The following is a 54044-nucleotide window of genomic DNA, read 5'->3' as shown; positions in this document are numbered from 1 at the left end:
GTCGAACTTTCATCGCCCTTCGGTCACGACGCCTTCCTGCTCGAGAGCCCCGAGCTCGACCGAGTGATCACCGGCTTCCTCCGTGCGGGAGAAGAGTCCTGAGCTACCACATCTCCTTCGACCCTGCAGAGCTGGACGTCGAACTCATCCACGCCTTTCTGAGCGGCAGCTATTGGTCCCCGGGGATCCCGCGCCACACCGTCGAGCGCGCGATTGCCCATTCGCTGTGCGTCGGGGCCTATGCCAAGGACGAGGAGGGCAAGAACGAGCAAGTCGCGTTCGCGCGCGTGATCACCGACCGCGCGACCTTCGCCTATCTCGCCGACGTGTTCGTGCTGCCGGCGCATCGCGGCCAGGGCGTCGCGCGGCAGATGCTCGAGGCGCTGCAGGCGCATCCCGAGCTGCAGGGGTTGCGGCGCTGGGCGCTGTTCACCCGCGACATGCAGCCGCTCTATGCCAAACTCGGCTGGGAGCCCTATCCGCACCCCGACCGGTTGATGGTGCGCGAGGACGCGGAGGTCTACAGCCGGTGAGCCTTCGCCCCGACCTCGCGATCATCGCCGCCAACGTACAGCCGCTCACCCGCGTACTCGACGTGGGGTGCGGCGACGGCGCGCTGATGGCGGCGCTGCGCGACCGGCGCGGCTGCGACGCGCGCGGGCTCGAGCTCGATCCGGCCGATGTCGCCGCGGCGATGGCGAGGGGGCTGTCGGTGGTGCAGGGCGATGCCGATACCGATCTCGCCGACTATCCCGATGCGAGCTTCGACTATGCGATCCTGAGCCAGACGCTCCAGACGACGCGGCGGCCCGATTGGGTGCTCGACCAGCTGCTCCGCATCGGGCGGCGCGCCTTCGTCTCCTTCCCGAACTTCGCGCATTGGCGGGTGCGCGCCTCGCTGCTGTTCGGCGGGCGGATGCCGGTGACGCGGCTGCTGCCGGTCGAATGGTATGCGACGCCGAACATCCACCACGTCACCGTCGACGATTTCCGCGCCTTCGTGCGCGGCCGGGGGATCGTCGTCGAGGATTGCTGGTTCCTCTCGGGAGACAGCCGCACGGGCTCGGCGATGGCCAACCTCTTCGCCGAGCATGCGGTGTTCCTGCTGAGGAAGGACTGATGACCGAACGCAGCGTCACGCGCCTCCATCCCGCGCTTCGCGACGACATCGGCGATCTGGTAACGCGGCGGCCGGTGCCGGGGCCGGCCATCGACCATCTCGGCGCCTTTCTCTTCCTCAACCACCACGGCCCGCAGACCTATCCGCCGGGCAATCGCGGGCTGCCCTTCGGCCCGCATCCGCACCGCGGCTTCGAGACGGTGACCTTCATCCTGGAGGGCGAGCTGGCGCATACGGACTCCGCCGGCCATGAGAGCATCATCCGCGCCGGCGGCGTGCAGTGGATGACCGCGGGAAGCGGGCTGATCCACGCCGAGGTTTCGCCCGAGGCGTTCAAGCGCAGCGGCGGCGACCTCGAGATCCTCCAGCTCTGGCTGAACCTGCCTGCCCGGCTCAAGATGTGCCCGCCCCGCTACACCGGCCTACAGGCCGATGCGATTCCGGCGATCCGCGGCGAAGGCGCGACGCTGCACCTGATCTCGGGCGAATGGCAGGGAAGCCGCGGGCCGGTCGAGTCGCTGACGCACACCTTCCTGAGCTGGGTCGAGGCGGAGCCGGGCGCACACATCGCGTTCGACGGGCTCGGCGGGCGCGACGTGTTCCTCTATGCCGCGCGCGGCGGCTTCGAAGTGGCGGGGACGACGGTCCCGCAGTTCCACCTCGCCGAGCTGGGCCCGGGCGACACGCTGGCGGTGGCGGCGTCGGAACCTGCGCTGTTCCTCTTCGGCCATGCCGAGCCGATCGACGAGCCGGTCGTCGCGCACGGCCCCTTCGTGATGAACAGCGTCGAGGAGATCCGCCAGGCGTTCGTCGACTATCAGGCGGGCCGCTTCGGCACGGCGGAGATCGTCGCGGGCTAGACCCGGTCGCCCCAGTTGACGGTGACGCGCGTGCCCTGGGCGACGGGCTCGACCACGACCATCAGGCTGCGCTGCGATTCCTCGCCGGCCGAATAGCTCTTGTCGGTCGCCAGCCGCTGGGCGAGGCCCGAGGCATTGGCCTGAGCGCGCGACCAGCCGAGCACTTCGCGCGGAGAAGCCTCCGTCAGATAGACGATCGACCCGCTGACGTGGCGCTGGCCGCGGCCGTCCTCGCTCGCCACGCAGGTGGTAATGCGCGCGTCATGATAGACGGGGACGAAATCGGGCTTGTTGCTGCAGTCGATCGCCGCCGCGACCGCCGCCGACTTGCCCTTGGCGGCCGCCTCGGCAACGTTCTGCGCGACCGGATCGCGGACATCGTCGCTCGACACGCCGCCGCCGCCGCATGCGCCGAGCAGCAGTCCCGCCCCCAGCGCTGCCGCGAGGCTCCGCATCAGAACGGCACGTCGTCGTCGAGGTCGTCGGGGAAGCCGCCGCCGAAGCTGCCGCCACCGCCCGCACCGGCGCCACCAGCACCGCCCGAGCGCGCGCCGGCGCCGCTGTTATAGGTACCACCGCCGCGGCTCGACGACTGGCCGGAGAATTCGTCGCCGCCGCCCCAATCGTCGCTGCCGCCGCTGCTGCGCCCGCCGCCGCCCTGGCCCGGCGCGCCGTCGAGCATCGTCAGCACCGAGTTGAAGCCCTGGAGCACGATCTCGGTCGAATAGCGGTCGTTGCCCTGCTGGTCCTGCCACTTGCGGGTGGTCAGCGCGCCTTCGATATAGACCTTGCTGCCCTTGCGCAGAAAGCGCTCGGCGACGTTGGCGAGGCCTTCGTTGAAGACCTTGACCGTGTGCCACTCGGTCTTTTCCTTGCGCTCGCCGGAATTGCGGTCCTTCCAGCTCTCCGACGTGGCGATGCGCAGCTCGACCACCTTGCCGCCATTCTGGAACGAACGCGATTCGGGGTCCCGGCCGAGATTGCCGACCAGAATCACCTTGTTCACCGAACCCGCCATCGAAAACCGCTCCTAAAGCCCCAGAGCGACTGCGCTCCAGTATGTGATACCTGCTGCGATGTAGGCCAGCGCGAACAAATAGCCAACCATGAAGGCGGGCCATTTCCAGCCGTTGGTCTCGCGCCGGGTCACGGCGATCGTCGAGATGCACTGCGGCGCGAAGACGAACCACATCAGGAAGGCGAGCGCCGTCGGCAGCGTCCAGCGCGCGCGCAGATTCTCGCGGATCGTCGCGTCGCCGTGCGCATCCTCGGGATTGTCGACCGCATAGACGGTGCCGATCGCCGCCACCGCGGCCTCGCGCGCCGCCATGGCGGGGAGGAGCGCGAGCGAAATGTCGTGGTTGAAGCCGATCGGGCGGACGACGACCTCGATCCCGCTCGCGATGCGGCCGGCGATCGAATATTCGCTCTGCCGCGCGCCCTCGGGCGCCTGGGGGAAGCTCGCGAGCAGCCAGAGGATCGCGACGGTCGCGGCGATGGTGGTGCCGGCGCGCTTGAGGAAGATCTCGGCGCGCTGCCACAGCCCCAGGCCGATGTCGCGTAGCCGGGGCAGCTGGTACTTCGGCATCTCCATCATGAAGCCCGAGGTCGCGCCGCGGGTGACGGTGCGGCGAAGCACCAGCGCGACGGCGAAGGCGCCCGCGATGCCGAGCAGATAGAGGGCGAACAGCACCAGCCCCTGCAGCCCGATGCCGGGAAACACCGTGCGGTTCGGGATCATCGCGCCGATGATGATGGTGTAGACCGGCAGCCGCGCCGAGCAGGTCATCAACGGCGCGATCAGGATCGTGGTGAGCCGGTCCTTCTCGTCGGCGATGGTGCGCGTCGCCATGATACCGGGCACCGCGCAGGCGAAGCTCGACAGCAGCGGGATGAAGGCGCGGCCCGAAAGTCCGACGCTCGCCATCACCCGGTCCATCAGGAAAGCGGCGCGGACCATATAGCCCGAGGCCTCGAGCACGAGGATGAAGGCGAACAGGATCAGGATCTGCGGCAGGAACACCACCACCGCGCCGACGCCGGCAATCAGCCCCTGGACGATGAAATCGTGGACGAAGCCCGCGGGCAGCAGCGCGCCGATCGCCTCGGCGAGCCACGCCATGCCGTCCTGGATCCAGCCCATTGGCGCCTCGGCCCAGGCGAAGACCGACTGGAACATGACGAAGAGCAGCCCGAGCAGCAGCACCGGGCCGGCGACCGGGTGGAGCGCGACGGCGTCGAAGCGGTGCGTCCAGCGGCGCGCGGCGGTCTCGGATACGGTCACCGCCGTGGCGATCTGGCGCGCGCGGCGCTGGAGCGTGACGATGTCGTGCTGCACGCCCGAACCCGCGCGCACCTTGTGGATGCCCCGCACGACGTCGCCGAGCGCATCCTTGAGCGCATCGAGCCCGCGGCGGCGCACCGCGACGGTGGGGACCACCGGCACGCCGAGCTCGCGCGACAGCGCCTCGGCGTCGAGCACCAACCCGTCGCGCTCGGCGAGGTCGACCATGTTGAGCGCGACCACCAGGGGCAAACCGAGTGCGATCAGCTGGAGGGTGAAGCGCAGGTGATTGTCGAGGTTCGACGCGTCGACCACCACGACGATCGCGTCGGGCAGCCGCTCGCCTTCCTGCCGACCCACGAGCACGTCGCGCGTGACCTGCTCGTCGGGGCTCGAGGGATCGAGGCTGTAGGTACCGGGCAGGTCGAGCAGTTCGATCGGCCGCCCGTCGGGAAGCGCGAACCGGCCCGAATGGCGCTCGACCGTCACGCCCGGATAATTGCCGACCTTCTGGCGCGCGCCGGTGAGCGCGTTGAACAGCGCGCTCTTGCCGGCATTGGGGTTGCCGACCAGCGCAACCAGCGGGGCCTGGTTCATCGCCCGGCGTTCGGCGAGACGTGAATCGCGGCCGCGACATGGCGGCGCAGCGCCACGGTCATGCGGCCGATCCGGCAGGCGACGGGGCCGCCGAAGATGCCCGAGCGGTGGAGCAGCTCGACCTCCACGCCTTCGTCCAGCCCCAGCTCGCGCAGGCGGCGCGCCTCGGGCTCGGACAGCACATGCCAATCGACGGCAGTGACCCTCGCCGGATGCTGACGGGGGATTCGGGCGAGCCGGACGGGGACGGGAATCGCAGCGGCGATATTCATGCTGCGAGTCATTATCAATAACGTCCGAACAACGCCAGCGCTACCTTCGTCCGGGCTCAAACCACCGGATAGCGCAGGCGCCCGACGAAGCGGGAGAGGCTCGGCCGGTTGGCGGTGCGCGCGAGGAAGCCGGCCTTGGCCTTTTCGAAGCGCATCACGTCGTCGATGCGGCGCGCGAGGAAGGCACGCGTATCCGCCCAGCCTTCGCTCTCGTCCTGCAGGAACACCGCGATGGTCGCGGCATAGATCGAGCCGAGCAGCGCGCGCTTGGTGTAATGATTGTAATCGGTCGCGGTGTCGCCGGCGAGGCGCCACATGACGTCGGCCGAGCGCCAGCCGAGCCGGGCGGCGCGCACGGCGTTCTGCGGCATCGCCAGCACGGCGGCGGCGCGGCGCAGCGCTTCGCGGTTGGCGGCGAGCACGTCGAGCCGTGCCTCGACCAGCGCGGCGATACGCTGACGGATCTTCATCGCGGCGAGTGCCTCGGGCGTGAAGCGCGCCGCCATCGCCCGGTCGACGCTGGCGAACCAGGCATCGATCATGCCGACTGCGCCGTCGGGAAGGGCAAGATGCGCCACGTCACGGTCGACGCCCATCGAATCGGCGGTGGCGTCGAGCGCGCGCGTATTCCACCCGTCGAAGGCGGCATTGGCGGCGAGCGCGGGGGCGAGCGCCTCGCGCAGTTCGTCGAGCGTGGCGTCTGCGAGGTCCATCAGCCCGATTTACGCTCCTCAGCCCCAGGTGCAAGCGCCTCCGGCTTCTTCGCGCCGCCGCGCACCAGCACCAGCGCCACGGCGACAAGCAGCGCGCCGAACAGGTCGGCCGCGGCGAGGCGCTCGTCATAGATGATCCAGCCGAGCGTCGCCGCCACCACCGGCTGGATCAGCAGCGCGATGCCGACGATCAGCGGCGAGAGATGACCAAGCGCATAGATCATCAGCCCCTGGCCGATGAGCTGGCTCACCACCGCGAGCGCGATCAGCGGCCACCAATTGTGCGGCATCACCTGCTCGCCCAGCGCGAAGGCGAGCATCAGCAGCGGCGGGATGGTGGCGATCGAGGAGAGCGCGAGTGCGGGCACCGGCGCCATCGCCTCGCGCGCCCGGGCCATGAAGATGAAGTAGACGGCGTAGAGCACGCCGGCGAGCAGGCAGAAGAGGTCGCCCGCGAGATGCCGCGACGACAGCTCGGCCGAACGCCCGAGCAGCAGCCCCCCGCCTATCGCAGCAAGCAGCAGCGCCGCCGCCTGCGGCTTGGTCGGCCACATGCGCGCGGCGATGAAGCCGTAGATCGGATAGATGAAGGTCGCCGAATTGCCGAACAGAGTCGAATTGGCGAGCGTGGTGCGCACGATTCCGATGTGCCAGCTCGCCAGGTCGCCGGCGAAGGCCACGCCGGCGATCGCGAGCACGCCCCACAGCCCCCTGGCCGAGGCGATCGGCTTGCCGCCCGTGGCAAAGGCGATGCCGAGCAGCACCGGCGTCGCCAGGCTCAACCGCCAGAAGCCCGCGGCGACCGGGCCGACGTCGGCGAGCCGAACGAACAGCGGTCCGAAGGCGAGCGCGATATTGGCGAGCGCCACTGCGACGAGCGCGGCTGCCGGCGGTCCTTCGCTTTGCGACGGATTAGTTTTTCTTTGAGACCGGTTCTGGTGCATGGCCCCCTGTAGCGTCCTATCTGGGCCCCGTCACACCCAAGCCGCCACAACGAAGAGGGGTTCCCCGCATGCCCAGCCTTTTCGACTCGATCGCCCTCGGCGCCATCGCCGCACCCAATCGCATCCTGATGGCGCCGCTCACGCGCGCCCGCGCCACCGACGATCATGTGCCGGTGCCGATCATGGCCGATTATTATGTCCAGCGTGCGGGCGCCGGGCTGATCATCTCCGAAGGGACGGGCATCAGCCGCGAAGGATTGGGCTGGCCCAATGCGCCCGGCCTCTGGACCGAGGCGCAGGTCGAGGCGTGGAAGCCGGTGACCGAGGCCGTGCACCAGGCCGGCGGCCGCATCTTCGCGCAGCTCTGGCACATGGGCCGACTGTCGCGCCCCGACGTGATCGGCATGCAGCCGCTCTCCAGCTCGGCGACGACTGCACCGCCGCGGCCGGGCCATGTCGGCCCCAACCCCTATGTGGAGGCGCGCCCGGCCACGCTCGACGACATCGCGCGCGTGCTCGACGATTATTCGGCTGCGACGCGCAACGCGCTGCGCGCCGGCTTCGACGGGGTCCAGCTCCACGCCGCCAATGGCTATCTGATCGACCAGTTCCTGCGCTCGAACAGCAATCACCGCAACGACGATTATGGCGGCAGCCCCGAGAACCGCGGGCGGCTGCTGCGCGAGGCCGTGCAGCGGCTGATCGACGAGGCAGGCGCGGACCGCACCGCCGTGCGCTTCTCGCCCAACGGCAATTCGCAGGGCGTGGAGGATTCGGATCCCGAAGCCGTGTTCGTGCCCGCGGCCAAATTTCTGTCGGACGCCGGCATCGCCTTCCTCGAGCTGCGCGAGCAGACGCCCGACGGCACCTTCGGCAAGAGCGAACAGCCGCGCATCTCGCCCGCGATCCGCAAGGTGTTCCAGCGCCCGTTGGTGCTCAACCAGGATTACGACCTGGCGCGCGCCCAGGCCGAGCTCGATTCGGGAAATGCCGATGCGATCGCCTTCGGCCGGCCGTTCATCGCCAATGCCGATCTGGTGACTCGGCTGCGCACCGGCGCCCCGCTCAACACGCCCGACGCCGCGACCTTCTACAGCCCGGGCGCCAAGGGCTATACCGACTATCCGCTGCTCGATGAATCGCGCGCGGCCTGAAAGCCGTCGAGGTAGCGCGTGATCGCCCCGCGGATGCCGGTGCGGACCTTGTCGTTCGCCAACATGACGAAGACGACCGGCACCAGCCACAGCCGATAGAAGGCGAGCGCGACCAGCCCCGCGACTGCGATCGCCACGACGAAGCGCAACCGCTTGAGCCGCGTCACTGCGGCATAGTCGAGCTTGAGCGTGCGCGGGCCCTTGGCGTCGTAGAGCGCGCTGGTGGTGAAGCTGCTGCCGTCGCCGGTCCCGAGCCGGCGCAGCATCGGCGGGGTCTGCCGCTTGCCTGGGCCAGCGAACTGCGCGGGCGGCCGCGGCGCGACCGGCCGCTCGCCGTTCCAGGTGTCGATGACTTCGAGGCGCCGCCCGCGCTCCACGATCCGGTAGCGAGTGGGCGGCGGCTCCCTCATCTCAGGCGAACCGCTCCCTTAGCGCCAGCATCGCGAGCGCGGCCTTGGCCGCCTCGCCGCCCTTGTCCTTCTGCTCGGGATCAGCGCGGACCAAAGCCTGTTCCTCGTTCTCGACCGTCAGGATGCCGTTGCCGATCGGCAGCCCATCGAGCGCCAGCGCCATGATGCCGCGCGCGCTTTCGTTCGAGACGATCTCGAAGTGATAGGTCTCGCCGCGGATCACCATGCCCAGCGCGACATAGGCGTCGTACTGGCCGGTGTCTGCCGCGAGCGAGATGGCGCCGGGCACTTCGAGCGCGCCGGGCACGGTTACGACTTCATAATCGTGCCCTGCCTCCTGCAGCGCAGTGCGCGCGCCGTCGAGCAGCAGGTCGTTCAGGTGCGCGTAGAAACGAGCTTCGACGATGAGAACACGGGCCATTATCTATCCAGGTCGATGGCACGCTCGCCGACGATCGACAGGCCGTAGCCGTCGAGCCCCACGAGCGTGTGATGGGTGTTGGTGAGCAGGATCATGTCGTGCACGCCCAGCTCGGTGAGAATGGTGGCGCCGACGCCATAGTCGCGCAGCTCCTCCATGTCCTTGGGCTGGAGCGTGCCTGCCTTGGCCTGGAGCGCGACCGAGAACTGGTCGGCGCGCGGACGGTTGATCACCACCACCACGCCCGAGCCTTCCTCGCCGATGATCTCCATCGAGCGGCGGAGCAGCCCGCCGCGCTCGCCGCCTTCGCCGAAGATGTCGGAGAAGGGCGAGAGCGCGTGCATGCGCACCAAGGTCGGCTTGTCGGCGCTGACCTTGCCCTTGACCAGCGCCACCTGCTCGCTGCCGGTCGCCTTGTTCCAGAAGGTCATGGCGGTCCACTCGCCACCCCAGTCGCTGGTGAAGCGAGCCTCGGCGCGTTTCTCGACGAGATGGTCGTGGCGGCGGCGATAGGCGATGAGGTCGCGGATCGTGCCGATCTTGAGATTGTGGAACTGGGCGAAGGCGACGAGGTCGTCCATCCGCGCCATCGTCCCGTCGTCCTTCATGATCTCGCAGATCACGCCCGAAGGATTGAGGCCCGCCAGCCGGGCGACGTCGACCGCGGCCTCGGTATGGCCCGCGCGCACCAGCACGCCGCCGTCGCGCGCGACGAGCGGGAAGACATGGCCCGGGGTGACGATATGCTCGGCGCTCTTGGACGCGTCGATCGCGACGGAGATGGTCCGTGCGCGGTCCGCCGCCGAGATGCCGGTGGTGACGCCTTCCTTGGCCTCGATCGACACAGTGAACGCGGTCTCGTGCCGCGTGCCGTTCGAGCGGCTCATCAGGTCGAGCCCGAGCTGGTCGACCCGGCCCTTGGTCATCGCCAGGCAGATCAGCCCGCGGCCATATTTGGCCATGAAGTTGATCGCGTCGGGCGTCGCCATCTGGGCGGGGATGACGAGGTCCCCTTCGTTCTCGCGGTCCTCGTCGTCGACGAGGATGAACATGCGGCCGTTGCGCGCCTCGTCGATCAGTTCCTCGGGAGAGGAGAGGAACCCGTGCTTGAGGCGGGCTAGTTCAGGACTTGCCACGAAGCGACTCCATGCGCTGCAGATAGCGGGCGAGCACGTCGATCTCGAGATTGACCTGCCGTCCCGCTTCGATCGCGCCCAATGTAGTGACCGCGGCCGTGTGGGGAATGATGTTAAGGTGGATTTCGACGCCGTCGGCCGTGTCGCCCACTTCGTTGACGGTCAGCGAGACGCCGTCGACGGTGATCGAGCCCTTGGCCGCGACATAGGGGGCGATCTCCTTGCCCGCGGCGATGGTCAGCCGGTGCGAGCCGCCTTCCTCGCGCCATTCGGCGACCGTGCCGATCCCGTCGACATGGCCGGTGACGATATGGCCGCCGAGCTCGTCCCCCAGGCGCAGCGCGCGCTCGAGGTTGAGTCTGCGCCCTTCGCTCCACTGGTCCGCCGCGGTGCGCGAGACGGTTTCGGCCGAGACGTCGAAGTCGAGCGAGCCCGGTGCCTTGTCGACCACCGTCAGGCACACGCCCGAGCAAGAGACCGAGGCACCGAGATCGATCTCGCTCGTGTCGTAGCCCGTGGAGACGCGGACGCGCAGGTCGCCCTGGCGGCGGACTTCGGCGATGGTGCCGATATCGGTGACGATTCCCGTGAACATGTCAGTGGCTCGCGTAGACTTCGAGGCGGTCGCTGCCAAGCATGCGCGTGTCGGCAAGCCTCCAGCGACCATGGGCGCCGGCAAGATCGGCAAGCCCGATGTCGCCCAGCGCAGGCTTGCCGCCGCCGATCAAAATCGGCGCGCGGTAGAGAAGAAGGCGGTCGACCAGGCCTTCGCGGAGGAAGGCCGCGGCAGTCTGCGCGCCGCCCTCGACGAGCAAGTGATCGACGCCCTCGAGCCTGGCGATGTCGGCGGGAGTGCGGATCGTCTCCCAACCTTCCGCATCCGCGCTGGAAAGCAGGAAACGGCGCGGCGATCGCGTCAGCCCGGGCAGCCGCACGTCGAGCTTGGGCGCATCGGTCTCATAGGTACCGCGGCCGACCAGAATCCCCTCGTGCCGCGCGCGCTCGAGATGCGCATGCGCGCGCGCCTCGGGTCCGGTGATCCAGCGGCTCGCGCCCGAGGCGAGCGCGATGCAGCCGTCGAGCGAGGTCGCAAGCTTGAGCGTGACGAAGGGCCGGCCCTTGGCACGCCGCGTGAGGAACCCCGCCATCGCCGTGCGGCCCGGCGCCTCGGCCGCGCCTTCGACCACTTCGACACCTGCGTCGCCCAGCCGCTGCGCGCCCTTGCCGTTGGTGCGCGGATCGGGATCGCCGAGCGCGATCACCACGCGCGCCACCCCCGCCGCCACCAGCAGGTCGGCGCAGGCCGGTCCGCGCGGCGAGGCATGCGCGCAGGGTTCGAGCGTGACGTAGCAAGTTGCGCCGCGCGACTTGGCGCCCGCCTCTTCCAGCGCCATCGCCTCGGCGTGCGGACGGCCGCCGGGCTGGGTCCAGCCGCGCCCGACGACGCGACCCTCCGCCACGATCACGCAGCCGACGTTGGGATTGGGGGCGGTCAGGCCGCGGCCGCGCTCCGAAAGCGCCAGCGCCGCCGCCATCCAGCGCGCGTCGTGGGTTAGAATCCCCACGATTCGAGCTTGTCGTCGAGCCTCTTGAACTCGGCCTGGCGCGCCGCGCGCTTCTTCTCCAGCTCCGCCTCGGCGATGTGCTTCTTGGCCTGGTCGATCTTCTGCTGCGCGCGGATCTGCTCGTCGGTGCGCGTGATCGGCCATTGCTCGACGTAGATGATGTTGCGCTTGTACGGACTCTCGATGTGCGAGTCCTTCACGAACATGACGAGGATGATCATCGTCACCACCAGCGCCAGCATCATGAACCACAGCTCATAGGGCTTGCGGCTCGCAAGATAGGCTCGCAGGTCGCGAAGCGCGCGCAGCGGCGAGAGATATCGAAGAAAGGTCATGTCGCGCAGAAGATAGGGGCGCGGGAGCTCCAGGGCAAACCCCCGCGCCCAGAAGGAGCGCGCGTCACTGGTTCTCGAGTTCGAACCGGACGCTCATCTCCTTCCAGCTTTCCTCGGGAACGCCGCCGCGCGTCGCCGGCTTGAAGCGCCACTTGGACAGCGCCTGCCGTCGCGTCGCATCGAAGAAGGCCGGGCTGGTAGCGCTGAGCTGCTCGACTGCCTTCACGCGACCGTCGACTCCGATCCGGATGCGGACACGCACCACGCCGTCGCGCTGGGCGCGCAGCTCGGAGGCCGGATAGTCAGGCTGGAAGTCCCGGGCGTAACGCAAGTCCTGCGACGCGGCGATCAGGGGCGGGACCGGCAGGGGCGGCGTGAAGGGCTCGGCCTTCGGGTCCGCGTCGGTGCCCAGATAGGTGGGGGGCGGCTCGAGCGGGATGACTTCAGTGGTCTTGGTTGCATTGCTGGTCTCGGTCCGGACCAGCGGATCAGGCGCAACGATCAGCGGTTCCTGGCTGGTGCGCGGCCGCGCCTCGGGCTCCGGCTTGGGCTGGTCGACCGGCGGCGGCTCGGGGGGATCCTTGACGTCGATCACATGGATCGTGCCCCCGGTCTTCGGAACGAAGTTGGGCGCGAGGTATAAGAGCATTCCCGCGATCACGGCGCCATTGATCGCGAACGCCGCGCCCAGGCTGACGCTGCGCGATTGGCGAGGCTGGTAACGATGTTCGGCATACATGGCCTTGCACTCCATCTCCTGCCGCCGGTCCTGTGCCGGCTCAGTGATGATACATCATTACATATCCTTGTAAATAGCAGCTGTCCTCAGCTGGGTGCGAGGCGGGCCAGTGCGGCGTCGCGGCCGATGAGCGGCAGGAGTGCGGCCATGTCGGGTCCATGCTCGCGTCCGGTGAGCGCGAGCCGCAGCGGCAGGAACAGCGCGCGCCCCTTGCGGCCGGTCCGCTCCTTGAGCGCGCCGGTGAGCGCGTGCCAGGGATCGGCCGACCAGTCGATCTCGCCGGCGACGCGCGCCGCCTCGGCCAGGAAGTCACGGTCCTCGGGCGCAGGTTCGGGCGCCTCGACGGGCCCCTGGACCACGCGCCACCAGTCGCCGGCCTCGGCGACGGTCGAGAGATTGGGGCGGATCGCTTCCCACGCCGCTTCGCCCATGCCCTCGGGCAACCGGTCGGCTACCGACGCATGGCTCAGCTGATGGAGGATTCGCGCGTTGAGCTGTGCCAGCTCGGCCTCGTCGAAGCGGGCGGGCGCGCGCCCGAAGCGCGCGAAGTCGAAGCTCGCGATCAGCGGCGCGGCATCGGCGAAGGGCTCGACCGGGTCGCTGGTGCCAATGCGTGCGAGCAGCGCGACCAGCGCCTGGGGCTCGATCCCGGCCTCGCGGAAATGCGCGACGCCGAGCGAGCCGAGCCGCTTGGAGAGCTTGCCTTCGCTCCCGGTCAGCAGCGCCTCGTGCGCGAAGGCGGGCGGAGTCGCACCCAGTCCCTCGAACATCTGGATCTGCGCCGCGGTGTTCGAGACATGGTCCTCGCCGCGCACGACATGGCTGATGGCCATGTCGATATCGTCGATCACCGAGGGCAGGAGATAGAGCCACGACCCGTCCTCGCGCCGCACCACCGGGTCGCTCATCGTCACCGGATCGAAGCGCTGCGGCCCACGGACGAGGTCGTCCCATTCGATTCCCGCGGCGTGATCGAGCTTGAAGCGCCAGTGCGGGCGACGGCCCTCGGCCTCCAGCTTCGCCCGATCGGCCGCGGTCAGCGCCAGCGCGGCGCGATCATAGGCCGGGGGCAAACCGCGGCCGAGAAGCACCTTGCGCTTGAGCTCGAGTTCCTGCGCGGTCTCGTATGCCGGATAGACCCGACCGCTCGCCACCAGTTCAGCGAAGCGCGCCTCGTAGCGATCGAAGCGCGACGACTGGCGCTCCTCGCCATCGGGCACCAGCCCCAGCCAGCCGAGATCGGCGCGGATCGAATCGACGAACCGCTCCTCGGAACGCGCCCGATCGGTGTCGTCTATGCGCAGCAGGAAACGGCCGCCACGCCGGCGCGCGAACAGCCAATTGTGAAGCGCGGTGCGGATGTTGCCGACATGCAGCGTCCCCGTGGGGCTGGGCGCGAAGCGAGTGGTGACCGTCATCCCCGCCGCGTAGAACCGCCACCGCCGAGCGGCAATGCCTCTTTGCGTTGCACGATCTCGGGCCTAAGGGGAACCGAACAGCTCCAGCGAACGGGACCTCGCGCACATGAAATTGATGGCCGGCAATTCCAACCTGCCGCTTGCCCAGGCGATCGCCGATTATCTGGAGATCCCGCTCACCAAGGCGAACGTGCGTCGCTTCGCTGACGAGGAGATCTTCGTCGAGATTCTCGAGAACGTCCGTGGCGAGGACGTGTTCGTGCTCCAGTCGACCAGCTATCCGGCGAACGACAATCTGATGGAGCTGCTGATCATGATCGACGCGCTCAAGCGCGCGTCGGCCAAGCGGATCACCGCCGTGCTCCCCTATTTCGGCTATGCCCGTCAGGACCGCAAGCCCGGCCCGCGCACGCCGATCTCGGCCAAGCTCGTCGCCAATCTGGTCACCACCGCCGGTGCCGACCGCGTGCTCTCGGTCGACCTGCATGCCGGGCAGATCCAGGGATTCTTCGACATCCCGACCGACAATCTCTTCGCCGCCCCCGTGATGAGCGTCGACATCCAGTCGCGCTTCCCGGACAAGCAGTGGATGGTCGTCTCGCCCGACGTAGGTGGCGTGGTGCGTGCCCGCGCGCTCGCCAAGCGGCTCAACAACGCGCCGCTCGCGATCGTCGACAAGCGCCGCGAGCGGCCGGGCGAGTCCGAGGTGATGAACATCATCGGCCAGGTCGAGGGCCGCTTCTGCATCCTGATCGACGACATCGTCGATTCGGCCGGCACGCTGTGCAACGCCGCGGCGGCGCTGCGCGCGGCGGGGGCCGAGGATGTAGTGGCCTATTGCACCCACGGCGTGCTCTCGGGCGGCGCCGTGGCGCGCGTCGACGCCTCGGCGCTCCACGAGCTGGTGATCACCGATTCGATCGGCAACCATGCCGTGATCGCCGAGAGCAAGAAGATCCGCCATCTGACCATCGCGCCGCTGCTCGCCGAGGCGGTGCGCCGGATCGCCGACGAGAGCTCGGTTTCCTCGCTCTTCGACTAAGCTAGCCGAACGCCTCCCAGATCAGCGCCGCGCCGACGAGGATCATCAGCCAGTAGATGGCGGTGTAGAATCGATCCGGCGCGACGCGGCGGACCAGCCACACGCCCGCCAGCGTCGAGCCGATCGCGACCGGCATCAGCGCCGCTGCGGTGAGCAGATTGGCGCGCGTGAACTGGCCGAGCGCCGCATAGGCTGGAACCTTGATCCAGTTGACCGCGGCGAAGAAGATCGCGGTCGTGCCCACGAGCATGTCGCGCGAAAGCCCGCGGGGCAGCACCCAGAGCTGGAAGGGCGGCTGGCCGGCGTGCGCGATCTGGCTGGTGAAGCCCGACGCGACGCCGAAGACCGATCCCGCCCATTCGGGCCAGCGCCGCGCAGTCTTCGGCACGCCGCGGCGTGCGGACCATAGCCGCCAGGCGCCGAACAGCATCGAGATCAGCCCCACTGCCGCCATGACGCCAAGCGGCGGCACCCGCGCGGCGAAGACATAGCCGAGCCAGATGCCGAACATGGCGCCGGGCAGCATCCAGCCGAGCAGCCGCCAGTCAACGTTGCGGCGAAAGGCCTAGACGCCGACCAGATCCTGCACGATGAGGATCGGCAGCAAGATCGCCGCGGCGCGCACCGGATCGATCGCGAAGGTCAGCATCGGCAGCGACAGCGCGCCCATTCCGGCGAACCCGCCCTTGGCGAGCCCGATCAGCGCGACCGCGGGAATGGCGAGAGCGTAGAAATACCAGTCGGTGAGCAACGCCGTGCAGCCCCTTTGGTCGTGCTCCTGCGAAAGCAGGAGCCTGGAGTGGCGAAGGAGATCACCCGCGGCTCCGGGCTCCCGCTTTCGCAGGAGCATTAAGGGCTTGGAAGCCCTTACTTGCCATCGCCGCCGGACAGCCTAATCGAGACGCATGGCGGAGGATCGGACGGGGCAGACGGTGGTGATGTTCGTGTCGGCGCGCACCGACATGGACGAGGCCGGCTACCAAGCCGCGGGCGCGGCGATGGAGGCGCTGGCGGCGCAGCAACCGGGCTATCGCGGCGTCGACAGCACGCGCGGCGCCGACGGGGTTGGAATCACGCTCAGCTATTGGGCCGACGAGGCGAGCGCGATCGCATGGCGCAAGCACCCCGAACATGCGGCGATCCGCGAGGCGGGGCGCGGGCGCTGGTACAATTGGTACATGCTCCATGTCGCCGAGATCGGGCGCAGCTACAGCTGGGAGCGGTCGTGAAGCTTCCCGCGGTTCGGCGCCGCGGGTTCGACGGCACCTTCGCGCTGCTCTTCACTGTGATGCTGGCGATCGCCGCCGGCAACACCGCGCTGCAATCGGTGCTGCCCGCGCTCGGCCGGTCGCTGGATGTTGCGGACAATGCCGTGGCCGCGGTCTTCTCGGTCTCGGCGTTGCTGTGGGTGATTGCCGCGCCCTATTGGGCCAACCGGTCGGATCGGTACGGGCGGCGCGCGATGGTGCTGGTCGGCATCGCCGGCTTCACCGGATCGCTGTTCCTGTGCGGGCTGTTCCTGGCGCTGGGGATCAACGGGCTGCTCGCCCCGCTCACGACCTTCATCGCCTTCATCGCCGGGCGCGTGCTCTATGGCGCGTTCGGATCGGCGGCGCCGCCGGCGGTACAGGCGATCGTCGCCGGGCGCACCAGCCGCGAGGAACGGACGCGCGCGCTGACGCTGCTCGCCTCCGCCTTCGGGCTCGGCACGATCCTGGGCCCGGCGATCGCGCCCTATCTCGTGTTCGGCGACTTGTGGCCGGGCGGACCGACGATCGGGCTTTCGGGCCCGGCTTTCGCCGCAGCGGCGGTGGGCGTGTGCATCTGGATTGCCGTCATCAAGCTGCTGCCGCGCGACGAGGGGCCCGCGCAGGGTGCGGCGATCGGCTACCCCCGATCGGCGGACAGGCGACCGGCGCGAGCGTGACCGCGGCGATGGCCGGGCCGGGCGAGCATGTCGGCTATTTCGATCCGCGCGTGCGCGCCTGGATGATCGCCGGGCTGGTGATCGGCCATGCACAGGCGATGACCGGACAGGCGATCGGCTTCCTGATCATCGACCGATTGGGCGTCACGCCGCTCGAAGCGCTCGAGCCGACCGGACTGGTGCTGATGATGGGCGCGGGCTCGGCGCTGCTCGCGCAATGGGGGCTGATCCCGCTGCTCGACCTGCGGCCGCGCGCACTTGTGCTGACAGGGGCGGCACTGGCGGCCGCCGGCTGCGTCGCGATCGGGACCGCGACTTCGCTCTACGGCATCGCGCTTGGCTATGCGCTCGCCGCGCTCGGCTTCGGCTTTGCCCGACCCGGCTTCACCGCGGGTTCCTCGCTCGCAGTGGGCCCCGAAGCGCAGGGATCGGTCGCGGGCAAGGTTACCTCGGTCAACGGAGCGGCCTTCGTGCTCGGTCCGTCGATCGGCGTCGGGCTGTACGAGCTCTGGCGGCCGCTCCCCTACCTCGGCGCGGCAGGGGGGCTGGCCGCCTTGCTCGGTTATGCCTGGCTCACTCTACGGTCTTCCCGCCAGCACGCGCCTGAAGCATTCCCGGCGCAATAAAGCCGATCGGCTGGATCGCCGAGGCCCGTTGCTTGAGCTTGCCGGACATCGCTTCATATTCGAGCTGCATCTCGGGCGTGACAGTGGCCCGCGAATCGGCCAGCGCCTCTTCGAAATGCGCCATCGTCACGGCCTTGGTGTCGAGCGACTGGCGCAGCGCGATCAGGCCGGCGCGGCGCACCACGTCCTCCAGATCGGCGCCGGTATAGCGCTCGGCACGCGCGGCGATTGCGCGCAGGTCGACATCGTCGGCGAGCGGCATTTTCTCGGTCTGGATCCGCAAGATGCGCTCGCGCCCCGCCTCGTCGGGGACGCCGACATAGACGAGCTCGTCGAAGCGGCCCGGGCGGAGCAGTGCCGGGTCGATCAGGTTCGGCCTATTGGTCGCGCCGATCACCACCACCGACTGGAGCTCTTCGAGCCCGTCCATCTCGGCAAGGATAGTGTTCACCACACGCTCGGTCGCCTGCGGCTCGCCCAAGCCTCCGCCGCGTGCGGGCACGAGGCTGTCGAGCTCGTCGATGAAGATGACGCAGGGCGCCACCTGCCGCGCCCGGGCGAAGAGCCGGGCGATCTGCTGCTCGGACTCGCCATACCATTTGCTGAGCAAGTCGGACGATTTGGTGGCGATGAAGTTCGCCTCCGCCTCGCGCGCGACTGCCTTGGCCAGCAAGGTCTTGCCGGTGCCCGGGGGGCCGTAGAGCAGGAAGCCCTTCGCGGGGCGAATGCCGATGCGGCGGAACGCGTCGGGGTCCTTCAGGGGTAGCTCGACGCCTTCCTTCAGTCGCATCTGCGCATCGTCCAGCCCGCCGACATCATCCCAGCGGACTCGCGGCGCCTCGACCATCACCTCGCGCATCGCGCTCGGCTGGACGCGCTTGAGCGCCTGAAGGAAATCCTCACGCGTGACGGTGAGCGTCTCGAGCACCTCGGCGGGGATCGTGCCTTCCTCGAGGTTGAGTTTGGGCATGATCCGCCGGACCGAATCGATCGCTGCCTCCCGCGTCAGCGCGGCGAGATCGGCGCCGACAAAGCCATAAGTGGTACGCGCGAGCTCGCCCAGGTCGACGTCCTCCGCCAGCGGCATGCCGCGCGTGTGGATGCCCAGGATCTCGCGCCGGCCGCGATCGTCGGGAACGCCGACGACGATCTCGCGATCGAAGCGGCCGGGACGGCGCAGCGCCTCGTCAATCGCCTCGGGCCGGTTGGTCGCGGCGATGACGACGATGTTGGCGCGCGCCTCCAGCCCGTCCATCAGCGTGAGCAGCTGGGCGACGAGGCGCTTCTCGGCTTCACCCGAGACCTGGCCGCGCTTGGGCGCGATCGAATCGATCTCGTCGATGAAGACGATCGACGGCGCGGACTTGGCCGCCTCCTCGAACACGTCGCGCAGGCGCTTCTCGGACTCGCCATAAGCCGAGCCCATGATCTCCGGACCGTTGATCAGGTGGAACGTGGCATCGCTTTCGTTGGCGACCGCACGCGCGAGACGGGTCTTGCCGGTTCCGGGCGGACCATGGAGCAGCACGCCCTTGGGCGGATCGACGCCCAGGCGCTGGAACAGCTCGGGGTAGCGCAAGGGCAGCTCGACCATCTCGCGGAGCTGGTCGATCGTGCCGGCCATGCCGCCGATATCGTCATAGGTGACGTCGGCGCGACGGCTCTCGCTCGCCTCCTCATATTCGGGACGAAGCTCGACCTCGGTATTCTCGTCGATATGGACGACGCCGCGCGGCGTGGTGGAGAGAACCGCGAGGCGGATCTCCTGCAGCGCATAGGCCGGCGCGCGCAGATATTGCGCGACATTGGGAGGAATATCGGCGCGCTGGTGGCCGACCGTCGCGATCGTGTCGCCGGCAGTCAGCGGGCGCGCGTAGAAGGTGCGCTTGAGCGCGTTGCTCGACCCCTGGAGCCGCAGGTTGGACTGAGCCGGCGCGAAGACGACGCGCGTCGCGGGCTTGGACTCGATCTTGCGCACTTCGACGAAATCGCCCGAGCCTACGCCGGCGTTGGCGCGCTGCAGACCGTCGATGCGGAGCAGTTCCAGACCCTCGTCCTCGGGATAGGGCAACACCGCGCGCGCGGGGGTGGCACGCTTGCCGACGATCTCGATCACGTCGCCCTCGGTGATACCGAGCGCCGCCATCAACGAGCGCGGGATATGGGCCAGGCCGCGGCCGCTGTCTTCGGGCCGGGCATTGGCAACCTGGAGCTTTCGCCCTCTGCTTTCATCATCCGCCATTCACTGTCCCCTAAAGGCATGAAGGCCGAACATAGGAACGCGGTTTGCGTGCCGCGAGGGGGCAAAAAAAATGGCGGGCCGAGGGCCCGCCGGAAAAGTTTTAGGAGAGGATGCCTGAAAGGCGCTCTCTATGTGCGGTGCACAACGTTTTTGTGCAAGTGCGAAATGAACATTCCCGGCTTGCATGAGTTGCAACCGTCGTGCACGTAACGACGCGCAGGCTCCTGTGGTTAGGGGGCTTGCGCAGACAAATGCTCTTGCCGATATTTGTGATGCACCGCACAAAAGAGGCCGCATGCGAAGGCTACCGCCGCTCACTGCCATCGAAGCGTTCGTCCAGGTCGCCCGGCTCGGATCGATCAAGGCGGCCGCCGAGGAGCTGGCGCTTTCGTCGCCCGCGCTCAGCCGCCGCGTCCAGTCGCTCGAGCGATTCATCGGCAAGCCGCTGTTCGAGCGGCGCCACCAGGCGCTGCGGCTCAACGACGACGGCGAGCGGCTGCTGGGACTGATCGCGCCCGCGCTCGACGCGATGACCGACGCGGTCGAGACGATGACGAGCGGCACCGAGCTGATCCGGCTGCGGCTGGGCGTGCTGCCGCTCTATGCGACGCAGCGGCTGCTCCCCAAGCTTCCCGACCTCAAGCGCAAGCATCCCGAGCTGCATCTCGACGTCGATACCGCGGGTCACGGCATGGCGCGGCTGGGCGATGGGCTCGACGCGGCGATCGTGATCGCGCGCGACATCGATCCCGGCCTCTATGCCAAGAGGCTGGACCGCAACCGCGTGCATGTGATCGGCGCGCGCTCGCTGGTCGAGGGGCCCGATCCGGTGACGCGACCCGAGCAACTCTCGCGGCTGACGGCGCTGGTCCATCGCGACATGCCCGAGACCTTCACTGCCTGGCGCGCGGCGGCGGGCTTTCCCGATCTCGAGCCGCTGGCGATCGACCATTTCGATTCGGGCAATCTGATGCTCGAGGCCGCGGCGCAGGGGCTGGGCGTCGCCTTCATGCTCGAATCGCATTACGAATCGGCGCGCGACGAACGACTGGTGCGGCTCTTCGACCTGACGGTGGAGAGCCATTACAGCTATTGGTTCGTCTGCCGCCCGCGCGCGCTGAGCCTGCGCCCGGTCAAGATCTTCCACGACTGGCTGATCGAGGCCGTCGGGGCCGACGAGGTCTGACCCCTCCCCCGGAAGGGAGGGGCTGAAGCGGCTTACGCCTCGGTACGCGCCTTGACGATCTTGCCGGGGTTGCGCGGCGGCTCGCCCTTGGGGAGCGCGTCGACATGCTCCATGCCTTCGGTCACTTCGCCCCAGACGGTGTACTGGCCGTCGAGGAAGGTCGCGTCGTCGAGGCAGATGAAGAACTGCGAGTTGGCGCTGTTCGGGTCCATCGTGCGCGCCATCGAGCAGACGCCGCGGACATGCGGCTCGCGGCTGAACTCGGCGGGGAGGTTGGGCTCCTTCGAGCCGCCCATGCCGGTGCCTGACGGATCGCCGCCCTGGGCCATGAAGCCGTCGATCACGCGGTGGAAGACGACGCCGTCGTAGAAGCCTTCATCGGCGAGCTTGGCGATGCGCTCGACATGCTGGGGGGCGAGATCCGGGCGCAGCTTAATGTGCACGTCTCCGGTATCGAGAGTCATGACGAGCTTGGCGGGTTGCGACACTTGGGGAAACTCCACTGAAACGGTCGCCCCGCCCTAAGCATCCCGGCAGGGAGTTGCAAATGCCGCGCGACGGTGGCAGCGGCCGAAACGGGACCAGCCGAGGGGAGGTCGGACGATGAGCGAGACCGAACTGCATCCCGAGGCACAGCCGCCCGAGAGCGAGCTGGACGAGGACGACCGGCTCAAGCCCGAATATGTGAGCGCAGTGCTCGAGGCGGTCGAGGCCGGCGATGCCGAGGCCGCGCACGCCAAGGTGGCGCCGCTTCACCCCGCCGACATCGCCGATCTGGTCGAGCTCGTGCCCGCCGAGCAGCGGCCGGCGCTGGTCGCCGCGATCTCCGACCTGATCGACGGCGACGTGCTCGCCGAGATGAACGACTGGGTGCGCGAGGCGCTGGTCGACGCGCTCGAGCCGCACCAGGTCGCCGACATCGCCGCCGAGCTCGATACCGACGATGCCGTCGCGATCATCGAGGACATGGACGCCGAGGACCAGCGCGAGGTGCTCCGCGCGCTCGATCCCGACGACCGCGCCGCGATCGAGGAAGCGCTCTCCTACCCCGAGGAATCCGCCGGCCGGCTGATGCAGCGCGAGCTGATCGCGGTGCCCGAGCATTGGACCGTGGGCGACGTGCTCGACTATCTGCGCGCCGACGAGGAGCTGACCACCGACTTCTGGGAGATCTTCGTCGTCGATCCCGGGCACAAGCCGGTGGGCACCTGCCATCTCAGCTGGGTGCTGCGCACGCCGCGATCGGTCTCGATCGGCGACGTGATGAAGCGCGAGCAGACGCTGATCCCGGTCGACATGGACCAGGAGGAAGTGGCGCTGCGCTTCCAGAAATATGCGCTGATTTCCGCCGCGGTGGTCGATTCGAGCGGACGGCTCGTCGGCATGATCACGGTGGACGACGTGGTCCACATCATCTCCGAAGAGGCCGGCGAGGACATCCTGCGCCTCTCCGGCGCAGGCGAGGGCGACATCAACGAGCCCGTGCTCGACAGCTACAAGGGCCGCGTGCGCTGGCTGCTCACCAATCTGGTGACCGCGCTCGTGCCCGCGACGATCGTCTTCTTCTTCGACGCGACGATCGCGCAGAAGGCAGTGCTCGCAGCGCTGATGCCGATCGTGGCGGGGGTAGGCGGCAACGCCGGCACCCAGACGCTGGCAGTGACCGTGCGTGCGCTCGCCACCAACCAGCTCACCCAGTCCAACACGATCCGCACGATCCGCCGCGAAATCGCGATCGCGCTACTCAACGGGGTCACCGTGGCGGTGGCGATCGGCCTCGCGGTGGCGATGCTGGGCACGATGCTCACCGACCTGTCGAGCAACGGCACCCTGCCGATCGTGATCGCCGTGGCGATGCTGGCCAACATCATGATCGCCGGACTCGCCGGCGTGCTGGTGCCGGTGGCGCTCGAGCGCTTCCGCCAGGACCCTGCGGTGGCGTCGTCGATCTTCGTGACGATGGTCACCGATTCGATGGGGTTCCTCGCCTTCCTGGGACTTGCGACCGCGAGCGGGCTGGTCGGTTAGCCGACTCGGCCAAAGTTGGATTCGCCGGGCCTAGCTTCCCACTTTTCCCGCGATTCGACTCATTTCGTTGCGCAGTGAAGCAAGGATGTTGCGCGAAGTTCGTGCGCGGCTTCACGGGTTCAAAGAGCGCGGCAAACGTCGCATGCCAAATCCTATTTTGGAAGCGTGCAAGGGCGCGACGCTTGCCGGGGCCCGGTCACCGCCCCAGATTGCGGAGGTGCCGCTTCACCTGACCAAGGTCGCCTTTGGCTGCGACTCCGCCGACTATCTTTCCCAGCGCCTCGCCAGCCGGGGCGGGCCGTGGGACCACACGACGCGCTATCTGCCCAAGCGCCATGCCGAGATATTGAGCGAAGGCGGCAGCGGCTCGCTGTTCTGGATCGTCAAGCACCAGCTCGTCGGCCGCACGCCGATCCTGGGCTTCGGCGAGGCCGAGGGCGGGCGCACCGCGATCCGGCTCGAGCCTCGGCTGATCCTGGTCCACCCGCGCCCCAAGCGGGCGCACCAGGGCTGGCGCTATCTGGAAGCCGCCGACGCGCCACCCGACCTGGGCTCGGGCGACGCGGAGATCGCCGAAATGCCGCCCGCACTGATGCGCGAGCTGGCGGCGATGGGGCTGATCTAGCGCCTCAATTCGCGAGTTGCGGGAAGGCGTTGCGGAAGGCGGCGACCTTGGGCTTGTCCCAGCGCAGGATGTAGGGATGCGTGGGGTGCCGCCAGAAGAAGTCCTGGTGCGCGCTCTCGGCGGGATAGAAGGCACCGGTCTCGATCCTGGTGACGATCGGGCGCGGATATGCGCCGGCCTTGCCGAGCTGCGCGAGATAGGCGGCGGCGACGCGACGCTGCTTCTCGTCCTGGGGGAAGATCGCCGAGCGATAGCTTGGCCCGACGTCCGGTGTCTGGCGGTTGAGCTGGGTGGGATCGTGCGCGACTGCGAAGAAGATGCGCAGCAGCGTGCCGTAACTCACCCGGGTCGGATCATAGACGATCTTGACCGCTTCGGCATGGCCGGTCCGTTCGCCCGAGACCTTGGCATAGCTGGCCGTCGCCGCAGTGCCGCCGGCATAGCCGTTGGTCACCGAATGCACGCCCTTCACCGACTGGAACACGGCTTCCATGCCCCAGAAGCAGCCGCCGGCGAACACCGCCGTCTGCGGATCGCGCACGCCGGTGACGTCTTCGGCGGGTGGCGGAACCGGAACCGCGCGCACCACCGGGCCCATCGGGCCCAGCGGCAGCGCGGCGACCAGCACAGTGACAATCGACTTCAGCATGGTCCCGCCCTCCCTGGGCGGCTCTGCTCAGCTCAGCGCAGTACGGCGCAGGCCTGCTGGATGCGCGAGCATGCCTCGCGCAGCAACGCTTCCGACGTCGCATAGCTGATCCGCATCGCCGGCGACAGGCCGAAGGCGGCGCCGTGCACCGCGGCCACCCGTGCCTCGTCGAGCAGATAGGTGATCAGCTCCTCGTCGGTGGTGATCTTCTGCCCCTTGGGGGTGCTCTTGCCGATCAGCCCCGAGAATTCGGGATAGACGTAGAAGGCGCCCTCCGGCGTCGGGCAGGTCATGCCCTCGACCTGGTTGAGCATCGACACGACGAGATCGCGACGCGTCTGGAACGCAGCGACGCGCTCCTTGAGGAACGCCTGGTCGCCGTTGAGCGCAGCGACCGAGGCCGCCTGCGAGATGCTGCACGGGTTCGAGGTCGACTGCGACTGGAGCTTGGCCATCGCCTTGATCAGCCAGGCCGGGCCGCCGGCATAGCCGATACGCCAGCCGGTCATCGCATAGGCCTTGGACACGCCATTGGCGGTCAGCGTGCGATCGTAGAGCGTCGGGCAGACCTGCGCGATCGTCGCGAATTCGAAGCCGTCGTAGAGGATGTGCTCATACATGTCGTCGGCATAGATGAGCACATGCGGGTGCCGCTCGAGCACCTGGCCCAGCGCCTTGAGCTCGGCCGCGCTATAGGCGGCGCCCGTCGGGTTCGACGGCGAGTTGAGCACGACCCACTTGGTCTTGGCGGTGATCGCCGCCTCGAGCTGCTCGGGCTTGATCTTGTACGCCTGATCGGCGCCCGCGGCGACGAACACCGGCTTGCCGCCGGCGAATTCGACCACGTCGGGGTAGCTCACCCAATAGGGCGCCGGCACGATCACTTCGTCGCCCGCGTCGATCGTGGCGCAGAAGGCATTGAACAAAGTGTGCTTGCCGCCCGAGTTCACGCTGACCTGGTTCTCGGCATAGGTCAGGCCGTTCTCGCGGGCGAACTTGGCGACGATCGCCTGCTTGAGTTCGGGCGTGCCGTCGACATTGGTGTACTTGGTCTTGCCCGCGCGGATCGCCTCGATCGCGGCTTCCTTGACGAAGTCCGGCGTGTCGAAGTCAGGCTCGCCGGCACCGAGGCCGATCACATCGATCCCCTGCCGCTTGAGCTCGAACACGCGGCTGGTGACCGCGAGCGTGGCGGAGGGCTGGATGCGCTGGAGCGCGGCGGAGGTCTGCATGTACGGGGCGCCTTCTCGCGGGAGGAACGGCGCGCCTATACGTCCGCCTTCGCGCTCTCCGCAACTGTAACGGCTGCAACCAGTCCGCGCAGCGCATTGCCGAGGAAGAAGCCGCCCGTCAGGTCCTGCGGCCTGAGGTCGCCCTCGACTGCGCGGCCGGTCTCGATCAGTTCGGCACGCAGCACGCCGGGGAGCAGCCCGCGCCCGAGCGGCGGCGTGACGAGCACGCCGTTCCGCTCGACAAAGATGGACGTAAAACTGCCTTCGGTGAGGTAGCCGTCCGGGTCGGTGAACACGACTTCCCAGGCTCCCGCGGCCGCGCGCGCCGAATCGAGGAAGGCCCGTCGGCTGGTCTTGTGGCGCAGGCGGAAATCGTCGGGCGCGACGGGCAGCGGGGCGAACGCGACGCGCGCCGGCGCTTCGGGCGCGTCAGGCAATGGGGCGATACCGACCGCGATGGCGCCCGAGGGGCCGAGCAACAGGCGGATGCGCGCGGCGTTGCGCAGCCGGAAAGTGGCTGCCTGGAGCTCGTTGCGCGCGCTGTGGCGATCGAAGGCGAAGCCGAGCGCGTCGGCGCTTGCCTTGATCCGCGCGAGGTGGCGTTCGAGCAGCACGACGCCGTCCTCGGGATCGAAGCGCATCGTCTCGATCAGGTCGAAGGGGGTCTCACCCGCGGTCACAAAGGCTCCCTTGGCAAGGCACTCTTCCCATTCCTGGTCCCCCGCTGAATCGGCGACCACGCCCGAGCCGAGGCCGAGCAGGGCAGGCCCCTGCCCTTCGACCGCGAGCGTGCGGATGGCAACGTTGAACATCGCATCGCCGTTCGCGTCCAGCCTGCCGATCGAGCCGGTGTAGACTCCGCGCGGGCCCGCCTCGACTTCGGCGATGACCTGCATCGCGCGGATCTTGGGCGCGCCGGTCACCGATCCGCAGGGAAAGAGCGCGGCGAGCGCGTCGATAGCGTCGCGGCCGTCGGCGAGATCGGCGGTGACGGTGGAGACCATCTGGTGGACCGTCGGATAGCGCTCGACCTCGAACAGGCTGGGCACCGCGACGCTTCCCGCCCGCGCGACGCGCGCGAGATCGTTGCGCATCAGATCGACGATCATCAGATTCTCGGCGCGCTGCTTGGCGTCCTGCCGGAGCGCGGCGGCGAGCGCATCGTCCTCGGCCGGCGTCGCGCCCCGCAGCGCGGTGCCCTTCATCGGCCTGGCGGTGAGGCGGCCTTGCTCCAGCGCGAAGAAGAGCTCGGGCGAGAAGCTGAGCAGCCAGCGGGAGCCCGTCGCGACCAGCGCTCCATATCCCGCACGCGCGCGCGCGCGTAGGAGCGCATAGAGCGCAGCCGGACTGCCGGCCTGGGCGACGGCGGCGCGGAAAGTGAGGTTGGCCTGATAGATGTCGCCCGCGGCGATATAGCCGGATACGCGCGCGAAGGCGGCTTCATAGTCTGCGCGCGCGACTTTGGGGCGTGGGCGTGCGGCCCAGGCGCCTGCGGGATCGGGGAGCAGCGCGGGGACCGAGTCACGCTCGATCTCGCGATAGTCTTGGAACAGGCCGAACCAGAGCAGCGGCGCGTCGCCGGCGGCGGGTTGCTGGCGTGCCTCCGGGAGCAATCCCGCGGCCGCTTCATAGTCGAGATAGCCCGCGGCGTGGAGCCCGCGCCCGCGCGCCGCGCGCAACCGCTCGAGCGCCGGCCGGACCTCGGCGGGCGTGCGCGCCTCGACGATCTCGACCGGATCGGCATAGAGCCGCGCGGGGGCACCATCGGCGCGCGCGTCGTCGAGGAGCACGAAGGGCGGTTCTGGCAGGTGCATGAGGCATCCCGAATGCAGCCGGTCCGCGCCGGGGGCAAGCCCATGTTGCCGCCGCCGGCCGCGCGGCCTATCTGCCGGCCATGGCCAATCCTCCCCTGCGCGCGGCGATCGTGCCGGTTACGCCGCTCCAGCAGAACTGTTCGCTGCTCTGGTGCACCGAGACGATGCGCGGCGCCTTCGTCGATCCCGGCGGCGATCTCGAGCGGCTGCGCGCCGCGCGCGACGAGCATGGCGTGACGATCGAGAAGATCCTGATCACCCACGGCCACATCGACCATTGCGGCGCCGCGGGCGAGTTCGCCAAGGAACTGGGCGTGCCGATCGAGGGCCCGCACGAGGCCGACCGCTTCTGGATCGCGCGGCTCGAGGACGACGGGCGGCGCTATAATGTGCGCGGCGCGCCGTTCGAGCCCGACCGCTGGCTGGTGAACGGCGACCAGGTCACCGTCGGCAATCTCGTGCTCGACGTCTATCACTGCCCCGGGCACACGCCGGGGCATGTCGTGTTCCACCACGCGCCCTCGAAGCTCGCGATCGTCGGCGACGTGCTGTTCCAGGGATCGATCGGGCGCACCGACTTCCCGCTGGGCAACCACCAGGACCTGATCGACGCGATCACCACCCGGCTCTGGCCGCTGGGCGGCGACACGGTGTTCGTCCCCGGCCACGGCCCGGCGAGCAACTTCGCCCACGAGCGGCGGACGAATCCCTTCGTCGGCGACGCGGTTCTGGGTCGGTGAAGATGGCAATCCTCCCCCGCCAGGGGGAGGGGAGAGATCAGCGCAGCGGGTTGGCGTATTGCTGGGCGAGGTAGATGGCGTAGGCGGCGAGGCCGACCAGCGTGAGCATGGTGGTGATGGCGCCGATCATCCGGCCGGGCATCCAGCCGTCCATGCCGATCGGATGGAGCAGCCGCCCGATCAGGAAGACCGCCGCGACGATCCACAGCCACAGGCTGGTGCCCGCGCCGAACTCGATCAGCGCGATCAGGATCAGCACCAGCGGCACGAACTCGGCGAAGTTGAGCTGCGCGCGCATGCGGGCGGCGAGGCGCGCATTGCCGCCGTCGCCCACCCAGATCTTCTCGGCGCGGCGGACCTGGCCGATGCGGAGCCCGAGCCAGAAGTTGATCAGCGCGGCGGCGCCGGCGGAAGTGAGTGCGACAGGCAGCAACATTGGCAATTCCCCTTCGCCTCCCCATCTACACGGCCTTGCACTATGGGCAAGAATCGCTATACGCGCGCATTCGCTTCGTGACCTGTCCGCTGGTCCGGCGAGCGCCGGCCGGTCCGGTCGCTTGCCCGGCAAGCCTTGCGGGCGTATCGCGATCCTGACCAGTTTTTCGGATAAAGGTGCCTGATGGCCGTTCCCAAGAGAAAGACCTCGCCGTCGCGGCGTGGCATGCGCCGGGCGCACGATGCGCTGTCGGTCGAAGCGTTCCAGGAATGCTCGAACTGCGGCGAACTGAAGCGCCCGCACAACCTGTGCACGGCGTGCGGCCACTATAACGGCCGCGAAGTCACCTCCGTCGAGGCCTGACGTCAGTCGAACAGGGGCCAGCCGGCATGACGATCCCGATGCGAATCGCCGTCGACGCCATGGGCGGCGACGAGGGGATCGCGGTCATGCTGGCCGGTGTCGCGCGCGCGCGTCGTCGCTTCGAGGGGATGCAATTCATCCTCGTGGGCGACGAGGCGCAGATTCGCGAAGGCCTCAAGAATCACCCGAATCTCACGGCCGCGTCGGAGATCGTCCACGCGCCTGAGATCGTCGCGTCCGACGAAAAGCCGAGCACGGCGATTCGCCGCGCCAAGATCACCTCGATGGGTATCGCCATCGACATGGTGAAGCAGGGCAAGGCGGGCGCGGCGGTGTCTTCGGGCAACACCGGCGCGCTGATGGCGATGGCCAAGCTGGCGCTGCGGACGATGCCGGGCATCGACCGGCCGGCGCTCGCCGCGCTGATGCCGACGCTCGGCGACAACGACACGGTGATGCTCGACCTGGGTGCCAACACCGAAGTCGATTCGCGCAACCTCGTCCAGTTCGCCGTGATGGGCGCGGCCTATGCCCGCATCGCGCTCGACCTCGAGAAGCCGCGGGTCGCCCTCCTCAACATCGGCACCGAGGAGATGAAGGGCACCGAGAACATCCGCGAGGCCGCCGCCGAGCTGCGCGAGGCGACGCACCTGCGGCTCGACTTCAAGGGCTTCATCGAAGGCAACAAGCTGTCGCGCGGCGACGTCGACGTGATCGTGTGCGACGGCTTTTCGGGCAACATCGCGCTCAAGACGGTGGAAGGCACGGCGCGGTTCGTGGCCGACCTGCTCAAGCGCGCCTTCTCCAGCTCGCTGCGCTCGAAGATCGGCTTCCTGATCTCCAAGCCCGCGACCGAGCTGCTGCGCCACCATCTCGACCCCAACAACCACAATGGCGCGATCTTCCTCGGCCTCAACGGCATCGTCGTGAAGAGCCACGGCAGCGCCAACGAGCTGGGCGTCGACACCGCGATCGGCTTCGCGGCCAAGATGCTGCGCGACGACCTCAACCGGCGCATCGCCGAGGACCTGGGGAATTTCGAGGCAAAGGCGGCGTGACACTTCGTTCGGTGATTCTGGGTACCGGCTCCTTCCTGCCGGAACGACGCGTTTCCAACGCCGAGCTGGCGGAGAAAGTCGACACGAGCGACGAGTGGATCGTCGAGCGCACCGGCATCCGCTTCCGTCACATTGCCGCCGAGGACGAGACGACGAGCACGCTGGCGACCGGTGCGGCCAAGGCGGCGCTCGCCTCCGCGGGGATTCCGGCTTCGACCATCGACCTGATCGTGCTGGCCACCGCCACGCCCGACCAGACCTTCCCGGCCACCGCGACGCGAGTGCAGACCGCGCTCGGGATCAACGATTGCGTCGCCTTCGACGTGGCCGCGGTCTGCTCGGGCTTCCTCTACGCGCTCCAGGTCGCCGATTCGATGATCCGCGCGGGCACCGCCAGGCGCGCCCTGGTGATCGGCGCCGAGACCTTCAGCCGCATCCTCGACTGGGAGGACCGCGCGACCTGCGTGCTGTTCGGCGACGGCGCCGGCGCGATCGTGCTCGAGGCGCAGGAGAGCGACGAGGCGGCGGGCCAGGGTATCCTCGCGACTCGGCTGCACGCCGACGGGCGCCACAACGACCTTCTCTATGTCGACGGCGGGCCTTCGACCACGGGGACGGTCGGCAAGCTGCGCATGAAGGGCCGCGAGGTCTTCCGGCATGCCGTGGTCAACCTCGCCTCGGTGATGGAAGAATCGCTCTCCGCGGCGGGGCTCACCTCGGCTGACGTCGACTGGGTGGTGCCGCACCAGGCCAATGCCCGCATCCTTGACGCGACCGCGCGCAAGCTGGGGCTTCCGGCCGAGCGCGTGGTGGTGACCGTGGACCAGCACGCCAACACCTCGGCGGCATCGGTGCCGCTCGCGCTCGACGCCGCGGTGCGCGACGGCCGCATCCAGCGCGGGCAGCTGCTCGTGCTCGAAGCGATGGGCGGCGGCTTCACCTGGGGCGCCGCTGTCGTTCGTTTCTGAAATATTTCCGAATTCGTTCTCGCCGCGTAATGTTCCCGTTTGCGGGGTGTGCACAATCTGGTAAGAACGCAATACAGATCAATTCCGGGGGACTTGCCGAATGGCGCTTGCGGGCACGTTGACCAGGGCCGATCTGGCCGAATCGCTCCATCGCGAAGTGGGGCTGTCGCGCGCTGACGCGGCGCGGCTTGTCGAGCAGATCCTGCAGCACATGTGCGAGGCGCTCGCCGAGGGCGAGAACGTCAAGATCTCCGGCTTCGGCAGCTTCATCCTCCGCGACAAGGGCGAGCGCGTCGGGCGCAACCCCAAGACCGGCGTCGAAGTGCCGATCGCGCCGCGCCGGGTGCTCACCTTCAGGGCCAGCCAGATGATGCGCGACCGCATCGTGGCGGGCAGCTAGAGGCTCCCATGGCCGCGGAGAAAGCGGCCGGCGCCCTCCGCACCATCGGTGAGCTCGCCCAGGACATAGGGCGGCCCCAGCATATCCTGCGCTATTGGGAAACGCGCTTTCCCCAGCTCCGTCCCCTCACGCGCGCGGGCAACCGCCGTTATTACCGCGCCGAGGATGTGGCGCTGGTCCACCGCATCCACCATCTCCTCGCCGACGAAGGCTATACGATCCGCGGCGTCCAGCGGCTGCTCGCGGCCGAGCGTGGGACCAAGCTTCCGGCCGATTCGCCCGCCGAGCCTGCGCATCGCGGCGAGGCGCTCCGCGCGATCCGCGATTCGCTGGTGAAGGCGCTCGAGGAGGACAGCCCCCGCTAGGGTGTGTCCGGGCCGAGGCTCGGGTCGAGGTCGCGCGGGCGGACGAAGCGGACCAGCTCGGCCTCGCCGGCTTTGGCAGCATCCCAGCTTTCGCCGTCGAACCGGACCTCGGCGAGACTCGCGGTCGGGAATTTGGCCTCGATTTCGTCGCGCAGCGCTCCGGCGCCGGGGACGAGCAGCAGAACCAGCTCCTCCAGCCCCGGATTGTGCCCGGCGAGCAGGACGTGGTCGGCGCCTTCGGGCAAGTCGTGCACCACGTCGAGCAGGGTCGCTGCCGAAGCGAGATAGATGCGCTGGTCCCAGGCGGGCGCGAGATCGCTGCCGAAGCCTTCGCCGAGATGCTCGAGCGTCTCGACGACGCGCACCGCGGGCGAGGCGACGACATGATCGAAATCGAGCCCGAGCGCCTTCATGTGGCGCCCCATCAGCACCGCGGCGCGCTGCCCCTTGGGATTGAGGGGTCGATCGAAGTCGCGGGCGACGGGATCGTCCCAGCCCGATTTGGCGTGGCGCAGCAGCGTGAGCGTTTTCATGCGATCCCGGAGCCCGTTTCCTCAGCGGGCGCCTCATGCCGCAAGCGCGCCGCCAAGGAAAGCCGCACGCGCTCGACCGCTTCGTCGAGCAGGACGCGCCGCACCGGGGTGCCCGGAGGAAAGGCGTCGAGCAGCCGCGAGGGGCTGGCGGCGGAGAGCAGCACGAAGGTGCCGCGATCGTCGGCGCGGCGGATCAGCCGGCCGAAGGCCTGGGCGAGCCGGGCGCGGACGATCCGGTCGTCATAGGCACTGCCGCCGCCGGCGAGCCGGCGCGCGGCGTGGAGCACGCTCGGCTTGGGCCAGGGCACGCCCTCCATAACTACCAGCCGCAGCGATTCGCCGGGCACGTCGACGCCGTCGCGAAGCGCATCGGTGCCGAGCAGCGAGGCGCGCGGATCGTCGCGGAAGATGTCGACCAGGGTGCCGGTGTCGATCGGATCGACGTGCTGGGCGAGCAGCGGCAGTCCCTCGCGCGCGAGCCGATCGGCGATTCGGGCGTGGACCGCGCGCAGGCGGCGAATCGCCGTGAACAGCCCGAGCGTGCCGCCCCCTGAGGCGACGATCAGCCGCGCATAGGCATTGGCGAGCGCGGGCAGGTCGCCGCGCTTGACGTCGGTTACGATCAGCACTTCGGCCTGGGCGGCATAGTCGAACGGGCTCACAGCCTCGAAGCGCGCGGCGGGACGCGGAAGGTGGACCGCGCCGGAGCGCGCCTCGGCCACGTCCCAGTCGCCGCCGGCGCGCAGCGTCGCCGACGTGACGAGCACGCCGTGCGCGGGCTCGAGCACGGTGCGCGCGAAGGGCTTCGACGGATCGAGCCAGTGGCGATGCAGCCCGACATCGTACTCGCGCCCCTCGACGCGATCGACGGCGAGCCAGTCGACGAACTCGGGATCGGCGGGGCCGCCGATCCGCGCGATCAGCGCAAGCCAGGCGCCGACCGTCTCGGTGCGCCAGCCGAGCGAGGCGATCGCGCCTTCGATCCGGGCGCGCGCGGGCCCGTCCATCCAGTCGGGCGAATCGGCAAGCACGGCTTCGAGCCTCCGGCCGATCCGGACGAGCGGGCGGAGCAGCACGTCGAGCGCGGCGCCGGCGGGACCGGCGGCCTCGACCAAAGCAGCATCGGGCTCGGCAAGCTCGGTCTCCAGACCATAGCCGGCATCGCCCGAGCCATTGGCGTCGCGCGCATAGACGAGCCCGCGGACCGCGGCGAGCAGCGCCTCGACGGGGCCGAAAGGCTCGCCTTCGTTCAGTCGCTGGAGCCATTGGTCGCTCGGCAGCGCGCGCGCGGCGTCGACGGCCTCGGCGATGGCGCGGCCGCCCTCCTCGTCATAGCTGGCGACGTCCGAAAGCCGCGCGGCGAGCCCGCGGCGGCGCCCGCGCGAGCCCGATTCGGGGCCGATCACCCAGCGGCGCAGCTCGATCGCCTCCTGGCCCGTCAGCGCGGCGGCGAACATGGCGTCGGCGGCGTCGAACAGGTGATGGCCCTCGTCGAAGACATAGCGCGTCGGACGCGTCGCCGATTCGCGGCCGCGCGCGGCGTTGACCATCACCAGCGCATGGTTGGCGATGACGATGTCGGCGTCGGCCGAGGCGCGCGCGGCGCGCTCGATGAAGCATTTCCGGTAGTGCGGGCAGCCCGCGTAGATGCATTCGCCGCGGCGATCGGTGAGCGCGGTCGAGCCGTTGCGGCGAAAGAGCGTCGGCAGCCAGCCGGGCAAGTCGCCGCCGATCATGTCGCCGTCGGCGGTATAGGCCGCCCAGCGCGCGACGAGCTGGGCGAGGATCGCGGCGCGGCCGGCGAACCCGCCCTGCAGCGCATCCTCGAGGTTGAGCAGGCAGACGTAATTCTCCCGGCCCTTGCGGGTCACGATCCGGTGCTTCCGCGCCTCGGGGTCGGGGAAGAGCCGTTCGCCCTCATAGCCGAGCTGGCGCTGGAGCGCCTTGGTGAAGGTCGAGACCCAGACCGGCCCCTCCGCCTGCTCGGCCCAGAGCGAGGCGGGAGCGAGATAGCCGAGCGTCTTGCCGATTCCGGTGCCGGCCTCGGCGAGGACGAGGTTCGGGGCATCGCGGACCGCGCGCGGGGCGAAGGCGGCGGCGGCGGCTCCGGCATAGTCGCGCTGACCCTGGCGGCGCTCGGCGGTGCTGCCGGTGAGCCGCGCGAGGCGATCGGCGACCTCGGCCTCGTTCAGCGTGACGGTGCGCGGCGCGGGGCGCGGCGCGCGCTCTTCCCATTCGGGGAGCTTCGAGAAGAGCCAGCGCTCGGCCTGGGCAGGCTTGTCGATCCGCTGGCTCAGCGCGGGCGCCCAGGGCCAGCGCAGCCGGAAGAGCGACTGGAGCGCGTGCCAAGCGCCTTCGCGCTCGGGCCAGTCACCCGCGGGGGTGGCGAGCAGCGCCTCGGCCGCGCGGAGCAGGAATTCGGGCGTATCGGCATCGCTCGCCGGCGGCTCGATCCCGGTGACTCGCGCCAGCCCCTTGGGCGTGGGTACCATGAAGCGCGCCGGCTGGAGGAAGGCGAAGAGCTCGAGCAGGTCGAGGCCCGACAGCTCGGGATGGCCGAGCCGCTGGCCGATGAGCGGCGCGTTGAGCAGGATGGTGGGCGTGTCCGCGACGATGCGGATCGCCTCGCCCCGGCTGACCGCGCGCGTCTCGCCGCCGCTGGCGATCCAGACGCCGCCGTGGCTCGCATGGAGCGCGGGATAGGGCAGCGGGGGCGTCATCGGCGAAAGTTGACAGTGTGGAAGTTGACACCGCGGAAGTTGACAAAGTGGACACCCTCCGCGGGGTTTTCACGCAGCACCGTCCCAAGGGGCCGCCCAGCCGCGAAGGTCCGCCGCCGCGGAACGGCGCGAAGGCAGGGAAGCGGCGACTCGGACATCGTGAAACCTATCCCAGACCAAATCCTACATTGGAAGATGTTTTATCTTTGTTCCGGGCGGTAGAAGCGGCTCAGGCGGCTTTCGTCTCCGCGCGCCGGGCACTCGCGACGCTTCTTCCTCGGCGTCCTGCGCCGCGCCGAAATGATCGGCGAGCGTACGGCCGTCCGCGCGACAGGTGTCGCGGAAGAAGAAGCCGAGCATCTCGTGGATCCACACGCGCCGGCCCATGCGATAATACCAGCGGATCGCGTGCCGGATCTTCGGGTCCGGGTGCCACGCCCAGCGCAACAGCGCGCGCGGGCGCAATTGCGCGATCGCCTCGATCGCCTTGACCCATAGGAACAGCCGCCACGGGGCCATCCGCGACATGCCGAGCACCTGGTGCTTATAGTCCCATTTGGTCCGGTCGGCCTGGACCACCGGTCGATCCTTCGCGGCGCGGTAGAAGGGCGTCCAGCGATGCGGCGTCACGTAGAGCGCCTGGATCTGGTCAGGATCGTAGGAGACGATCTGGCGGAGCCCGCGGAGCAGATCCGCGTCGGTCTCGTCGTCGAACCCGGCGACCCAGGTCGCCATCGAGAGGATGCCGTGGCGGCGCAGCAGCCGGATCGCCTCGCGATCGGCGGTGGTCGAGCCGCCCTTGCGGATCAGCTTGAGCGTCGCTTCGTCGGTATTCTCCATCCCGAGCAGGAAGCGCTCGAACCCGGCCTGCTTGTAGAGATGGAGAATGTCGGCGTCGCGAACGATGTCGTCTGCGCGCGTCGAGCCGACCAGCGTGACCGAGATATTCTCGGCGATGAGCGCTTCGAGAAAGGTGCGCCACGCCTTGCGCCCGGCGCTGGGGTTCTCGTCGGCGAAGTTGAACACCTCGACGCCGTGGTCGCGGTGGAGCCGGGCGATCTCGCGCGCCAACTTGACCGGATCGCGGCGCCGCCATCGGGTCCAGAAGCCGCGTTGCCCGCAGTAATTGCACAGATGCGGGCAGCCGCGCGAAAACTGGATCACCACCGCGCGCTTGCCGCCCCAATAGCTGTAGCGGGCGTGATCGATCAGCTCCCAGCCGATGCGATAGGCGTCGAGGTCCGCGATCACCGGAGCCGGCGGAGTCGCCACCACCGCGCCGCCGCGGCGATAGGCGATCCCCGGAATCTCCTCGAGCGGCGAGGCATCCGCCAAGGCGCGCATCAACCGGCGAACGGTCTCCTCGCCTTCGCCGCGGACGATGGCATGGAGGTGCGGATCGTCGCGCAGCAGCTCGCGCCAGAAATAAGTGGGGTGGACGCCGCCGTAGACGATGCACGCTTCGGGCAGCCGGCGCGCGGCCTCGGCGGCGATGCGGCTGATGATCGGCTGGGCCGAGGACGATCCCGAATGGCCGAACAGCACGGCCTCGGGCGCGCGACGGACGATCTCGTCGACGACCTCGCCGTGGGACATCGGCCCGAATTCGGCGTCGAGCAGCGCGACCTCGTGTCCGTCGTCGATCAGCGGGCCGCCGATCGAGAGCAGGCCGAGCGGCGGCAGCTGCTCCCTGGGGATGCGGCTGCCGATGGCGGGGTGGGGCACGTTTACGAGCAGGATGCGCAAGCTCTGTCTCCGCATGGTGAAGCGGATCGCGCTCAGCCACAGCGCGCGGCCCCCGGCATGAGCAAAAGATGAGAAATCGCTGAAATCCGCAATGCCACTCCGGAAGCGGCTTCGGAATTGCGCAAGAACGGGAACGACGGCGCGCGCTCGATCGGCCTAGGATCGCTTCCGAAGCAGAGGAGATGTGCAATGAAGCCGAGACAGCGTCAGCTTTACGCCGAGCGGATCGAGCGCGTGGTGGAGCATATCGAGCGGCTGGACCCCGACGCGCCCAATCCGGCGCTCGCCGAGCTGGCCGAGATCGCGGCATTGTCGGAGTTTCATTTCCACCGCGTCTTCCGGCTGATGACCGGCGAGACCCCGGGCGAGGCGCTGCGCCGCATCCGGCTGGCGCGCTCGCTGCCGGCGCTGGCCGCGACGGGGACGGTGACCGAGGCTTCGGGCGCGGCCGGCTATGCGACGTCGCAGGGGTTCGCACGGGCGCTGCGGCGGCAGGCGGGGACCTCGGCGAGCGAGGCGCGGGCCGGAGGGACGCTCGATTCGCTCGCCGCGCGGCTGCGGTCGCCTGCGGGGGAGGGCGCAGCGGCGCTTTCGGTGGAAGTGGTCTCGGTCGAGCCGTTCCGGCTGCTCGCGATCCGCAACGTCGGCGATTATGCCGAGCTCAACGCCGGCTACACCCGGCTCTTCGACCTGGTGCTCCAACAAATGCCGCCCGAAGCGCTGCGGGGCATCTACGGCGTCCCCTATGACGACCCGCGCTTCATTCCGCCCGAGGACTGCCGCTTCGACTGCGCGCTGGCGACGGGCGAGGCGGGCGCGCCCGTCGGCGCGCTGAGCGAGCTGCGCCTCGGCGGCGGGCACCATGCCCGGCTGCGCCATCTCGGCTCCTATGACGCACTGCCGGAGAGCATCGACCTGCTCTATGCCGCGGCGATCGTGGAGCTCGACCAGCCGCTGGGGAGCGCGCCGGCCTTCGTCCATTATCTCGACGATCCGGAGGAGGTCGCCGAGGCGGAGCTGCGTTCCGAGATCTACCTGCCGCTCGGCTGAGCCGGGATCGACCGATCGGCGACGCGCAATGCTGGCACCCGCGGCGCGGCTTCGCTAGACGCGCCCTATCATGACCGACAAGCACGCCCTGCGCGCCGCCGCGCTCGAATCCAAGGCCTGGCCCTATGAAGAGGCCCGCAAGCTGCTCAAGCGCTACCCGAACGGCGCGCCGGAGAAGGGCTATGTGCTGTTCGAGACCGGCTATGGCCCGTCGGGCCTGCCGCACATCGGCACCTTCCAGGAAGTGCTGCGCACGACCATGGTGCGCAATGCCTTTGCCGAGCTCTCGGACATTCCGACGCGGCTGATCGCGTTCAGCGACGATATGGACGGGCTGCGCAAGGTTCCGGACAACGTGCCCAACAAGGAGCTGCTTGCGGCGAACCTGGGCAAGCCGCTGACCCGCGTCCCCGATCCCTTTGGCTGCCACGAGAGCTTCGCGCACCACAACAATGCGCAGCTGCGCGCCTTCCTCGACCAGTTCGGCTTCGACTATGAATTCGCCTCGTCGACCGAATATTATGCCAGCGGCCGGTTCGATGACACGCTCAAGGCGGTGCTGCGCAACTATCAGGCGATCCTCGACATCATGCTGCCGACGCTGCGCGCCGAGCGGCAGGCGACCTATTCGCCGGTGCTGCCGGTGAGCCCCAAGTCGGGCGTGGTGCTGCAGGTGCCGGTCGAAGTGCTCGACGCCGAGACCGGGATGATCGCGTTCGACGATGAGGGCGAGCGGATCGAGCAGTCGATCTTCGGCGGGCAGGCCAAGCTCCAGTGGAAGGTCGACTGGGCGCTGCGCTGGGTCGCGCTCGGCGTCGATTACGAGATGGCGGGCAAGGACCTGATCGACTCGGTCACCCAGTCGAGCAAGATCGCGCGGGCGCTGGGCGGCAAGCCGCCCGAGGGGTTCAACTACGAGCTGTTCCTCGACGAGAATGGCGAGAAGATCTCCAAGTCCAAGGGCAACGGCCTGTCGATCGAGCAGTGGCTGACCTATGGCCCCGACGAGAGCCTGGCCTTCTATCTCTATCGCGAACCCAAGCGCGCCAAGGCGCTCCACATGGGCGTGATCCCACGCGCGGTGGACGAATATTGGCAGTTCCGCGGCAATTATCCGACGCAGGAAGTGACGCAGAAGCTCGGCAATCCGGTGCACCACATCCACAACGGGGACGTGCCCGCCGAGACGCTGCCCGTGACCTTCGGGCTGCTGCTCAACCTCGTCGGGGTGATGGGCGAGGCGAGCAAGGAGCAGGTGTGGGGCTATCTCGCCAATTACGTGCCCGACGCCACGCCCGAGACCTATCCCGCGCTCGACAAGTTGATCGGCTATGCGCTCGCCTATGGCCGCGACTTCGTGGCGCCGACGCTCCAGCGGCGTGCGCCCGAGGGGGTCGAGATCGAGGCGCTGAAGCGGCTCGACGCCGTGCTGGCGGGGATGCCGGCGGATGCCTCGGCCGAGGACATCCAGAACGAAGTGTACGAGATCGGCAAGACCGGCGGGTTCGAGAATCTGCGCGACTGGTTCAAGGCGCTCTACGAGACGCTGCTCGGATCGGAGCAGGGGCCGCGGATGGGGAGCTTCATCGCGCTCTACGGCATCGAGAACAGTCGGCGGTTGATCGCGGATGCGCTGGCCCGGGCGAGCTGACCGGGTAGCGCGGTGCACGCCGCCAAGCCCCGCCCGCGGTCGGCGCGCCGCGACTTCCTGCACAGCGAGGCGGCGGGCGGAATCGCGCTGATCGCGGCGGCGGCGTTGGCGATGCTGGTGGCGAACCTGCCGGGGCTCGCGCCAGGCTATTTCGACTTGCTCCACTGGGAGACCGGCCCGGCGATCAGCCCGCGCTATGGGCCGATGACGGTGCATCGCTGGATCAACGATGCGGCGATGGCGGTGTTCTTCCTGCTCGTGGGGCTCGAGATCAAGCGCGAGTTCGTCGACGGCAGGTTGGCGAGCTGGCGGCATCGGCGCCTGCCGGTGATCGCCGCCGCGGCGGGGATGGCCGTGCCGGCGCTCTTCTACCTGGGCGTGACGCACGCCACGCCGGGGCTGGCCGACGGCTGGGCGATCCCGGCGGCGACCGACATCGCCTTTGCCATCGGCGTGATGGCGCTGCTCGGCAAGCGCGTGCCGACGAGCCTCAAGCTGTTCCTCACCACCGTGGCGATCGTCGACGACATGGGATCGGTCGCGATCATCGCGCTGGCCTATACCGACCGGATCGACACGCTCGCGCTGGGGATGGCGGCACTGGTGCTGCTGGCGATGCACGTGCTTGGGCGCAGCGGAGTCACGCGGCTGAGCGTCTATCTGGCGCTAGCGGCACTGCTCTGGCTCTTCGTGTTCCGATCGGGCGTGCATGCGACGATCGCGGGGGTGGCGGCGGCGATGATGATCCCGATCCGCCGGACGCCCGGCGCGCCCGACGCACGGGATTCGCCGCTCCATCGGCTGGAGCATGCGCTGCACCCCTGGTCCGCCTTCCTGATCGTACCGCTGTTCGGCTTCGCGAACGCCGGACTGCCGCTCGCGGGGCTGACGGCGGCGACATTGCTCGAGCCGCTGCCGCTGGGGGTCGCGCTGGGGCTGTTCCTGGGCAAGCAGATCGGCGTGTTCGCGGCGATGTGGATCGCGCACCGCACCGGCTTCGCCTGCCGCCCGGCCTGGGCGAGTTGGCCGCAGGTCCATGGCATGGCGATCCTGGCGGGAATCGGATTCACGATGAGCTTGTTCATCGGCGGCCTTGCCTTCCCGGGGGACGAGGCGCTGATCGCCAAGGTCAAGGTCGGCGTGCTGGCGGGATCGATCCTCTCCGCGCTCGCAGGCTATGCCGTGCTCCGCTTCGCGCCGCCGCGGCGCGTGCTGGCGGTCAGGCTGATCGAGGCACGCAAGGCACGCTGATGGGCGCCGCGCGGCGCCGGTCGGCGAGCATCGCCACGCACCAGACAGCGAAGCCGCCGAGCGCAAGCGCCGCGCCGACATAGCCGGTCGAGGTCCAGCCCCATCCCGCCGCGATCGCCATCCCGCCGAGCCAGGGGCCGAGCGCATTGGCGGTGTTGAACGCCGAATGATTGAGCGCGGCGGCGAGCATCTGCGCATCGCCGGCGACGTCCATCAGCCGCGTCTGGAGGATCGCGCCGAGCGCGCCGCCGAAGCCGATCGCGAACACCGCGAGGCACAGCGACCAGAAATGCGCGGCGGCGAGCGGATAGATAGCGAGTGCCGCCGCACTGAACAGCAGCAGCACCGCCGCGCTGGGCATCAGCGCGCGATCAGCGAACTTCGGGACGATGAGGTTGCCCGCGGTCATCCCGGCGCCGAAGATCGCGAGCGCGACGGGGATCGACGAGGCGGGGACGCGAGTCACTTCGAGCAGCGTCGAGGCGACATAGGTGTAGACGCAGAACAGCCCGCCAAAGCCGATCGCGCTGATCCCCAGCGTCAGCCAGACCTGCCCGTTGGCGAGCGCACCGAGCTCGCGCAGCGGACTCGCGTCCTGCGCGGGCCGGTCGCGCGGTGCGAGCCACCAGACCAGCGCCATGGTCAGCAACGCGAGCACGGCGACGACCGCGAAGCCCCAGCGCCAGCCCACCGCCTGCCCCAGCCAATTGGCGAGCGGCACGCCGATCACCGTCGCGATGGTGAGCCCGAGCAGCATCCGCCCGACCGCCTGCGATCGCTTGTTGTCGGGGACCAGCGAGGCCGCGACCAAAGCCGCGATCCCGAAATAGGCGCCGTGCGGCAGCCCCGAGAGGAAGCGGAAGACGAGCATCCAGCCATAGGTCGGCGCGAGCGCGCTCAGCCCGTTGAACAACCCGAAGGAGAGCATCAGCAGGATCAGCAAGGTGCGCCGCGCCATCTTGGCGCCGAGCACCGCGAGCAGCGGGGCGCCGACCACGACGCCAAGGGCATAGGCGCTGATGACATGACCCGCGGTCGGCTCGTCGATCCCCAGGCCCCGCGCGAAATAGGGCAGCAGGCTCATCGTCGCGAATTCGGTGGTGCCGATCGCGAAGCCGCCCATGGCGAGCGCGAAATGCACCAGACCGGGCGAGGGCGATCGAGGCGAGGGAGCGTGCATCCTTCCCTGATGGTCATGCTGCACTGCAGCGTCAACCGCGGGATACGCTCAAGCAGATGCGGAGATTTGAAGCAGGGCTGCGAAAAATGCAGCTGCGCTATGGATTTGGCTGGCGCAGAGGCGTTGGCCGACCATGGCAGATACGATCGGCTACGCCCGCGGCACGGACGGCTATAAACGGCTCACGCTCGCGATGCTCTTCGCCGGCTTCTCCACCTTTTCGCTGCTCTATTCGGCGCAGCCGCTGCTACCGGTTTTCGCGCAGGCGTTCGGGCTGAACGCCGAATCGGCGAGCCTTGCCATCTCGCTCGCCACCGGACCGCTGGCGGTGGCTATCGTCTTCGCGGGCCTGCTCTCGGACCGGATCGGCCGGCGGCCGCTGATGGTCGCCGCAATGTTCGGCGCGGGGCTGCTCACCATGCTCACTGGGCTCGCGCCCAGCTGGCACGCACTGCTCGCGCTGCGGCTCCTCGCCGGCATCGCTCTCGCAGGGATGCCGGCAGTGGCGATGGCCTATGTCAGCGAGGAGGTCGAACCGCTTTCGGTCGGCCCGGCAATGGGCATCTACATCGCCGGCAGCGGCATCGGCGGAATGGCGGGGCGGCTCGGCGTGAGCCTGCTCACCAGCCTGTTCGACTGGCGCTGGGCGTTGGTCGGGGTCGGGCTGGTCGGGCTGGCCATGGCCGAGGGGTTTCGCCGCCTCGCCCCGCCTTCGCGGCGATTCGTGCCGCAGCAGGTGCATGCCGCCGCCGTGCTCTCGGCCGGACGCAGCCTGTTCCGCGACAAGGCGATGCCGTGGCTCTATGCCGAAGGCTTCCTGCTGATGGGCGTGTTCGTCACCATCTACAATTATGTCGGCTTCCGGCTGCTCGCGCCGCCCTTCCGTCTCGGCCATGCCGCGATCGGCGCGATCTTCCTGCTCTATCTGCTCGGTTCGGTGAGCTCGGCCTGGTTCGGCGGGCTTGCCGACCGGCGCGGACGGCGGCTGATCTTCTGGATCCCGACTGCGATGCTGCTGCTCGGCACCGCGCTCACTGCCTCGACGTCGCTCGCGCTGGTGGTGGCGGGCATCGGCGTCGTCACAATCGGCTTCTTCGGGGCGCATTCGATCGCGTCGAGCTGGGTCGGCCGCCGCGCCCGGGCGAGCCGCGGCCAGGCCGCAGCCTTCTATCTGTTCTTCTATTATCTGGGCTCGAGCCTGCTCGGCTCCGCAGGCGGCGTCGCCTGGACGGGCTGGGGCTGGACCGGAGTCGTGCTCTATTGCGGGATGCTCACGCTGATCGCGCTGGCGATCGCCGCGAAGCTCGCCACGGTCGCGCCGCTGCCGCTCCCCGAGGCCACGCCGCCGCGGCCCATGGGGGCGGACTGAGAAACCATCACACGCCGAGCCAGGCGAGATCGCCCGGCAGCGAGTCGCTCGACCAATCGACCTGGAGGACGCGGCGATGGCGCATCCCGTTGCTGGCGGCGGAGGCGTGCACGATCGGCGTCGCGTAGAGCCAGACATCGCCTGCTGCGGCGAGACATGTCGCCGTGCCACAGCGCTCCACCACAGCGGCGAGATCGCCCTCGGCAATGCGGCCGAGCCGATGCGAGCCCGGCGCGATCAGCAACGGCGCATTGTCCTCGGGCACGGGATCGAGATGGACGCGCATCGTCCGCATCGCCTCGATCAGCGCGAAGGGCGGCTCCACATGAAGCAGCCCCTGCTTGACCGACCAAGGGCCGAAGCCAGCCTGTTCGGTACGCGCACGGACCGCGATCGTGCGGTCCTGATGCCAGCCGAGCGCCCAGTTGGCGGCCGGACTCTTGTCGAACAGGATCGCACGGACCGGCCGCATCCCAGGCACCAGCGCGCCGAGCGCGTCGGCCGCGAGCAGTTCCGCCAGCTCCGCGACGCCGTGGAGCCGAATGCCGGCGCGGTCCCTGGGCTGGCGCTCGGCCAACAGGCGCAGCGCGTCAAGAAAAGGGGCGGCCGCACCGGGAAGGTGCGCCGCCCCATGTTCGTGGAAGTCGAGCAGCAAGCTCAGAGCTTCTCGGTCAGCTCCGGCACGATCTTGAACAGGTCGCCGACCAGGCCGATGTCCGCGACCTGGAAGATCGGGGCGTCCTCGTCCTTGTTGATCGCGATGATCGTCTTCGAGTCCTTCATGCCGGCGAGGTGCTGGATCGCGCCCGAGATGCCGATCGCGATATAGACGTCCGGGGCGACGATCTTGCCGGTCTGGCCGACCTGATAGTCGTTGGGGACATAGCCCGCGTCGACCGCCGCGCGCGAGGCGCCGACCGCGGCGCCGAGCTTGTCGGCGAGCGGCTCGATGATCGAATGGAAGTTCTCGCTGTTCTGCAGCGCGCGGCCGCCCGAGACGATCACCTTGGCGCTGGTCAGCTCCGGGCGTGCCGATTCGGCGATCTCGGCGCCCGCGAAGGTCGAGAGACCCTTGTCGCCTTCGGCCGCAACCGCCTCGACGCTGGCCGAGCCGCCCTCGCGCGCCGCCTTTTCGAAGGCCGTGCCGCGCACGGTGATCACCAGCTTCTTGTCGCTGGTCTGCACCGTGGCGATCGCGTTGCCGGCGTAGATCGGGCGCGTGAAGCTGTCCGGACCCTCGACCGAGAGGATGTCCGAGATCTGCATCACGTCGAGCAAAGCTGCGACGCGCGGCGCGATGTTCTTGCCGGTGGTGGTGGCCGGGAAGAGCACGGCGTCGTGGCTCTCCATCAGCTTGACGACCAGCGGCGCGACATTCTCGGCAAGCGCATGCTCATAGGCCGCATCGTCGGCGAGATGGACCTTGCCCACGCCGGCGATCTTCGCGGCTTCGTCCGCCACCGCGGCGCAGCCCGCGCCCGCGACGAGCAGATGCACTTCGCCGAGCTTCGACGCCGCAGTGACAGCGGCGAGCGTGGCGTCCTTGAGGCTCTTGTTGTCGTGTTCGACCCAGACGAGCGTCTTCATTTCGCGACTCCCAGACCCTTGAGCTTCTCCACCAGCTCGTCGACCGAACCGACCTTGATGCCGGCCTGGCGCTTGCCGGGCTCGACCACCTTCAAGGTCTTGAGGCGGGGGCTCACGTCGATGCCGTAATCCGCCACCGTCTTCTTCGCGACGGGCTTGGACTTGGCCTTCATGATGTTGGGCAGCGTCGCGTAGCGCGGCTCGTTGAGGCGCAGATCGGTGGTGACGATCGCCGGCAGCTTGAGATCGACCGTCTCGAGCCCGCCGTCGACTTCGCGCGTGACCTTGACCCCATTGCCGCCGAGCTCGACCTTCGAGGCGAAGGTGCCCTGCGGCCAGCCGAGCAGCGCGGCGAGCATCTGGCCGGTCTGGTTCGAATCGTCGTCGATCGCCTGCTTGCCGAGGATCACCAGGCCTGGCTGCTCTTCCTCGACCACCTTGGCGAGCAGCTTGGCGACGCCGAGCGGCTCTACCTCGTCATCGGTGGCGATCAGGATCGCGCGGTCGGCGCCCATGGCGCGCGCGGTCAGCAGCACGTCCGACTCGGCCTTGGCGACGCCGATCGTCACCACGACCACCTCGGTCGCCGCGCCCTTTTCCTTGAGCCGCACCGCTTCCTCGATCGCAATCTCGTCGAAGGGGTTCATGCTCATCTTGACGTTCGCCAGATCGACGCCCGTCCCGTCCGCCTTGACGCGGGGTTTCACGTTGAAATCAAGCACGCGCTTGACCGGTACCAAGACCTTCATCGCATCCTTCCTCGATGTCCGTCGCAATGACGGTTAACTGGCTTACGTTTACGCGAACGTCAACCTTTGGCCGAAGCACGCGCCGCCGGATCGGACGACCCGATACGAAAACGGCAGCGCGGCCATATTGGCTGCGCTGCCGCGAAATTTCGTCGGTCCGCACGCCGTCAGGCACGCGGACCGGAGCGAGGCGGCGGCCGTAGAACGGGCCGGCCGCCGCATGTCAGGCCGCCTTCTGGACCTCGGCGACGATCTTCTTCGCCGCGTCGCCCAGGTCGTTCGCCGGAACGATCGCCAGGCCCGAATTGGCGAGGATGTCCTTGCCCTGCTGGACGTTGGTGCCCTCGAGGCGGACGACCAATGGCACCTGCAGGTTCACTTCCTTGGCGGCCGCGACGATGCCCTCTGCGATGATGTCGCAGCGCATGATCCCGCCGAAGATGTTGACGAGGATGCCCTTCACCGCCGGATCGCTCAGGATGATCTTGAACGCCGCGGTGACCTTCTCCTTGTTGGCGCCGCCGCCGACGTCGAGGAAGTTGGCCGGGAACATGCCGTTGAGCTTGATGATGTCCATCGTGGCCATCGCCAGGCCCGCGCCGTTGACCATGCAGCCGATGTCGCCGTCGAGCTTGATGTAGGCGAGGTCGTACTTCGACGCCTCGAGCTCCATCGGATCCTCTTCGCTCTCGTCGCGCAGCTCGGCGAGGTCCTTGTGACGGAACATCGCGTTCGAATCGAAGCCGACCTTGGCGTCGAGGACGAGGAGGTTGCCCTGCTCGGTCAGCGCCAGCGGATTGACTTCGATCTGCGCGGCGTCGGTGCCGAGGAAGGCGGCGTAGAGCGAGGAGGCGACCTTGGCGGCCTGCTTGCCCTGGTCGCCCTTGAGGCCCAGCGCGGCCGCGACCGAACGGCCGTGGTGCGGCTGGAAGCCGGTCGCGGGATCGACGTCGAAGGTGTGGATCTTCTCGGGCGTCGAGTGCGCGACTTCCTCGATGTCCATGCCGCCCTCGGTCGAGACGACGAAGGCGACGCGGCCGGTGGCGCGGTCGACGAGGAGCGCGAGATAGAATTCCTTGGCGATGTCGGCGCCGTCGGTGATGTACAGGCGGTTGACCTGCTTGCCGGCCTCGCCCGTCTGGATCGTCACCAGCGTGTTGCCGAGCATGTCGGTGGCGTGTGCGCGGACTTCGTCGAGCGTCTTGGCGAGGCGGACGCCGCCCTTCGCATCGGGGCCGAGCTCCTTGAACTTGCCCTTGCCGCGGCCGCCGGCATGGATCTGCGACTTCACGACATAGAGCGGCCCGGGGAGGCGCTTGGCGGCCTCGACCGCTTCCTCGACCGTGAACGCGGCGTGGCCGGCGGCGATCGGCGCACCGAACTTGGCCAGCAGTTCCTTGGCCTGATACTCGTGGATGTTCATGGGAGACGGCTCTCCAGTCTTTCGAGGGCAGAATGCGGCCCCGCCTTAAGCACAGCGGGCGGGGGAATCCAATGTTTTTCGACGTAAATGCAGTTGCGACGCAGTTGCAATACAGCGGTGCGTCGTGGCTTTCGAGGTAACGCTCTAACCGCCCGACTTTTTCCCGTCGCCCCGGACTTGTTCCGGGGTCCACCGGGAAGGGGGCGCTGGATAAGAGGTTCGAGGGCAACGCGTGAGGCACCGTGGCCCCCGGAACAAGTCCGGGTGACAGTTGGGAGTGGTGGCGGGGCAGCCGCCGGGCGCTAGTGCGCGAGTCCCGTCGCGCAGAGCGCGGCCGCGCTCGTCGTGACTCCCAATATCTCCGGATCGCCGAGCGCGCGGACCTTGTGGAGGAACTGGTCGAGCGACCTGGCTTCATCGGCTTCGGGCAGGTCGGCGATGCGCATCAGCTGGGCGAGCGAGAGCCGGTCGACCATCCGCTCGGCCATGCAGGCGGAGAGCGGCTTGGGCAGCCCCGGGCGGACCAGCCCCGTGCGCAGCCGCGCCTCGGGGACGGCACAGCCCGAGAGCAGCGCGGCGGCGGCGAGCAGCAGGGCGGTTCGCGGAGTCATGGCGCGACTCGCTAGGCCTGCTATCCAGGGGTCGCAAGGCCCAACGCGATTCTGCAACGAATCGCGCTTATGATCGATTGACCGCCCGGGCGCCGAGGCACAGAGGTGAGCATATGGAGCATCTCAATCTTCCCGAGTCCGAGTGGCGCAAGCGCCTCACGCCCGAGCAGTTCCACGTGCTGCGCGAGGCAGGCACCGAGCGCGCCTTTTCGGGCCATTACACCGACAACAAGGCCGACGGCGTCTATCGCTGCGCCGGCTGCCAGCTCGAGCTGTTCGACAGCGTCGACAAATATGATTCGGGATCGGGCTGGCCGAGCTTCACCCAGCCGGTCTCGCTCGACCATGTCAGCGACCATGCCGACACCAGCCACGGCATGCGCCGCATCGAAGTGCGCTGCGCGCGCTGCGACGGGCACCTGGGCCATGTCTTCCCCGACGGGCCGCCGCCGACGGGGCTGCGCTATTGCATCAATTCGGTGAGCCTCGATTTCCGTTCACGCAGCGGAAACCAGGCGAGTGCTACCAGCGCGGCCTTCGGCTCCTGATCCTTGTGAGCCGCACGAATAGGGCTTAAGCCACCGATTGATGGCGTCCAAATTGCCGAAAGCCAAAGCCGCCTCCGGGCGCAGTTCCGCCAAATGGAAACGCATCGGTCTCTGGTCGCTGATCGGAGTCGGCGCGGCAGGACTGCTCGCGCTCGTCGCGCTGGTGATCGCGGTCTATTCGACCAAGGCATCGCTGCCGAGCTTCGACGAGCTCAAGTCGTCGCCCAACGGCCAGATGATCCGCGTCCATGCCGTCGACGGCACCGTGCTCGTCTCGCTCGGGCCGAGCTATGGCGAGTGGATTCCCTACGACCAGATCCCCGGCGAGATGAAGGACGCGATCGTCGCGGTCGAGGACCGGCGCTTCCAGAGCCATTGGGGTATCGATCCGCAGGGCCTGCTGCGCGCCGCGCGCTTCGCGATCGTCAACCGCGGCTCGGGCCGCCGCCTGCAGGGCGCGTCGACTATCACCCAGCAGGTCGCGCGCACCATCTTCCTGTCGAACAAATATGATTTCGGCCGCAAGATGCGCGAGGCGGTGCTGGCGCTCGCGATGGAGCAGAAATTCTCCAAGCAGCAGATCCTCGAGCTCTACCTCAACAAGGTCTATTTCGGCGGCGGCGCCTATGGCATCGACGCGGCGAGCCGCAAGTTCTTCGGCCATCCCGGCACCAACCTGAACCTCGCCGAATCCGCGATCATCGCGGGGCTGGTGAAGGCGCCCTCGCATTATTCGCCCACCGCCGATGCCGAGGCCGCGGTCGACCGCGCCAGCGTCGTGCTCGACGTGATGGCCGAGACGGGCAAGATCAGCCGGGCCGAGGCAGCCGCAACCGATCCGCGCAGCGTCAAGCTCGCCCCCGAGCCGCGCCAGAACAGCGTGCGCTATTTCACCGATTGGGCGCTGCCCCAGCTCGAGATGCTGATCGACGAGACCGAGGCGCCGCTCGAAGTCTGGACCACGCTCGATCTCAACATGCAGCGCGCCGCCGACGAGGCGATCCGCCGCAACGCGCCCGACAATGCCCAGGGCGCGCTGGTCAGCCTCGACCGCGACGGCGCGGTGCGCGCGATGGTCGGCGGCAAGGACTATGTCGCGTCGATCTACAACCGCGCGACGCAGGCCGAGCGCCAGCCGGGCTCGGCGTTCAAGCTGTTCGTCTATCTCGCCGCGCTCGAGGCCGGCCACAAGGTCGACGATGTGGTGGTCGACGAGCCGGTGACGATCAACGGCTGGAGCCCACGCAACAATTCGGGCCGCTTCTCGGGCCAGGTGACGCTGCGCACCGCCTTCGCCTATTCGCTCAACACGATCGCGGCCAAGCTGGGCCAGGAAGTGGGCTTCGGCACCGTGGCCGACATGGCGCGGCGCTTCGGAATCACCACGCAGATCAACACCCAGCCGGCGATGGTGCTCGGCACCTCGAACGTGCGGCTGATCGACATGACGCGCGCCTTCGCCTCGGTCGGACAGAAGGGCGTTGCCGTGACGCCCTTCGGCATCACCCGGGTGACCGCCAATGGCGAAGTGATCTACCAGCACGAAGTCGACACCAGCCATGTGCTCGTCGCGCCCTATGTCGCCGCGCAGATGACCGACCTGCTCCAGAGCGCGGTCGCGACCGGCAGCGGCCATGCCGCGCAGATCGGCCGGCCAGTTGCGGGCAAGACCGGCACGACCACTTCGAACAAGGACGGCTGGTTCATCGGCTTCTCGAGCGGCCTCACCACCGGCGTGTGGATGGGCCGCGACGATGCGCACGTCGTGCCCGGCCTGCAGGGCGGCACCGCGCCGGCGCGCGCCTTCGCCGCCTTCATGAGCAAGGCGGTCGCCAATCGGCCGGTCGAGCAGTTCGAAACGCAGGTGACGCTCCCCGAATGGCAGCTCGAGCCCGAGGAGAACGCCTATTACGCCGCGCCCGACAACGGCATGTTCGTCGATCCGGACGGCAATCCGCTGCCCGAGGACCAGCAGCCGAGGAGCGACGGCAGCGAGGCAAATCCCGCGGCGCCGGGCGCGCCCGGGGCACCCGCCCAGCCCGAGGACCAGATCGATCAGGACTGGATCGACCGGATGACGGGCCGCAATCCCGCCGAGCCCCAGCCCGCGCCGACACGCGTGCCGCCGGTGCGCGACGTACCCCGCCAGCCTGCGCCCGAGCGGGCGCCGCCGGGGTATCAGGAATAGGGTTTCACCGCCCGACGCGGTGGAGCGCGGCGCCGTTGCGGCGGAGCCATTCGCGCGCGGGCGTGGGATCGGCCTCGTAGAGCAGCGCGACCAGCCGGTGGAACGCCGGCGAATGATTCATGTGGATGCGGTGCGCGACTTCGTGCGCGACGGTGGCGCGGCGCACGTGCGCCGGCGCGAGCACCAGCCGCCAGCTGTAGCGGATCGCGCCCGACGACGCGCAGCTCCCCCAGCGCCCGCGCGGATCGCCGATCGACACGCGGCTTACGCTCACGCCGGCGCGCGCGGCATATTCCTCGGTCTCGGCGCTCAGCAGCCGCAGCGCCTCTGCCCTCAGCCAGCGCTCGACGCGGCGCGCGAGCATGTCGGGGGGGCCGCCACACACCAGCTTCTCGCCCTCGAGCCGCGGCGTGCGGGGTCCCTTCGCGTCCCAGGCGATCACGATCTCGCCGCCGGCGAAGGGAATCCGCTCCCCCGCCGCAAAAGGCTGGGTCTCGGGAATCCGTGCGCGCTGCGCCTCGATCCAGCCCTGCTGCTCGCTCGCCCAGGCGAGCGCCTTCTTGAGCGAGGCGCGCGGAGGGAGCGTCAGGCGGACGCGGCCGTCACGCGGATCGACGGAGAGGCGGATGCGCCGGGCGCGCGCGTTTCGGACGACGTCGACCTGGGCGGTCAAAGCTCCCGGTCCACCAGATGGTGCTCGAAGTCGCCGGCATCGTCCTCGGAGATCGTCCAGCCGCGCGTCGACTGGCCGGCGGCGTGGACCGCCTCGCGGTCGCCGCACACAAGATAATGCCAGTCGGGCAGCGGCTTGCCCTCGGCGCGCAGCCGATAGGCGCAGGTCGAGGGCAGCCATTCGATCGTGTGGACATTGTTGGCGTTGAGGCGGACGCACTCGCTCACATAGGCGTGGCGGTGCCTATAGTCGCTGCACCGGCCCATCCTGCGATCGAGCAGCCGGCACGCGACGTTGGTGGTGAGCAGCTCGCCCGTCTCCTCGTCCTCGAGCTTGTGGACGCAGCATTTGCCGCAGCCGTCGCACAGCGCTTCCCATTGCGCGCGATCGAGCTTTTCGAGCGGCAGATCCTCCCAGAAGCGCCCGCTGCTCATCGGACCCAATGCTTCACTTGCTCTGCGATCGCCTTGCCGTCCTGGTCGATCGGCAGCGAGGCGATCGGCTCGCCGTTCGGGCCCATCAGGAAGGCGACTGCGAGGTGATCGACCAGATAGCCGCCGCCCGGACCCGCCGGCTGCTTCTTGAAATAGACCGCATAGTTCTTCGCCATCTGCGCGATCGCCTGCGGGCTGCCGGTGAGCCCGACCACGCGCGGATGGAAGTTGGCGACGAACTGCTTGACCACCGCGGGCGTGTCGCGCTCGGGATCGACCGTCACGAAGATCGGCACGACCCTGGCCGAAGTGCGCGGCGCCTCCTTGTCGAGGATGCGCATCGCCTGGCCGATCTTGGCCATGTCGTTGGGGCAGACGTCGGGGCAATAGGTGTAGCCGAAATAGACGATGCGGTACCGCCCGGCGAAATCGGTGTCTCGGACGGTCTTGCCGTCCTGGTCGGTGAGCGCGAAGGGCCCGCCGATCCGCGCGCCGGCCAGCGGCGGCGCTTCGGGCGCGGCGCTCCCGCAGCCGGCGAGCGGCAGGGCGAGCGCGAGGGCGAGGACAATGATCCTGTTCATGGCGCAACCGCACATGATCTGTTAGACCGGCATCCGCAAGAACGGGGTTCCAGCAAAGGGTTTCTGCGTACCATGAAGTTACGTGCTCTCCGCGCCGCGGCGGCGGCCGCGCTCGTCCTGACGGCGGTGCCGGCAGCGGCGCAGCAATTCTCCGACAGCTATGAATTCCTCGAGGCCGTCCGCAAGTCCGACGGCACGAAGGTCGCCAAATTCCTGCAGGACAAGTCGCTGCGCATCGTCAATGCCAAGGATCGCGGCACCGGCGAAGGCGCGATGCACATCGTCGCGCGCCGCTCCGACGCACTCTATCTGCGCGCGCTGCTCCAGGCCGACGATGCCAATCCCAATATCCAGGACCGCCGCGGCAATACCCCGCTGCTCGTCGCGATCGAGCAGAATTGGGAAGAGGGCGTCACCATCCTGCTGCGCTACAACGCCAATCCCAACGTCGCCAATTCGGGCGGCGAGACTCCGCTGATCCGCGCGGTGCAGATGCACAACGACGAGATCGTCCGCCGCCTCCTCGCCGCGGGCGCCAATCCCGACAAGGCCGATTTCGGCAGCGGCAAGTCCGCGCGCGACTATGCCCGCGAGGCGACGCGCTGGCCGGCGATCGCCAAGATGCTGGCCGATGCGCCCAAGGGCGGCAGCGGCGCCGCGAGCACGGGCCCGCGGCTCTGAGCCTCAGAAATGCTGCTCGGCCTCCGGGTCGAGCAGATTGACCACGCGCCGCGCCGCGCGCCGGGCGAAGGCGAGCGTGCACTTGCGCCGCGTCGCGCTGGCGAGCGGCACCGTCGCCGCCTCGCGCGCCACCGCGGCGTCGTAGCGATCGGCGATGATCAGCCCGGCGCGCTCGGGAAGGAATCCGGGCTGATCGAAGGGCCGTAGGTCGAACCCCTCGGGCACCGCCCAGAAGAAGCGGTCGCAATGCGCGAGATAGTCGGTCCATTTGGCGTCGCCGAGCAGGTCGGCGCGCGACACCTTGATCTCGACGATGACGATGTTGCCCCGCGCATCGAGCGCCATCAGGTCAGCGCGGCGACCGCCGTCGAGCGGCACTTCGGCGATAGCGGTGCAATCGTGGCGGAGCAGCATACGCGTCACGCCGCGCGCGACATCGCCCGCGACCAGGGCTTCGGATGGCAAAACGGCCGGGGAGGTCATCCCCGGCCGTTTAGAACATTCGGCGAACGCCGGAAAGCCCCCGCTCTGGAAATCAGCGGTAGAAAATATGATTGCCGATCGACGCGACGCGCGGACGGTTCCAGTTCGCCTTGGAATAGCGGGCATGGAAATAGAGCGCGTTGCCGGCCGGGCTGTCCCACAGATCCTTCTGTGCGACCTGGGCAACGGCGAGCGCCTTGCGCCACTGGGCATTGTTCGGCGGAGTCGGCAGCTTGCCGCCGCGCACGAACGAGAACTGGCCGCGCTGGGTGAGCACGCCGCAGACCGACTTCGGGAAGCGGCCCGACTTGGTGCGGTTGAGGATCACGTCGGCGACGGCGAGCTGGCCGGCGAGCGGCTCGCTCTTGGACTCGTAATAGACACCGACTGCAAGGCAGTTGAGCTCGCGGTCCTCGGCGCTGGCCATGTCGTCATGCGCGTCGACCGCGGCGGACAGCGTCGCGAAATCCTTGTCTTCCTGGAGTGCTGCCTCGGGCAGCGGCTGGACGATCTCGCCGTCCTGCTTGTGGACCTCGCCCTGGGCGAGAAGCGCCGACTGAATCTGCGGCGCGGGAACAACTTGCTGTTCCGGGACGTTATTTGCCTGAGCCGGTGCGGTCGGGAGGACCTGGCCTACGGCGGGCGTGGCTGCATGTGCAAATGCGCCAGCGCAAAGAATCACCGCCGCGATGGGCGCGGCGCGATGGAGGAACTTCATCAAGCTTCATTGCTGTGCGGTTGGCGCGCGGCCGACCCCCTTTTTGATCTTGTGATCTGCGGGCCGCCGGGCTTCCCCCCGACTGCGTAACCGTTCGGCTTCACACCCCGACCGGCACAACGCTATTGAACGTGCCGAGGCTTTCGGGTCGCGCGCGTTACAAGTCAACTCAGCGCCATCGTTTCAGCGGTGAACCGTT

General features: G+C 68.8%; 60 protein-coding genes and 1 pseudogene (2 of these 61 running past the window's edge). 25 read left to right on the top strand and 36 right to left on the bottom strand.

Features of this window, described 5'->3' with window-relative positions; translation table 11 throughout:
- The 4 genes in view from J7500_RS04525 to J7500_RS04510 are tightly spaced (each overlapping or abutting the next) and all read left to right on the top strand, a layout consistent with a single transcriptional unit that may run on beyond the window.
- Positions 1 to 102 carry the 3' end of a homoserine O-acetyltransferase gene (locus J7500_RS04525; RefSeq protein ID WP_294060278.1) on the top strand. It extends 1023 nt beyond the left edge of the window, so the window shows 102 of its 1125 coding nt (coding positions 1024-1125); the start codon falls outside the window, past its left edge; it ends in the stop codon at positions 100 to 102.
- Positions 12 to 533 carry a GNAT family N-acetyltransferase gene (locus J7500_RS18530; protein ID WP_367112969.1) on the top strand — a complete coding sequence of 174 codons (522 nt, stop codon included), beginning with the start codon at positions 12 to 14 and terminating at the stop codon, positions 531 to 533. Before J7500_RS04525 ends, J7500_RS18530 begins: the two co-directional genes overlap by 91 nt.
- Positions 530 to 1120 carry a methionine biosynthesis protein MetW gene (metW, locus tag J7500_RS04515; protein ID WP_294060277.1) on the top strand — a complete coding sequence of 197 codons (591 nt, stop codon included), beginning with the start codon at positions 530 to 532 and terminating at the stop codon, positions 1118 to 1120. The genes J7500_RS18530 and metW overlap by 4 nt, the downstream gene beginning before the upstream one ends.
- A complete protein-coding gene (locus J7500_RS04510) occupies positions 1120 to 1980 on the top strand; it encodes a pirin family protein (RefSeq protein ID WP_294060276.1) in 861 nt (286 codons plus the stop codon). The genes metW and J7500_RS04510 overlap by 1 nt, the downstream gene beginning before the upstream one ends.
- Here J7500_RS04510 and J7500_RS04505 read toward each other — a convergent pair.
- The 6 genes from J7500_RS04505 to J7500_RS04480 are packed head-to-tail and all read right to left on the bottom strand — an operon-like array spanning position 1977 to position 6790.
- Entirely contained in the window at positions 1977 to 2435 is a 459-nt protein-coding gene (locus J7500_RS04505; protein ID WP_294060274.1) for a hypothetical protein, read from the bottom strand. The genes J7500_RS04510 and J7500_RS04505 overlap by 4 nt on opposite strands.
- Positions 2435 to 2998 carry a single-stranded DNA-binding protein gene (gene ssb / locus J7500_RS04500; protein ID WP_294060273.1) on the bottom strand — a complete coding sequence of 188 codons (564 nt, stop codon included), beginning with the start codon at positions 2996 to 2998 and terminating at the stop codon, positions 2435 to 2437. The genes J7500_RS04505 and ssb overlap by 1 nt, the downstream gene beginning before the upstream one ends.
- A gap of 12 nt (positions 2999 to 3010) precedes the next feature.
- Complete coding sequence (locus tag J7500_RS04495; RefSeq protein ID WP_294060272.1) at positions 3011 to 4861, bottom strand: ferrous iron transporter B; 1851 nt, start codon at positions 4859 to 4861, stop codon at positions 3011 to 3013.
- Positions 4858 to 5133, bottom strand: a complete 276-nt coding sequence (locus J7500_RS04490) for a FeoA family protein (protein ID WP_294060271.1) — start codon at positions 5131 to 5133, stop codon at positions 4858 to 4860. Before J7500_RS04490 ends, J7500_RS04495 begins: the two co-directional genes overlap by 4 nt.
- A gap of 56 nt (positions 5134 to 5189) precedes the next feature.
- Positions 5190 to 5846, bottom strand: a complete 657-nt coding sequence (locus J7500_RS04485) for a COQ9 family protein (protein ID WP_294060270.1) — start codon at positions 5844 to 5846, stop codon at positions 5190 to 5192.
- On the bottom strand, positions 5846 to 6790 hold the full coding sequence (locus J7500_RS04480; protein WP_294060269.1) for a DMT family transporter: 945 nt from the start codon (positions 6788 to 6790) through the stop codon (positions 5846 to 5848). The genes J7500_RS04485 and J7500_RS04480 overlap by 1 nt, the downstream gene beginning before the upstream one ends.
- Before the next feature lie 68 nt (positions 6791 to 6858).
- Here J7500_RS04480 and J7500_RS04475 point away from each other — a divergent pair, with 68 nt between their 5' ends.
- Positions 6859 to 7944, top strand: a complete 1086-nt coding sequence (locus J7500_RS04475; RefSeq protein WP_294060268.1) for an alkene reductase — start codon at positions 6859 to 6861, stop codon at positions 7942 to 7944.
- Here J7500_RS04475 and J7500_RS04470 read toward each other — a convergent pair.
- The 8 genes from J7500_RS04470 to gltX all read right to left on the bottom strand — a co-directional run bounded on the left by J7500_RS04470 (position 7911) and on the right by gltX (position 13968).
- Positions 7911 to 8354 carry a hypothetical protein gene (locus J7500_RS04470; RefSeq protein WP_294060267.1) on the bottom strand — a complete coding sequence of 148 codons (444 nt, stop codon included), beginning with the start codon at positions 8352 to 8354 and terminating at the stop codon, positions 7911 to 7913. The two genes, J7500_RS04475 and J7500_RS04470, sit on opposite strands and share 34 nt — an antisense overlap.
- A gap of 1 nt (position 8355) precedes the next feature.
- A complete protein-coding gene (gene ribH, locus J7500_RS04465; RefSeq protein ID WP_294060265.1) occupies positions 8356 to 8775 on the bottom strand; it encodes a 6,7-dimethyl-8-ribityllumazine synthase in 420 nt (139 codons plus the stop codon).
- Entirely contained in the window at positions 8775 to 9911 is a 1137-nt protein-coding gene (ribB, locus tag J7500_RS04460; RefSeq protein ID WP_294060264.1) for a 3,4-dihydroxy-2-butanone-4-phosphate synthase, read from the bottom strand. The genes ribH and ribB overlap by 1 nt, the downstream gene beginning before the upstream one ends.
- Positions 9898 to 10506 carry a riboflavin synthase gene (locus J7500_RS04455; RefSeq protein ID WP_294060263.1) on the bottom strand — a complete coding sequence of 203 codons (609 nt, stop codon included), beginning with the start codon at positions 10504 to 10506 and terminating at the stop codon, positions 9898 to 9900. The genes ribB and J7500_RS04455 overlap by 14 nt, the downstream gene beginning before the upstream one ends.
- A 1-nt stretch (position 10507) precedes the next feature.
- Positions 10508 to 11446, bottom strand: coding sequence for a bifunctional diaminohydroxyphosphoribosylaminopyrimidine deaminase/5-amino-6-(5-phosphoribosylamino)uracil reductase RibD (ribD, locus tag J7500_RS04450; RefSeq protein WP_294060688.1), 939 nt, complete (start codon positions 11444 to 11446; stop codon positions 10508 to 10510).
- 17 nt (positions 11447 to 11463) lie between these two features.
- Positions 11464 to 11811 (bottom strand): hypothetical protein, encoded by a 348-nt coding sequence (locus J7500_RS04445; protein WP_294060262.1) that lies wholly within the window; start codon positions 11809 to 11811, stop codon positions 11464 to 11466.
- A 64-nt stretch (positions 11812 to 11875) separates the two neighbouring features.
- The gene (locus J7500_RS04440; RefSeq protein ID WP_294060261.1) at positions 11876 to 12550 is read right to left on the bottom strand and encodes an energy transducer TonB; all 675 of its coding nucleotides are present in this window, start codon (positions 12548 to 12550) and stop codon (positions 11876 to 11878) included.
- 86 nt (positions 12551 to 12636) lie between these two features.
- A complete protein-coding gene (gene gltX / locus J7500_RS04435; protein ID WP_294060260.1) occupies positions 12637 to 13968 on the bottom strand; it encodes a glutamate--tRNA ligase in 1332 nt (443 codons plus the stop codon).
- A 106-nt stretch (positions 13969 to 14074) separates the two neighbouring features.
- Here gltX and J7500_RS04430 point away from each other — a divergent pair, with 106 nt between their 5' ends.
- Positions 14075 to 15010, top strand: a complete 936-nt coding sequence (locus J7500_RS04430; RefSeq protein WP_294060258.1) for a ribose-phosphate pyrophosphokinase — start codon at positions 14075 to 14077, stop codon at positions 15008 to 15010.
- Position 15011: 1 nt separating this feature from the next.
- On the opposite strand, the pseudogene J7500_RS04425 reads toward J7500_RS04430, so the two are convergent.
- Positions 15012 to 15761 (bottom strand): annotated as a pseudogene (locus tag J7500_RS04425) (sulfite exporter TauE/SafE family protein).
- 154 nt (positions 15762 to 15915) lie between these two features.
- On the opposite strand from J7500_RS04425, the gene J7500_RS04420 reads away from it, so the two are divergent.
- The 3 genes from J7500_RS04420 to J7500_RS18520 are packed head-to-tail and all read left to right on the top strand — an operon-like array spanning position 15916 to position 17563.
- Positions 15916 to 16239 carry an antibiotic biosynthesis monooxygenase gene (locus J7500_RS04420; protein ID WP_294060256.1) on the top strand — a complete coding sequence of 108 codons (324 nt, stop codon included), beginning with the start codon at positions 15916 to 15918 and terminating at the stop codon, positions 16237 to 16239.
- Positions 16236 to 16937, top strand: coding sequence for an MFS transporter (locus J7500_RS18525; protein WP_367112965.1), 702 nt, complete (start codon positions 16236 to 16238; stop codon positions 16935 to 16937). The genes J7500_RS04420 and J7500_RS18525 overlap by 4 nt, the downstream gene beginning before the upstream one ends.
- Positions 16934 to 17563 (top strand): hypothetical protein, encoded by a 630-nt coding sequence (locus J7500_RS18520; RefSeq protein WP_367112964.1) that lies wholly within the window; start codon positions 16934 to 16936, stop codon positions 17561 to 17563. The genes J7500_RS18525 and J7500_RS18520 overlap by 4 nt, the downstream gene beginning before the upstream one ends.
- Here J7500_RS18520 and J7500_RS04410 read toward each other — a convergent pair.
- Positions 17511 to 19805 (bottom strand): CDC48 family AAA ATPase, encoded by a 2295-nt coding sequence (locus J7500_RS04410; RefSeq protein ID WP_294060255.1) that lies wholly within the window; start codon positions 19803 to 19805, stop codon positions 17511 to 17513. The two genes, J7500_RS18520 and J7500_RS04410, sit on opposite strands and share 53 nt — an antisense overlap.
- A gap of 295 nt (positions 19806 to 20100) precedes the next feature.
- Here J7500_RS04410 and J7500_RS04405 point away from each other — a divergent pair, with 295 nt between their 5' ends.
- The gene (locus tag J7500_RS04405; protein WP_294060253.1) at positions 20101 to 20991 is read left to right on the top strand and encodes a LysR substrate-binding domain-containing protein; all 891 of its coding nucleotides are present in this window, start codon (positions 20101 to 20103) and stop codon (positions 20989 to 20991) included.
- Positions 20992 to 21023: 32 nt separating this feature from the next.
- Here the strand turns inward: J7500_RS04405 and J7500_RS04400 are convergent, their stop codons facing one another.
- Positions 21024 to 21455 (bottom strand): peptidylprolyl isomerase, encoded by a 432-nt coding sequence (locus tag J7500_RS04400; protein WP_294060686.1) that lies wholly within the window; start codon positions 21453 to 21455, stop codon positions 21024 to 21026.
- 139 nt (positions 21456 to 21594) lie between these two features.
- Between J7500_RS04400 and mgtE the strand changes: the two genes are divergently transcribed.
- The gene (mgtE, locus tag J7500_RS04395) at positions 21595 to 23019 is read left to right on the top strand and encodes a magnesium transporter (RefSeq protein WP_294060252.1); all 1425 of its coding nucleotides are present in this window, start codon (positions 21595 to 21597) and stop codon (positions 23017 to 23019) included.
- Between the two features lie 217 nt (positions 23020 to 23236).
- Positions 23237 to 23644: a DUF1489 domain-containing protein gene (locus J7500_RS04390; protein ID WP_294060251.1), complete on the top strand. Its 408-nt coding sequence runs from the start codon at positions 23237 to 23239 to the stop codon at positions 23642 to 23644.
- Between the two features lie 4 nt (positions 23645 to 23648).
- Here the strand turns inward: J7500_RS04390 and msrA are convergent, their stop codons facing one another.
- From msrA to pabB, 3 genes are all read right to left on the bottom strand, one after another.
- Entirely contained in the window at positions 23649 to 24242 is a 594-nt protein-coding gene (msrA, locus tag J7500_RS04385) for a peptide-methionine (S)-S-oxide reductase MsrA (protein ID WP_294060685.1), read from the bottom strand.
- 83 nt (positions 24243 to 24325) lie between these two features.
- Positions 24326 to 25525: a pyridoxal phosphate-dependent aminotransferase gene (locus J7500_RS04380; RefSeq protein ID WP_294060249.1), complete on the bottom strand. Its 1200-nt coding sequence runs from the start codon at positions 25523 to 25525 to the stop codon at positions 24326 to 24328.
- Between the two features lie 35 nt (positions 25526 to 25560).
- Positions 25561 to 27339, bottom strand: a complete 1779-nt coding sequence (pabB, locus tag J7500_RS04375) for an aminodeoxychorismate synthase component I (RefSeq protein WP_294060247.1) — start codon at positions 27337 to 27339, stop codon at positions 25561 to 25563.
- 80 nt (positions 27340 to 27419) lie between these two features.
- Here pabB and J7500_RS04370 point away from each other — a divergent pair, with 80 nt between their 5' ends.
- Positions 27420 to 28079: an MBL fold metallo-hydrolase gene (locus tag J7500_RS04370; RefSeq protein ID WP_294060246.1), complete on the top strand. Its 660-nt coding sequence runs from the start codon at positions 27420 to 27422 to the stop codon at positions 28077 to 28079.
- Positions 28080 to 28116: 37 nt separating this feature from the next.
- Here J7500_RS04370 and J7500_RS04365 read toward each other — a convergent pair whose 3' ends face one another.
- On the bottom strand, positions 28117 to 28515 hold the full coding sequence (locus J7500_RS04365) for an MAPEG family protein (protein WP_294060245.1): 399 nt from the start codon (positions 28513 to 28515) through the stop codon (positions 28117 to 28119).
- Positions 28516 to 28698: 183 nt separating this feature from the next.
- Here J7500_RS04365 and rpmF point away from each other — a divergent pair, with 183 nt between their 5' ends.
- The 5 genes from rpmF to J7500_RS04340 all read left to right on the top strand — a co-directional run bounded on the left by rpmF (position 28699) and on the right by J7500_RS04340 (position 31669).
- Complete coding sequence (gene rpmF, locus J7500_RS04360; protein WP_294060244.1) at positions 28699 to 28878, top strand: 50S ribosomal protein L32; 180 nt, start codon at positions 28699 to 28701, stop codon at positions 28876 to 28878.
- 26 nt (positions 28879 to 28904) lie between these two features.
- Positions 28905 to 29936, top strand: coding sequence for a phosphate acyltransferase PlsX (gene plsX, locus J7500_RS04355; RefSeq protein WP_294060242.1), 1032 nt, complete (start codon positions 28905 to 28907; stop codon positions 29934 to 29936).
- Positions 29933 to 30904, top strand: a complete 972-nt coding sequence (locus J7500_RS04350) for a beta-ketoacyl-ACP synthase III (RefSeq protein ID WP_294060241.1) — start codon at positions 29933 to 29935, stop codon at positions 30902 to 30904. Before plsX ends, J7500_RS04350 begins: the two co-directional genes overlap by 4 nt.
- Before the next feature lie 100 nt (positions 30905 to 31004).
- Positions 31005 to 31304, top strand: a complete 300-nt coding sequence (locus J7500_RS04345) for an integration host factor subunit alpha (protein WP_294060240.1) — start codon at positions 31005 to 31007, stop codon at positions 31302 to 31304.
- 8 nt (positions 31305 to 31312) lie between these two features.
- Positions 31313 to 31669: a MerR family transcriptional regulator gene (locus J7500_RS04340; RefSeq protein ID WP_294060238.1), complete on the top strand. Its 357-nt coding sequence runs from the start codon at positions 31313 to 31315 to the stop codon at positions 31667 to 31669.
- Here J7500_RS04340 and J7500_RS04335 read toward each other — a convergent pair.
- From J7500_RS04335 to bchE, 3 genes are all read right to left on the bottom strand, one after another.
- Complete coding sequence (locus tag J7500_RS04335) at positions 31666 to 32202, bottom strand: histidine phosphatase family protein (protein WP_294060237.1); 537 nt, start codon at positions 32200 to 32202, stop codon at positions 31666 to 31668. The two genes, J7500_RS04340 and J7500_RS04335, sit on opposite strands and share 4 nt — an antisense overlap.
- Positions 32199 to 34922, bottom strand: coding sequence for an ATP-dependent DNA helicase (locus J7500_RS04330; protein ID WP_294060235.1), 2724 nt, complete (start codon positions 34920 to 34922; stop codon positions 32199 to 32201). Before J7500_RS04330 ends, J7500_RS04335 begins: the two co-directional genes overlap by 4 nt.
- 183 nt (positions 34923 to 35105) lie before the next feature.
- Positions 35106 to 36668, bottom strand: coding sequence for a magnesium-protoporphyrin IX monomethyl ester anaerobic oxidative cyclase (bchE, locus tag J7500_RS04325; protein ID WP_294060234.1), 1563 nt, complete (start codon positions 36666 to 36668; stop codon positions 35106 to 35108).
- Between the two features lie 189 nt (positions 36669 to 36857).
- Here bchE and J7500_RS04320 point away from each other — a divergent pair, with 189 nt between their 5' ends.
- The 3 genes from J7500_RS04320 (at position 36858) to nhaA (ending at position 40620) form a co-directional block, all read left to right on the top strand.
- The gene (locus tag J7500_RS04320) at positions 36858 to 37718 is read left to right on the top strand and encodes a GyrI-like domain-containing protein (protein ID WP_294060232.1); all 861 of its coding nucleotides are present in this window, start codon (positions 36858 to 36860) and stop codon (positions 37716 to 37718) included.
- Between the two features lie 70 nt (positions 37719 to 37788).
- Positions 37789 to 39369, top strand: a complete 1581-nt coding sequence (locus tag J7500_RS04315) for a lysine--tRNA ligase (RefSeq protein WP_294060230.1) — start codon at positions 37789 to 37791, stop codon at positions 39367 to 39369.
- Positions 39370 to 39381: 12 nt separating this feature from the next.
- Positions 39382 to 40620, top strand: coding sequence for a Na+/H+ antiporter NhaA (nhaA, locus tag J7500_RS04310; RefSeq protein ID WP_294060229.1), 1239 nt, complete (start codon positions 39382 to 39384; stop codon positions 40618 to 40620).
- On the opposite strand, the gene J7500_RS04305 is transcribed toward nhaA, so the two are convergent.
- Positions 40589 to 41800 (bottom strand): MFS transporter, encoded by a 1212-nt coding sequence (locus J7500_RS04305; RefSeq protein ID WP_294060228.1) that lies wholly within the window; start codon positions 41798 to 41800, stop codon positions 40589 to 40591. The genes nhaA and J7500_RS04305 overlap by 32 nt on opposite strands.
- A gap of 133 nt (positions 41801 to 41933) precedes the next feature.
- On the opposite strand from J7500_RS04305, the gene J7500_RS04300 reads away from it, so the two are divergent.
- Positions 41934 to 43169: an MFS transporter gene (locus J7500_RS04300; RefSeq protein ID WP_294060227.1), complete on the top strand. Its 1236-nt coding sequence runs from the start codon at positions 41934 to 41936 to the stop codon at positions 43167 to 43169.
- A 7-nt stretch (positions 43170 to 43176) separates the two neighbouring features.
- Here the strand turns inward: J7500_RS04300 and J7500_RS04295 are convergent, their stop codons facing one another.
- From J7500_RS04295 to J7500_RS04275, 5 genes are all read right to left on the bottom strand, one after another.
- Positions 43177 to 43824 carry a phytanoyl-CoA dioxygenase family protein gene (locus tag J7500_RS04295; protein ID WP_294060226.1) on the bottom strand — a complete coding sequence of 216 codons (648 nt, stop codon included), beginning with the start codon at positions 43822 to 43824 and terminating at the stop codon, positions 43177 to 43179.
- A 2-nt stretch (positions 43825 to 43826) separates the two neighbouring features.
- Positions 43827 to 44756: an electron transfer flavoprotein subunit alpha/FixB family protein gene (locus J7500_RS04290; RefSeq protein WP_294060225.1), complete on the bottom strand. Its 930-nt coding sequence runs from the start codon at positions 44754 to 44756 to the stop codon at positions 43827 to 43829.
- On the bottom strand, positions 44753 to 45505 hold the full coding sequence (locus tag J7500_RS04285) for an electron transfer flavoprotein subunit beta/FixA family protein (RefSeq protein ID WP_294060223.1): 753 nt from the start codon (positions 45503 to 45505) through the stop codon (positions 44753 to 44755). The genes J7500_RS04290 and J7500_RS04285 overlap by 4 nt, the downstream gene beginning before the upstream one ends.
- A gap of 223 nt (positions 45506 to 45728) precedes the next feature.
- Positions 45729 to 46928, bottom strand: a complete 1200-nt coding sequence (gene sucC / locus J7500_RS04280; protein ID WP_294060222.1) for an ADP-forming succinate--CoA ligase subunit beta — start codon at positions 46926 to 46928, stop codon at positions 45729 to 45731.
- 302 nt (positions 46929 to 47230) lie between these two features.
- Positions 47231 to 47539, bottom strand: coding sequence for a hypothetical protein (locus J7500_RS04275; protein WP_294060221.1), 309 nt, complete (start codon positions 47537 to 47539; stop codon positions 47231 to 47233).
- Between the two features lie 113 nt (positions 47540 to 47652).
- Between J7500_RS04275 and msrB the strand changes: the two genes are divergently transcribed.
- On the top strand, positions 47653 to 48087 hold the full coding sequence (msrB, locus tag J7500_RS04270; protein WP_294060220.1) for a peptide-methionine (R)-S-oxide reductase MsrB: 435 nt from the start codon (positions 47653 to 47655) through the stop codon (positions 48085 to 48087).
- A gap of 40 nt (positions 48088 to 48127) precedes the next feature.
- Complete coding sequence (locus J7500_RS04265) at positions 48128 to 50275, top strand: transglycosylase domain-containing protein (RefSeq protein WP_294060219.1); 2148 nt, start codon at positions 48128 to 48130, stop codon at positions 50273 to 50275.
- A 4-nt stretch (positions 50276 to 50279) separates the two neighbouring features.
- Here the strand turns inward: J7500_RS04265 and J7500_RS04260 are convergent, their stop codons facing one another.
- Genes J7500_RS04260 through J7500_RS04250 form a run of 3 tightly spaced genes read right to left on the bottom strand, consistent with a single transcriptional unit; the run spans position 50280 to position 51963 of the window.
- Complete coding sequence (locus tag J7500_RS04260; protein ID WP_294060218.1) at positions 50280 to 50948, bottom strand: M48 family metallopeptidase; 669 nt, start codon at positions 50946 to 50948, stop codon at positions 50280 to 50282.
- Entirely contained in the window at positions 50945 to 51382 is a 438-nt protein-coding gene (locus J7500_RS04255) for a YcgN family cysteine cluster protein (protein WP_294060217.1), read from the bottom strand. Before J7500_RS04255 ends, J7500_RS04260 begins: the two co-directional genes overlap by 4 nt.
- On the bottom strand, positions 51379 to 51963 hold the full coding sequence (locus J7500_RS04250) for an SCO family protein (RefSeq protein WP_294060216.1): 585 nt from the start codon (positions 51961 to 51963) through the stop codon (positions 51379 to 51381). Before J7500_RS04250 ends, J7500_RS04255 begins: the two co-directional genes overlap by 4 nt.
- 72 nt (positions 51964 to 52035) lie before the next feature.
- On the opposite strand from J7500_RS04250, the gene J7500_RS04245 reads away from it, so the two are divergent.
- On the top strand, positions 52036 to 52644 hold the full coding sequence (locus tag J7500_RS04245; RefSeq protein WP_294060215.1) for an ankyrin repeat domain-containing protein: 609 nt from the start codon (positions 52036 to 52038) through the stop codon (positions 52642 to 52644).
- Between the two features lie 3 nt (positions 52645 to 52647).
- Here the strand turns inward: J7500_RS04245 and J7500_RS04240 are convergent, their stop codons facing one another.
- The 3 genes from J7500_RS04240 to J7500_RS04230 form a co-directional block, all read right to left on the bottom strand.
- Positions 52648 to 53127 (bottom strand): MmcB family DNA repair protein, encoded by a 480-nt coding sequence (locus J7500_RS04240; protein WP_294060214.1) that lies wholly within the window; start codon positions 53125 to 53127, stop codon positions 52648 to 52650.
- A gap of 52 nt (positions 53128 to 53179) precedes the next feature.
- Positions 53180 to 53845 (bottom strand): cell wall hydrolase, encoded by a 666-nt coding sequence (locus J7500_RS04235; RefSeq protein ID WP_294060213.1) that lies wholly within the window; start codon positions 53843 to 53845, stop codon positions 53180 to 53182.
- 164 nt (positions 53846 to 54009) lie between these two features.
- Positions 54010 to 54044, bottom strand: partial view of a DUF1491 family protein gene (locus J7500_RS04230; RefSeq protein WP_294060212.1) — the end only. The gene runs 304 nt beyond the window's last position; 35 of the gene's 339 nt are visible here — the last part of the coding sequence; its start codon lies beyond the right edge, outside the window; it ends in the stop codon at positions 54010 to 54012.

This window comes from Sphingomonas sp., from assembly GCF_017744835.1.
Taxonomy (GTDB): domain Bacteria; phylum Pseudomonadota; class Alphaproteobacteria; order Sphingomonadales; family Sphingomonadaceae; genus Sphingomonas.
Note: the sequence above shows the minus strand (reverse complement) of the source record. Positions and strands in the feature narration are given on the sequence as shown.

Excerpts from the sequence above, each read along its gene's own strand:
- J7500_RS04300 (WP_294060227.1), top strand. The coding sequence starts at position 41,934 with ATGGCAGATACGATCGGCTACGCCCGCGGCACGGACGGCTATAAACGG.
- J7500_RS04430 (WP_294060258.1), top strand. The coding sequence starts at position 14,075 with ATGAAATTGATGGCCGGCAATTCCAACCTGCCGCTTGCCCAGGCGATC.
- J7500_RS04330 (WP_294060235.1), bottom strand. The coding sequence starts at position 34,922 with ATGACGCCCCCGCTGCCCTATCCCGCGCTCCATGCGAGCCACGGCGGC.
- J7500_RS04410 (WP_294060255.1), bottom strand. The coding sequence starts at position 19,805 with ATGGCGGATGATGAAAGCAGAGGGCGAAAGCTCCAGGTTGCCAATGCC.
- J7500_RS04505 (WP_294060274.1), bottom strand. The coding sequence starts at position 2,435 with ATGCGGAGCCTCGCGGCAGCGCTGGGGGCGGGACTGCTGCTCGGCGCA.
- sucC (WP_294060222.1), bottom strand. The coding sequence starts at position 46,928 with ATGAACATCCACGAGTATCAGGCCAAGGAACTGCTGGCCAAGTTCGGT.
- J7500_RS04440 (WP_294060261.1), bottom strand. The coding sequence starts at position 12,550 with ATGTATGCCGAACATCGTTACCAGCCTCGCCAATCGCGCAGCGTCAGC.
- J7500_RS04250 (WP_294060216.1), bottom strand. The coding sequence starts at position 51,963 with ATGAACAGGATCATTGTCCTCGCCCTCGCGCTCGCCCTGCCGCTCGCC.
- J7500_RS04475 (WP_294060268.1), top strand. The coding sequence starts at position 6,859 with ATGCCCAGCCTTTTCGACTCGATCGCCCTCGGCGCCATCGCCGCACCC.
- ssb (WP_294060273.1), bottom strand. The coding sequence starts at position 2,998 with ATGGCGGGTTCGGTGAACAAGGTGATTCTGGTCGGCAATCTCGGCCGG.
- J7500_RS04255 (WP_294060217.1), bottom strand. The coding sequence starts at position 51,382 with ATGAGCAGCGGGCGCTTCTGGGAGGATCTGCCGCTCGAAAAGCTCGAT.
- pabB (WP_294060247.1), bottom strand. The coding sequence starts at position 27,339 with ATGCACCTGCCAGAACCGCCCTTCGTGCTCCTCGACGACGCGCGCGCC.
- J7500_RS04275 (WP_294060221.1), bottom strand. The coding sequence starts at position 47,539 with ATGACTCCGCGAACCGCCCTGCTGCTCGCCGCCGCCGCGCTGCTCTCG.
- J7500_RS04320 (WP_294060232.1), top strand. The coding sequence starts at position 36,858 with ATGAAGCCGAGACAGCGTCAGCTTTACGCCGAGCGGATCGAGCGCGTG.
- J7500_RS04290 (WP_294060225.1), bottom strand. The coding sequence starts at position 44,756 with ATGAAGACGCTCGTCTGGGTCGAACACGACAACAAGAGCCTCAAGGAC.
- J7500_RS04400 (WP_294060686.1), bottom strand. The coding sequence starts at position 21,455 with ATGACTCTCGATACCGGAGACGTGCACATTAAGCTGCGCCCGGATCTC.
- J7500_RS04245 (WP_294060215.1), top strand. The coding sequence starts at position 52,036 with ATGAAGTTACGTGCTCTCCGCGCCGCGGCGGCGGCCGCGCTCGTCCTG.
- J7500_RS04340 (WP_294060238.1), top strand. The coding sequence starts at position 31,313 with ATGGCCGCGGAGAAAGCGGCCGGCGCCCTCCGCACCATCGGTGAGCTC.
- J7500_RS04370 (WP_294060246.1), top strand. The coding sequence starts at position 27,420 with ATGGCCAATCCTCCCCTGCGCGCGGCGATCGTGCCGGTTACGCCGCTC.
- J7500_RS04365 (WP_294060245.1), bottom strand. The coding sequence starts at position 28,515 with ATGTTGCTGCCTGTCGCACTCACTTCCGCCGGCGCCGCCGCGCTGATC.
- rpmF (WP_294060244.1), top strand. The coding sequence starts at position 28,699 with ATGGCCGTTCCCAAGAGAAAGACCTCGCCGTCGCGGCGTGGCATGCGC.
- plsX (WP_294060242.1), top strand. The coding sequence starts at position 28,905 with ATGACGATCCCGATGCGAATCGCCGTCGACGCCATGGGCGGCGACGAG.
- ribD (WP_294060688.1), bottom strand. The coding sequence starts at position 11,446 with ATGGCGGCGGCGCTGGCGCTTTCGGAGCGCGGCCGCGGCCTGACCGCC.
- J7500_RS04335 (WP_294060237.1), bottom strand. The coding sequence starts at position 32,202 with ATGAAAACGCTCACGCTGCTGCGCCACGCCAAATCGGGCTGGGACGAT.
- mgtE (WP_294060252.1), top strand. The coding sequence starts at position 21,595 with ATGAGCGAGACCGAACTGCATCCCGAGGCACAGCCGCCCGAGAGCGAG.
- J7500_RS04315 (WP_294060230.1), top strand. The coding sequence starts at position 37,789 with ATGACCGACAAGCACGCCCTGCGCGCCGCCGCGCTCGAATCCAAGGCC.
- J7500_RS04495 (WP_294060272.1), bottom strand. The coding sequence starts at position 4,861 with ATGAACCAGGCCCCGCTGGTTGCGCTGGTCGGCAACCCCAATGCCGGC.
- J7500_RS04470 (WP_294060267.1), bottom strand. The coding sequence starts at position 8,354 with ATGAGGGAGCCGCCGCCCACTCGCTACCGGATCGTGGAGCGCGGGCGG.
- J7500_RS04485 (WP_294060270.1), bottom strand. The coding sequence starts at position 5,846 with ATGGACCTCGCAGACGCCACGCTCGACGAACTGCGCGAGGCGCTCGCC.
- J7500_RS04285 (WP_294060223.1), bottom strand. The coding sequence starts at position 45,505 with ATGAAGGTCTTGGTACCGGTCAAGCGCGTGCTTGATTTCAACGTGAAA.
- J7500_RS04380 (WP_294060249.1), bottom strand. The coding sequence starts at position 25,525 with ATGCAGACCTCCGCCGCGCTCCAGCGCATCCAGCCCTCCGCCACGCTC.
- J7500_RS04240 (WP_294060214.1), bottom strand. The coding sequence starts at position 53,127 with ATGACCTCCCCGGCCGTTTTGCCATCCGAAGCCCTGGTCGCGGGCGAT.
- msrB (WP_294060220.1), top strand. The coding sequence starts at position 47,653 with ATGGAGCATCTCAATCTTCCCGAGTCCGAGTGGCGCAAGCGCCTCACG.
- J7500_RS04405 (WP_294060253.1), top strand. The coding sequence starts at position 20,101 with ATGCGAAGGCTACCGCCGCTCACTGCCATCGAAGCGTTCGTCCAGGTC.
- J7500_RS04305 (WP_294060228.1), bottom strand. The coding sequence starts at position 41,800 with ATGCACGCTCCCTCGCCTCGATCGCCCTCGCCCGGTCTGGTGCATTTC.
- J7500_RS04510 (WP_294060276.1), top strand. The coding sequence starts at position 1,120 with ATGACCGAACGCAGCGTCACGCGCCTCCATCCCGCGCTTCGCGACGAC.
- J7500_RS04480 (WP_294060269.1), bottom strand. The coding sequence starts at position 6,790 with ATGCACCAGAACCGGTCTCAAAGAAAAACTAATCCGTCGCAAAGCGAA.
- J7500_RS04455 (WP_294060263.1), bottom strand. The coding sequence starts at position 10,506 with ATGTTCACGGGAATCGTCACCGATATCGGCACCATCGCCGAAGTCCGC.
- gltX (WP_294060260.1), bottom strand. The coding sequence starts at position 13,968 with ATGACGGTCACCACTCGCTTCGCGCCCAGCCCCACGGGGACGCTGCAT.
- ribH (WP_294060265.1), bottom strand. The coding sequence starts at position 8,775 with ATGGCCCGTGTTCTCATCGTCGAAGCTCGTTTCTACGCGCACCTGAAC.
- J7500_RS04345 (WP_294060240.1), top strand. The coding sequence starts at position 31,005 with ATGGCGCTTGCGGGCACGTTGACCAGGGCCGATCTGGCCGAATCGCTC.
- J7500_RS04420 (WP_294060256.1), top strand. The coding sequence starts at position 15,916 with ATGGCGGAGGATCGGACGGGGCAGACGGTGGTGATGTTCGTGTCGGCG.
- J7500_RS04490 (WP_294060271.1), bottom strand. The coding sequence starts at position 5,133 with ATGAATATCGCCGCTGCGATTCCCGTCCCCGTCCGGCTCGCCCGAATC.
- J7500_RS04445 (WP_294060262.1), bottom strand. The coding sequence starts at position 11,811 with ATGACCTTTCTTCGATATCTCTCGCCGCTGCGCGCGCTTCGCGACCTG.
- msrA (WP_294060685.1), bottom strand. The coding sequence starts at position 24,242 with ATGGGCCCGGTGGTGCGCGCGGTTCCGGTTCCGCCACCCGCCGAAGAC.
- J7500_RS04265 (WP_294060219.1), top strand. The coding sequence starts at position 48,128 with ATGGCGTCCAAATTGCCGAAAGCCAAAGCCGCCTCCGGGCGCAGTTCC.
- J7500_RS04235 (WP_294060213.1), bottom strand. The coding sequence starts at position 53,845 with ATGAAGTTCCTCCATCGCGCCGCGCCCATCGCGGCGGTGATTCTTTGC.